The sequence below is a fragment of the Vibrio sp. A2-1 genome, assembly GCF_021728355.1.
Taxonomy (GTDB): Bacteria; Pseudomonadota; Gammaproteobacteria; order Enterobacterales; family Vibrionaceae; genus Vibrio; species Vibrio splendidus_K.
Genome location: NZ_JAKKCO010000012.1, coordinates 1 through 57,671, shown reverse-complemented (window position 1 = coordinate 57,671; position 57,671 = coordinate 1). Strand labels below are relative to the sequence as shown.

53 protein-coding genes are annotated in these 57,671 nt (G+C 45.3%); 19 read left to right on the top strand and 34 right to left on the bottom strand.

Annotated elements, in window-relative coordinates; translation table 11 throughout:
- The first annotated feature begins 125 nt into the window (after positions 1-125).
- Positions 126-1,079: a DUF2860 domain-containing protein gene (locus L3V33_RS21820; RefSeq protein ID WP_237291188.1), complete on the top strand. Its 954-nt coding sequence runs from the start codon at positions 126-128 to the stop codon at positions 1,077-1,079.
- Positions 1,080-1,206: 127 nt separating this feature from the next.
- On the opposite strand, the gene L3V33_RS21815 is transcribed toward L3V33_RS21820, so the two are convergent.
- Positions 1,207-2,730 carry a YifB family Mg chelatase-like AAA ATPase gene (locus L3V33_RS21815; protein WP_237291187.1) on the bottom strand — a complete coding sequence of 508 codons (1,524 nt, stop codon included), beginning with the start codon at positions 2,728-2,730 and terminating at the stop codon, positions 1,207-1,209.
- A gap of 472 nt (positions 2,731-3,202) precedes the next feature.
- Here L3V33_RS21815 and ilvG point away from each other — a divergent pair, with 472 nt between their 5' ends.
- The 5 genes from ilvG to ilvA are packed head-to-tail and all read left to right on the top strand — an operon-like array spanning position 3,203 to position 9,538.
- Positions 3,203-4,849: an acetolactate synthase 2 catalytic subunit gene (gene ilvG, locus L3V33_RS21810; protein ID WP_237291186.1), complete on the top strand. Its 1,647-nt coding sequence runs from the start codon at positions 3,203-3,205 to the stop codon at positions 4,847-4,849.
- A 1-nt stretch (position 4,850) separates the two neighbouring features.
- Positions 4,851-5,135, top strand: coding sequence for an acetolactate synthase 2 small subunit (ilvM, locus tag L3V33_RS21805; RefSeq protein WP_017077311.1), 285 nt, complete (start codon positions 4,851-4,853; stop codon positions 5,133-5,135).
- A gap of 12 nt (positions 5,136-5,147) precedes the next feature.
- Positions 5,148-6,116 carry a branched-chain amino acid transaminase gene (locus L3V33_RS21800; RefSeq protein WP_237291185.1) on the top strand — a complete coding sequence of 323 codons (969 nt, stop codon included), beginning with the start codon at positions 5,148-5,150 and terminating at the stop codon, positions 6,114-6,116.
- Between the two features lie 33 nt (positions 6,117-6,149).
- Complete coding sequence (gene ilvD, locus L3V33_RS21795; protein WP_054548317.1) at positions 6,150-7,991, top strand: dihydroxy-acid dehydratase; 1,842 nt, start codon at positions 6,150-6,152, stop codon at positions 7,989-7,991.
- Between the two features lie 2 nt (positions 7,992-7,993).
- Positions 7,994-9,538: a threonine ammonia-lyase, biosynthetic gene (gene ilvA / locus L3V33_RS21790; RefSeq protein ID WP_237291184.1), complete on the top strand. Its 1,545-nt coding sequence runs from the start codon at positions 7,994-7,996 to the stop codon at positions 9,536-9,538.
- A gap of 97 nt (positions 9,539-9,635) precedes the next feature.
- Here the strand turns inward: ilvA and punR are convergent, their stop codons facing one another.
- On the bottom strand, positions 9,636-10,550 hold the full coding sequence (punR, locus tag L3V33_RS21785) for a DNA-binding transcriptional activator PunR (protein ID WP_237291183.1): 915 nt from the start codon (positions 10,548-10,550) through the stop codon (positions 9,636-9,638).
- A gap of 163 nt (positions 10,551-10,713) precedes the next feature.
- Here punR and punC point away from each other — a divergent pair, with 163 nt between their 5' ends.
- Positions 10,714-11,925 (top strand): purine nucleoside transporter PunC, encoded by a 1,212-nt coding sequence (punC, locus tag L3V33_RS21780; RefSeq protein ID WP_017090728.1) that lies wholly within the window; start codon positions 10,714-10,716, stop codon positions 11,923-11,925.
- A 126-nt stretch (positions 11,926-12,051) separates the two neighbouring features.
- On the opposite strand, the gene glmU is transcribed toward punC, so the two are convergent.
- From glmU to L3V33_RS21665, 23 genes are all read right to left on the bottom strand, one after another.
- On the bottom strand, positions 12,052-13,410 hold the full coding sequence (gene glmU, locus L3V33_RS21775; RefSeq protein ID WP_065608163.1) for a bifunctional UDP-N-acetylglucosamine diphosphorylase/glucosamine-1-phosphate N-acetyltransferase GlmU: 1,359 nt from the start codon (positions 13,408-13,410) through the stop codon (positions 12,052-12,054).
- Between the two features lie 215 nt (positions 13,411-13,625).
- Positions 13,626-14,048 (bottom strand): F0F1 ATP synthase subunit epsilon, encoded by a 423-nt coding sequence (locus L3V33_RS21770; protein WP_004735742.1) that lies wholly within the window; start codon positions 14,046-14,048, stop codon positions 13,626-13,628.
- An 18-nt stretch (positions 14,049-14,066) separates the two neighbouring features.
- Entirely contained in the window at positions 14,067-15,470 is a 1,404-nt protein-coding gene (gene atpD, locus L3V33_RS21765; protein ID WP_017077305.1) for a F0F1 ATP synthase subunit beta, read from the bottom strand.
- Between the two features lie 34 nt (positions 15,471-15,504).
- Positions 15,505-16,371 (bottom strand): F0F1 ATP synthase subunit gamma, encoded by an 867-nt coding sequence (gene atpG / locus L3V33_RS21760; RefSeq protein WP_004735739.1) that lies wholly within the window; start codon positions 16,369-16,371, stop codon positions 15,505-15,507.
- Positions 16,372-16,419: 48 nt separating this feature from the next.
- Positions 16,420-17,961 carry a F0F1 ATP synthase subunit alpha gene (atpA, locus tag L3V33_RS21755; RefSeq protein ID WP_004735737.1) on the bottom strand — a complete coding sequence of 514 codons (1,542 nt, stop codon included), beginning with the start codon at positions 17,959-17,961 and terminating at the stop codon, positions 16,420-16,422.
- A gap of 13 nt (positions 17,962-17,974) precedes the next feature.
- Positions 17,975-18,508 (bottom strand): F0F1 ATP synthase subunit delta, encoded by a 534-nt coding sequence (gene atpH / locus L3V33_RS21750; protein WP_004735736.1) that lies wholly within the window; start codon positions 18,506-18,508, stop codon positions 17,975-17,977.
- A 15-nt stretch (positions 18,509-18,523) separates the two neighbouring features.
- Complete coding sequence (gene atpF / locus L3V33_RS21745; RefSeq protein WP_017077303.1) at positions 18,524-18,994, bottom strand: F0F1 ATP synthase subunit B; 471 nt, start codon at positions 18,992-18,994, stop codon at positions 18,524-18,526.
- 58 nt (positions 18,995-19,052) lie between these two features.
- Positions 19,053-19,310, bottom strand: coding sequence for a F0F1 ATP synthase subunit C (atpE, locus tag L3V33_RS21740; RefSeq protein WP_004735734.1), 258 nt, complete (start codon positions 19,308-19,310; stop codon positions 19,053-19,055).
- Between the two features lie 50 nt (positions 19,311-19,360).
- A complete protein-coding gene (gene atpB / locus L3V33_RS21735) occupies positions 19,361-20,158 on the bottom strand; it encodes a F0F1 ATP synthase subunit A (RefSeq protein WP_004735733.1) in 798 nt (265 codons plus the stop codon).
- 8 nt (positions 20,159-20,166) lie between these two features.
- Positions 20,167-20,556: a F0F1 ATP synthase subunit I gene (locus L3V33_RS21730; protein ID WP_004735732.1), complete on the bottom strand. Its 390-nt coding sequence runs from the start codon at positions 20,554-20,556 to the stop codon at positions 20,167-20,169.
- A gap of 191 nt (positions 20,557-20,747) precedes the next feature.
- Positions 20,748-21,629 (bottom strand): ParB/RepB/Spo0J family partition protein, encoded by an 882-nt coding sequence (locus L3V33_RS21725; RefSeq protein WP_237291182.1) that lies wholly within the window; start codon positions 21,627-21,629, stop codon positions 20,748-20,750.
- 23 nt (positions 21,630-21,652) lie between these two features.
- A complete protein-coding gene (locus tag L3V33_RS21720; RefSeq protein WP_017077301.1) occupies positions 21,653-22,426 on the bottom strand; it encodes a ParA family protein in 774 nt (257 codons plus the stop codon).
- Between the two features lie 14 nt (positions 22,427-22,440).
- Positions 22,441-23,073: a 16S rRNA (guanine(527)-N(7))-methyltransferase RsmG gene (gene rsmG / locus L3V33_RS21715; protein WP_017058801.1), complete on the bottom strand. Its 633-nt coding sequence runs from the start codon at positions 23,071-23,073 to the stop codon at positions 22,441-22,443.
- Positions 23,073-24,968 carry a tRNA uridine-5-carboxymethylaminomethyl(34) synthesis enzyme MnmG gene (gene mnmG, locus L3V33_RS21710; RefSeq protein ID WP_054548321.1) on the bottom strand — a complete coding sequence of 632 codons (1,896 nt, stop codon included), beginning with the start codon at positions 24,966-24,968 and terminating at the stop codon, positions 23,073-23,075. Before mnmG ends, rsmG begins: the two co-directional genes overlap by 1 nt.
- 482 nt (positions 24,969-25,450) lie before the next feature.
- Positions 25,451-25,885 (bottom strand): FMN-binding protein MioC, encoded by a 435-nt coding sequence (gene mioC, locus L3V33_RS21705; protein ID WP_114634140.1) that lies wholly within the window; start codon positions 25,883-25,885, stop codon positions 25,451-25,453.
- Positions 25,886-25,932: 47 nt separating this feature from the next.
- The gene (mnmE, locus tag L3V33_RS21700) at positions 25,933-27,294 is read right to left on the bottom strand and encodes a tRNA uridine-5-carboxymethylaminomethyl(34) synthesis GTPase MnmE (protein ID WP_004735804.1); all 1,362 of its coding nucleotides are present in this window, start codon (positions 27,292-27,294) and stop codon (positions 25,933-25,935) included.
- 130 nt (positions 27,295-27,424) lie between these two features.
- On the bottom strand, positions 27,425-29,047 hold the full coding sequence (yidC, locus tag L3V33_RS21695) for a membrane protein insertase YidC (protein ID WP_054548323.1): 1,623 nt from the start codon (positions 29,045-29,047) through the stop codon (positions 27,425-27,427).
- A gap of 2 nt (positions 29,048-29,049) precedes the next feature.
- Positions 29,050-29,307 (bottom strand): membrane protein insertion efficiency factor YidD, encoded by a 258-nt coding sequence (yidD, locus tag L3V33_RS21690; protein ID WP_004735802.1) that lies wholly within the window; start codon positions 29,305-29,307, stop codon positions 29,050-29,052.
- The gene (rnpA, locus tag L3V33_RS21685) at positions 29,274-29,597 is read right to left on the bottom strand and encodes a ribonuclease P protein component (protein ID WP_017055478.1); all 324 of its coding nucleotides are present in this window, start codon (positions 29,595-29,597) and stop codon (positions 29,274-29,276) included. The genes yidD and rnpA overlap by 34 nt, the downstream gene beginning before the upstream one ends.
- A 45-nt stretch (positions 29,598-29,642) precedes the next feature.
- Positions 29,643-29,777 carry a 50S ribosomal protein L34 gene (gene rpmH, locus L3V33_RS21680; protein ID WP_004735800.1) on the bottom strand — a complete coding sequence of 45 codons (135 nt, stop codon included), beginning with the start codon at positions 29,775-29,777 and terminating at the stop codon, positions 29,643-29,645.
- A gap of 206 nt (positions 29,778-29,983) precedes the next feature.
- Positions 29,984-30,721, bottom strand: coding sequence for an amino acid ABC transporter ATP-binding protein (locus L3V33_RS21675; protein ID WP_004735798.1), 738 nt, complete (start codon positions 30,719-30,721; stop codon positions 29,984-29,986).
- Positions 30,718-31,389, bottom strand: a complete 672-nt coding sequence (locus tag L3V33_RS21670) for an amino acid ABC transporter permease (RefSeq protein ID WP_004735796.1) — start codon at positions 31,387-31,389, stop codon at positions 30,718-30,720. Before L3V33_RS21670 ends, L3V33_RS21675 begins: the two co-directional genes overlap by 4 nt.
- A gap of 129 nt (positions 31,390-31,518) precedes the next feature.
- A complete protein-coding gene (locus tag L3V33_RS21665) occupies positions 31,519-32,268 on the bottom strand; it encodes an amino acid ABC transporter substrate-binding protein (protein ID WP_054548324.1) in 750 nt (249 codons plus the stop codon).
- 309 nt (positions 32,269-32,577) lie between these two features.
- On the opposite strand from L3V33_RS21665, the gene dnaA reads away from it, so the two are divergent.
- From dnaA to gyrB, 4 genes are all read left to right on the top strand, one after another.
- Positions 32,578-33,999, top strand: a complete 1,422-nt coding sequence (gene dnaA, locus L3V33_RS21660) for a chromosomal replication initiator protein DnaA (RefSeq protein ID WP_017081729.1) — start codon at positions 32,578-32,580, stop codon at positions 33,997-33,999.
- An 81-nt stretch (positions 34,000-34,080) separates the two neighbouring features.
- Positions 34,081-35,181, top strand: a complete 1,101-nt coding sequence (gene dnaN / locus L3V33_RS21655) for a DNA polymerase III subunit beta (protein ID WP_017073815.1) — start codon at positions 34,081-34,083, stop codon at positions 35,179-35,181.
- Between the two features lie 81 nt (positions 35,182-35,262).
- Positions 35,263-36,342 (top strand): DNA replication/repair protein RecF, encoded by a 1,080-nt coding sequence (gene recF / locus L3V33_RS21650; RefSeq protein WP_054548325.1) that lies wholly within the window; start codon positions 35,263-35,265, stop codon positions 36,340-36,342.
- Between the two features lie 17 nt (positions 36,343-36,359).
- On the top strand, positions 36,360-38,777 hold the full coding sequence (gene gyrB / locus L3V33_RS21645) for a DNA topoisomerase (ATP-hydrolyzing) subunit B (RefSeq protein ID WP_004736684.1): 2,418 nt from the start codon (positions 36,360-36,362) through the stop codon (positions 38,775-38,777).
- A 239-nt stretch (positions 38,778-39,016) separates the two neighbouring features.
- On the opposite strand, the gene L3V33_RS23205 is transcribed toward gyrB, so the two are convergent.
- Positions 39,017-39,139, bottom strand: coding sequence for a hypothetical protein (locus tag L3V33_RS23205; RefSeq protein ID WP_256800199.1), 123 nt, complete (start codon positions 39,137-39,139; stop codon positions 39,017-39,019).
- A 142-nt stretch (positions 39,140-39,281) separates the two neighbouring features.
- Here L3V33_RS23205 and L3V33_RS21640 point away from each other — a divergent pair, with 142 nt between their 5' ends.
- Positions 39,282-39,716: an Hsp20 family protein gene (locus L3V33_RS21640; RefSeq protein WP_004736683.1), complete on the top strand. Its 435-nt coding sequence runs from the start codon at positions 39,282-39,284 to the stop codon at positions 39,714-39,716.
- Positions 39,717-39,963: 247 nt separating this feature from the next.
- On the opposite strand, the gene L3V33_RS21635 is transcribed toward L3V33_RS21640, so the two are convergent.
- The 4 genes from L3V33_RS21635 to glyQ all read right to left on the bottom strand — a co-directional run bounded on the left by L3V33_RS21635 (position 39,964) and on the right by glyQ (position 46,759).
- Positions 39,964-41,214 carry a valine--pyruvate transaminase gene (locus L3V33_RS21635; RefSeq protein ID WP_171312759.1) on the bottom strand — a complete coding sequence of 417 codons (1,251 nt, stop codon included), beginning with the start codon at positions 41,212-41,214 and terminating at the stop codon, positions 39,964-39,966.
- A 256-nt stretch (positions 41,215-41,470) separates the two neighbouring features.
- The gene (locus tag L3V33_RS21630; protein ID WP_237291181.1) at positions 41,471-43,558 is read right to left on the bottom strand and encodes an alpha-amylase; all 2,088 of its coding nucleotides are present in this window, start codon (positions 43,556-43,558) and stop codon (positions 41,471-41,473) included.
- Between the two features lie 202 nt (positions 43,559-43,760).
- Entirely contained in the window at positions 43,761-45,827 is a 2,067-nt protein-coding gene (glyS, locus tag L3V33_RS21625; protein ID WP_237291180.1) for a glycine--tRNA ligase subunit beta, read from the bottom strand.
- 2 nt (positions 45,828-45,829) lie between these two features.
- Positions 45,830-46,759 carry a glycine--tRNA ligase subunit alpha gene (gene glyQ / locus L3V33_RS21620; protein WP_017073808.1) on the bottom strand — a complete coding sequence of 310 codons (930 nt, stop codon included), beginning with the start codon at positions 46,757-46,759 and terminating at the stop codon, positions 45,830-45,832.
- A gap of 420 nt (positions 46,760-47,179) precedes the next feature.
- Between glyQ and L3V33_RS21615 the strand changes: the two genes are divergently transcribed.
- Together L3V33_RS21615 and L3V33_RS21610 are read left to right on the top strand one after the other, a co-directional pair.
- A complete protein-coding gene (locus L3V33_RS21615; RefSeq protein WP_017077289.1) occupies positions 47,180-47,734 on the top strand; it encodes a TMEM165/GDT1 family protein in 555 nt (184 codons plus the stop codon).
- A 151-nt stretch (positions 47,735-47,885) separates the two neighbouring features.
- On the top strand, positions 47,886-48,140 hold the full coding sequence (locus L3V33_RS21610) for a hypothetical protein (protein WP_004736676.1): 255 nt from the start codon (positions 47,886-47,888) through the stop codon (positions 48,138-48,140).
- Between the two features lie 84 nt (positions 48,141-48,224).
- On the opposite strand, the gene tusA is transcribed toward L3V33_RS21610, so the two are convergent.
- Positions 48,225-48,476, bottom strand: coding sequence for a sulfurtransferase TusA (tusA, locus tag L3V33_RS21605; protein ID WP_017055492.1), 252 nt, complete (start codon positions 48,474-48,476; stop codon positions 48,225-48,227).
- A gap of 149 nt (positions 48,477-48,625) precedes the next feature.
- Between tusA and L3V33_RS21600 the strand changes: the two genes are divergently transcribed.
- Positions 48,626-48,811, top strand: a complete 186-nt coding sequence (locus L3V33_RS21600; RefSeq protein ID WP_017073805.1) for a hypothetical protein — start codon at positions 48,626-48,628, stop codon at positions 48,809-48,811.
- Positions 48,812-48,966: 155 nt separating this feature from the next.
- Positions 48,967-49,908, top strand: coding sequence for a LysR family transcriptional regulator (locus L3V33_RS21595; protein WP_102569450.1), 942 nt, complete (start codon positions 48,967-48,969; stop codon positions 49,906-49,908).
- Positions 49,909-50,043: 135 nt separating this feature from the next.
- Here L3V33_RS21595 and L3V33_RS21590 read toward each other — a convergent pair whose 3' ends face one another.
- From L3V33_RS21590 to fadB, 3 genes are all read right to left on the bottom strand, one after another.
- Positions 50,044-51,024, bottom strand: coding sequence for an MDR family oxidoreductase (locus tag L3V33_RS21590; protein ID WP_237291179.1), 981 nt, complete (start codon positions 51,022-51,024; stop codon positions 50,044-50,046).
- Between the two features lie 243 nt (positions 51,025-51,267).
- Positions 51,268-52,431, bottom strand: a complete 1,164-nt coding sequence (fadA, locus tag L3V33_RS21585; RefSeq protein WP_016784138.1) for an acetyl-CoA C-acyltransferase FadA — start codon at positions 52,429-52,431, stop codon at positions 51,268-51,270.
- 26 nt (positions 52,432-52,457) lie between these two features.
- Positions 52,458-54,629: a fatty acid oxidation complex subunit alpha FadB gene (gene fadB / locus L3V33_RS21580; RefSeq protein WP_237291178.1), complete on the bottom strand. Its 2,172-nt coding sequence runs from the start codon at positions 54,627-54,629 to the stop codon at positions 52,458-52,460.
- A 227-nt stretch (positions 54,630-54,856) separates the two neighbouring features.
- Between fadB and L3V33_RS21575 the strand changes: the two genes are divergently transcribed.
- Genes L3V33_RS21575 through hemG form a run of 3 tightly spaced genes read left to right on the top strand, consistent with a single transcriptional unit; the run spans position 54,857 to position 57,510 of the window.
- Positions 54,857-55,480: a YigZ family protein gene (locus tag L3V33_RS21575; protein WP_004736669.1), complete on the top strand. Its 624-nt coding sequence runs from the start codon at positions 54,857-54,859 to the stop codon at positions 55,478-55,480.
- Between the two features lie 34 nt (positions 55,481-55,514).
- Positions 55,515-56,972 (top strand): TrkH family potassium uptake protein, encoded by a 1,458-nt coding sequence (locus L3V33_RS21570; RefSeq protein WP_010433127.1) that lies wholly within the window; start codon positions 55,515-55,517, stop codon positions 56,970-56,972.
- Positions 56,973-56,982: 10 nt separating this feature from the next.
- On the top strand, positions 56,983-57,510 hold the full coding sequence (gene hemG, locus L3V33_RS21565; protein WP_237291177.1) for a menaquinone-dependent protoporphyrinogen IX dehydrogenase: 528 nt from the start codon (positions 56,983-56,985) through the stop codon (positions 57,508-57,510).
- Positions 57,511-57,671 lie beyond the last annotated feature (161 nt).

Below are 57,671 nucleotides of genomic sequence, written 5' to 3'. Positions count from 1 at the left end.
TCCCATTTATCTAATAAACCTTTATAAGGTGCGCGACAAAGTGAACCTTTAGATTATGCTGTTTTCTATAACTTTTTATTAACAGCTATTTGTTGCTACCACTCACTGGGGCAAGGAGCCTCTGAATGAAAATTAAATATACGTTATTAGCACTGAGCGTTGCCGCAGCACCTGCTTTTGCCAAGCTTGCTGATGAAGCAGGTTTTAGTGGTGAAATATCTATCAACACCGGTTTTACTTCTTCAACCTCAAATTTTAATACCGATGCTGACAGCACCATTTCATCTAACCAACAGAAGGCTTCTTCGGAAAGCTCATTCCTTGTTGCACCTTTAGGCAGCGTTGCTTACACCTTCGGTGAAAAACTAAACCACCAGGTTTACACAGGTACAGCGCGAGATGACGTAGCAACGGGTACTGTGGTACTTGAATTGGGTTATAAATACCAACTAGATTCAGGCATGACCATCGATGCTTCCCTTCTGCCAACAATCATGTCTGGTGAGACTTGGGCAAACCCATACGAGGTTGGTACAGCTCGAAGCAAAACCGATGAAACCGGCAATGCCTTTCGTTTGAAATTAAGTAGCATCGCAGGTTCTGCATTCTCGCTAGACATGGCCTACGCGACTAAAGATGTGAAAGATGATCGAGTTGAAGAAGCTCTACAGCGTGATGCCGAAACTTTCTACCTGAAAGGCCAATACCGCGTTCCATTGAGCCGCACCATGATGCTTATCCCATCCGTCATCTATCAAACACGTGATGCTGATGGTAAAGCTGAGTCTTACGACCAATTCGGTGGTGAGGTAAGCTTATTTGGTGGCATAGGCCGTCACCAGTACGCACTAACAGCGGGTTACAACCAACGCTCTTACGATGCAAGTAACTCCATCTACGATAAGAAACGCAGTGATGACAACATCAACCTGTTTGCCGCGTATGAATATGAGCAATTCATGAACTGGGACAACTGGTCGTTTGTTTCACTGGCGGGCTACGGTACCAGCGACTCGAATATAACCTTCTACGATGAATCGCAATACATCGTCTCAGTCGGCCTGAACTACAAGTTCTAGTTAGGCATCACTGCTCGCTAATAACCATTAGTTCATAACAACGAAAGCCTGCGTAAAAAGCAGGCTTTCTTGTTTTTATACCAATCGTAGTAAATAAATGACCCGTTGTTTGCTACGATTGGCATGACTACACCGCTTGAGCCGTGAGTTGTTTCAACAGTCGGTCCATCGCTCGGTAGCCAAGTGCCTCTGATAAGTGCTTCTTTTCAATCTGCTCATTACCGTCAAGGTCTGCAATGGTTCGTGCCACCTTAATGATTCGATGATAAGCACGGATCGATAAACCCAATCGGTGCAACGCCGTTTCCAGAAACTCCGCATCTTCGCGTCGCAATGGGCAATACTTTTCAATTTCTCGGCTACCTAACAGTGCATTCGACTTATGGTTTCGAGATAACATCAACTCACGAGCTTGTTTAACTCGTTGCTTCACGACTTGAGTGGTTTCTCCACGATCGCCTCCTTCGGCTAACATCCCTTTGGGCAATAGAGGGATCTCTAACGACATATCGAATCTATCCAACAATGGTCCAGATAAGCGGTTGAGGTAACGCAGGATAATTTGCGGGTTCGCTCGAGCTTGATTGCCCTCGTAATAACCTGTTGGACTTGGGTTAAGTGCACCGACTAATTGAAAGCGAGCAGGAAAGCGAGTCTTACCCGCGACACGGGAGATAATGATTTCACCCGACTCTAGCGGCTCTCGCAGTGAATCAAGCACCTTACGCTCAAACTCTGGCATCTCATCAAGAAACAATAAGCCATTATGCGCCAAAGATATCTCACCGGGGCGAGGTATCGAGCCACCACCGACCAATGCTGCCATCGAACTAGAATGGTGTGGGGAACGAAAAGGTCGTTGTTTCCAGTTGTATTGATTAATCTCTTGTTGCGTTAAAGATGCCACCGAAGCGGTTTCCATCGCCTCACCGTCACTCATTTCAGGCAACAAATCGCGTAATCGAGAAGCCAACATGGTTTTCCCAGTTCCAGGCGGGCCGAGAAAAAGTAGGTTATGGTTGCCCGCTGCGGCGATCTCCAGTGCTCGCTTACCTTGCTGCTGGCCAATAATATCTTGTAAGTCACGATTATCAGACACATCGACATGATGATGCTCGGTTCGATATAGACCAAGCTGAGCCTGGCCACACATATCCGCACAAACCTCTAGCAAGGTTTGCGCTGATTTATGGGCCCCCTTGCCGACTAAGGCCGCCTGATCACCATTTTGGTGTGGAACCACTAAGCATCGTTCGACACTATCGGCGGCTAACGTCGCAGGCAGAACGCCCTTTACCGAGCGCAATTCTCCTGACAATGCCAACTCACCGATAAATTCATGTTGAGCTATTTTTGATGTCGGAAGTTGATCTGACGCCACCAAAATCCCAAGCGCGATTGGCAGATCGAAACGTCCTCCCTCCTTGGGTAAATCAGCAGGCGCGAGGTTGACCGTGATCCTTTTCGATGGAAATTCAAAACGAGAATTGATGATGGCACTCCTGACTCGATCTTTAGATTCCTTGACCGTCGTTTCAGGTAAACCCACCAACGTAAAACCGGGCATTCCATTGCTGATATGCACTTCAACAGTCACTTCTGGTGCCTCTACTCCCACACTAGCTCGGCTATGAATTATCGCGAGTCCCATAACATTCCTTTGTCTTTGATTTAAAAGTATTCACTCTGGATATTCGTTGCTCACCAAAGCAATAAGGTTGTTATATAGCGTGGTGGAATGGTGTTTTAATGTGAAAAAAGAATGACATTTTCCTTGTCATACTGCAGATTTGTGTGATAACACTAGAGATGTAGACTTTTACTAAAGACAATAAACGAGAAAACTCGAAAATTATGATTTTTAACGCTCGCATTTACGCACTGATTAACCTGATTATCGTAGTCATTATTAAGACTGCGCGGGGGCGAGTGGGAAGAAAGTAACCACGAATTAGAAAAAACCCCCGCACTGAAAAGTCCGGGGGTTTTTTCTAATTTAGCGATTCGATTTTTATAATTTTTATTATTTTCGGCCTTGCCGATTTACAGGAAGAATGGGAGCACAAGATGTGCAAAGACAACGGAAACAATGACCAAAATAAAGGTAATACGGAGGGATTACGATGAAAGGCGCAGAACTAGTCGTATCCGCACTCAAGCAACAAGGCATTGAGACCGTATTTGGTTACCCAGGTGGTGCCATCATGCCAATCTACGATGCACTTTATGACGGCGGTGTTGAACACATCCTTTGTCGCCATGAACAAGGTGCTGCAATGGCTGCCATTGGTATGGCGCGTGCAACACAAGACGTGGCTGTTTGTATGGCAACCTCAGGCCCAGGCGCGACTAACCTAGTAACTGGTCTTGCTGATGCTTTTATGGACTCCATCCCACTCGTCGCTATCACTGGTCAAGTCGCTAGCTCCCACATCGGTACCGATGCATTCCAAGAAATGGATGTGATTGGTATGTCTCTGTCATGTACTAAACACAGCTACCTCGTTACCGATATTGAAGATCTTGCGCCAACATTGGCTGAAGCATTTATCGTTGCAAAAGCAGGGCGTCCCGGTCCGGTTATTGTCGATATCGCTAAAGATGTTCAACTAGCCGAATCCCCTGTAAAAATTCTTCCTGAATTTACACCACCAGCCATTCCTGTTGTGACAACGGATGCTATTGAACAAGCTCAGTACTTCTTGTCTCAAGCGACTCGTCCTGTTTTATACGTAGGTGGTGGCGTTCAACTGGCGAAAGCAACCGATGCAATTCGCGAGTTTTTACGCCTTAACCCAATGCCGGCCGTAAGCACACTGAAAGGCTTAGGCACTATCGAACGTGACGACCCTCACTACCTTGGCATGCTTGGTATGCACGGCACTAAAGCCGCTAACCTAGTGGTTCAAGAAAGTGACCTGTTGATTGTTGTTGGCGCTCGTTTTGATGACCGAGTAACAGGCAAGCTTGATACTTTTGCTCCTCACGCAAAAGTTATCCATATCGATATCGATGCGGCAGAGTTCAGTAAACTGCGCCTTGCTGATGCGCCAATTCGCGGTGACATAAACAAGATCCTGCCTCAACTAGAACTGAGCCAAGACATCTCATCTTGGGTTCATCACTCAGAAGGTCTTCGTAGCTCATTCAAGTGGCGCTACGACCACCCTGGTGATCTGATCTTTGCTCCACTACTACTAAAGCAGCTATCAGACATGATGCCAGCAAGCTCTATCATTTCGACGGATGTTGGCCAACATCAGATGTGGGCCGCTCAGCACATTCAGCCTCGCGATCCACAAAACTTCATCACCTCAGCCGGGTTAGGCACTATGGGCTTTGGTTTACCAGCCGCTATGGGTGCATCGGTTGGCCGTCCTGATGACCAATCGATTCTTATCTCTGGTGATGGTTCATTCATGATGAACATACAAGAGCTTGGCACACTAAAGCGTCGTCAGATCCCTGTGAAGATGGTGCTTCTGAATAACTCTCGCTTGGGCATGGTTCGCCAATGGCAATCTCTGTTCTTTGATGGCCGACACAGTGAAACCATCTTGGATGACAACCCTGATTTCGTCATGCTCGCGAAAGCATTTGATATCCCGGGCAAAACCATCACGCGTAAAGAAGAAGTAGAGCCAGCATTAAAAGAGATGCTAGAAAGCAAAACCGCTTACCTACTTCATGTTCTTATCGATGAAGAAGAAAACGTATGGCCACTAGTACCGCCAGGTGCTTCAAACAGTGAGATGTTGGAGAACACATAACATGAAAAGATACCTATTAGACATCAAAGCCGATGATAAGCCAGTACTACTAGAGCGTGTTCTTCGTGTTATTCGTCACCGTGGCTTCATTGTTAAGCAAGTTGCGGGCACTCAAAACCACGAAAGCAAAGTGGCGAGTGTAGAGATCATTGTCGACAGTGACCGTCCGATCTCTTTTTTGGTAAACCAAATCGAAAAGCTGTGGGATGTACGTTCCGTTGACGTTATCTCTATCAGTCGTAATGAATTGCCAAACAACAACTTACAGCAAAAGATAAACGCATAAGGAACCGCAAACATGACAGCTAAAACAGCAGACTATATTTGGTTTAACGGTGAAATGGTTCCTTGGGCAGAGGCGAACGTTCACGTCCTGACTCACGCAATGCACTACGGTACTTCTGTGTTTGAAGGTGTTCGTTGTTACAACACGCCAAAAGGGCCGGTAATCTTCCGTCACCCAGAGCATGCAAGACGCCTAAAAGACTCAGCGAAAATCTACCGCTTTCCTATTCCTTTTACTGAGGAAGAAATTATGGAAGCGACTCGCGAAACGCTACGCCAAAATAAGCTACAGTCTGCGTACATACGTCCACTGGGCTTTGTCGGTAATGTTGGTTTGGGTGTGTGTCCGCCAGAAAATACTGAGATGGATCTGATCATCGCTGCGTTCCCTTGGGGTTCTTACCTAGGTGAAGAAGCGCTAGAGAATGGTGTAGATGCGATGATTTCAAGCTGGAACCGTGCCGCTCCAAATACTATCCCTACCGCTGCGAAAGCTGGTGGTAACTACCTATCTTCATTACTGGTTGGTGGTGAAGCTCGTCGTCATGGTTACGATGAAGGTATCGCACTGAGCGTCGATGGTTACCTTTCAGAAGGTGCTGGCGAGAACATCTTTGTGATTCGTAACGGTGTGTTATCAACGCCACCAGCAACCAGCGCGATTCTACCGGGCATCACCCGTGATTCAATCATGACACTAGCAAAAGACATGGGTTACGAAATCCGTGAAGAGAACATTGCTCGTGAAGCGCTATACCTTGCCGATGAAGTATTCATGACAGGCACAGCTGCAGAGATCGTTCCGGTTCGTAGTGTAGACAAAATTACAGTAGGTGAAGGCAAACGCGGTCCTATCACTGAAAAAGTTCAAGCAGCTTACTTTGGTTTATTCAATGGAACCACTGAAGATAAGTGGGGCTGGTTAGACTACGTTTATCCAGCAGACCATGCGTCAGATAACCAAACACAAACAAATAAGTAAGCAACAGCCAAATATTTTATAAGGATTTAAACAATGCCAATCTATCGTTCAGCAACGACAACCCACGGACGCAACATGGCTGGTGCGCGCGCTTTATGGCGTGCAACTGGCGTAAAAGACGATGACTTCGGTAAGCCGATCATCGCGGTTGTAAACTCTTTCACTCAATTTGTTCCAGGCCACGTTCACCTTAAAGATATGGGTCAGCTGGTTGCGGGTGAAATAGAGAAAGCGGGCGGTATCGCTAAAGAATTCAACACCATCGCAGTCGATGATGGTATCGCAATGGGCCACGGCGGCATGCTGTACTCACTGCCATCACGTGAGCTTATTGCAGACTCAGTAGAATACATGGTCAATGCACACTGTGCGGACGCAATGGTGTGTATCTCTAACTGTGACAAAATCACTCCGGGAATGATGATGGCTGCAATGCGCCTTAACATCCCAGTGATCTTTGTATCAGGCGGCCCAATGGAAGCAGGTAAAACCAAGCTTTCAGATCAAATCATCAAGCTCGACCTTGTTGATGCAATGATCCAAGGTGCCGATCCAACGATTTCAGATGAGCAAAGTGAGCAAGTAGAACGTTCTGCATGTCCAACCTGTGGTTCATGTTCAGGTATGTTCACAGCTAACTCCATGAACTGTCTAACAGAAGCACTTGGCCTATCTCAGCCTGGTAACGGTTCTATGCTAGCGACGCACGCAGACCGTGAAGAACTGTTCATCAATGCCGGTAAGCGCATCGTTGATCTAACCAAGCGCTACTACGAGCAAGACGACGAATCAGCACTGCCACGCAACATCGCAAACCGCGCAGCCTTTGATAATGCGATGGCGCTTGATATCGCAATGGGTGGTTCTAGTAACACAGTACTTCACCTTTTAGCGGCCGCTCAAGAAGGCGACATTGATTTCGATATGGATGATATCGATGCGATGTCTCGCCGTGTTCCACACCTATGTAAAGTGGCACCTTCAACACCGAAATACCACATGGAAGACGTTCACCGTGCTGGTGGCGTAATGGCTATCCTAGGTGAGCTTGATCGTGCTGGCCTACTGAATAATCAAACTCGTACCGTACTTGGCTTAAGTATGCAAGAGCAGCTCGCTCAATACGACATCATGCAAACAGAAGACGAAGCCGTGCTTAAGTTCTTCCGTGCAGGTCCTGCAGGCATCCGTACCACCAAAGCCTTCTCACAAGATTGCCGTTGGGATCGTCTAGATGACGACCGCAAAGAAGGTTGTATTCGTACCAAAGAGAACGCATTCAGCCAAGAGGGTGGCCTAGCGGTACTTTCAGGTAACATCGCCGTTGATGGTTGTATCGTTAAGACCGCGGGTGTTGATGAAGAAAACCTTAAATTCCAAGGTCCTGCAATCGTATTCGAAAGCCAAGATACGGCAGTAGAAGGCATCTTAGCGGGTAAAGTAAAAGCCGGCGAAGTGGTTGTCATTCGTTACGAAGGTCCTAAAGGCGGCCCGGGTATGCAAGAAATGCTGTACCCAACGACTTACCTAAAATCGATGGGTCTAGGCAAGTCTTGTGCTCTTCTAACCGATGGTCGTTTCTCTGGTGGTACATCAGGTCTGTCTATCGGTCACGCTTCTCCAGAAGCAGCAAGCGGTGGTGTGATTGGTCTGGTTAACACGGGCGATATCATCACTATCGATATCCCTAGCCGCTCAATCACGCTTGATGTTCCTGAAGCAGAACTAGAAGCGCGTCGTGTTAAGCAAGATGCTCTAGGCTGGAAACCAGAAAACCGTCAACGTGAAGTGTCTTTCGCACTGAAAGCTTACGCAAGTATGGCGACCAGTGCCGACAAAGGCGCTGTGCGTGATAAGTCTAAGCTTGAGGGCTAACTATGAGTGATGACACCTCCAGTCCCAAAAAACAAAGTGGCGCAGATTATCTGCGCCAGATCCTGAGAGCTCCGGTTTACGAAGCGGCAATCGTGACACCTCTGCAAGATATGCCACGCTTAAGCGCTCGTATCGGTAATCAGGTTCAGCTAAAACGAGAAGACCGTCAGCCGGTACACTCGTTTAAGCTGCGCGGTGCTTACAACATGGTTTCAAGCCTTTCTGAACAACAGAAAGCAGCCGGTGTTATCGCAGCATCCGCAGGGAATCACGCACAAGGAATGGCGTTATCTGGCTCTAAGTTGGGTATTCAAACCACAATCGTGATGCCAAAAACGACACCGGATATCAAGGTTGATGCAGTACGCGGATTTGGCGGTAAGGTCGTTTTACACGGCAGTAATTTCGATGAAGCGAAAGCGGAAGCGGAACGTCTGTCGGCTGAACATGGCTTCACCTTTGTTCCTCCTTTCGATCACCCACTCGTGATTGCAGGGCAAGGTACGATGGGTATGGAGATGCTGCAGCAAAACGGCCACATGGATTATATCTTTGTGCCGGTTGGTGGTGGTGGCTTAGCCGCTGGTGTTGCAGTGCTTATCAAACAACTGATGCCAGAGATTAAAGTGATTGCGGTAGAGCCTGAAGACTCGGCTTGCTTGAAAGCAGCACTGGATGCGGGTGAACCAGTGGTACTGGATCAGGTCAGCATGTTTGCTGATGGTGTTGCGGTTAAACGCATTGGTGAAGAAACCTTCCGTCTTTGCCAACAGTACATTGATGGTCATATTACCGTCTCCAGTGATGAAATTTGCTCTGCGGTAAAGGACATCTTTGAAGATACCCGTGCAATTGCTGAGCCTTCAGGAGCGCTTGCTCTGGCTGGCTTGAAGAGGTTTGCAGAACAAAACCAACTGCAAAATAAGCAACTAGCAACGGTACTTTCTGGTGCAAACACTAACTTCCACGGTCTGCGTTATGTCTCTGAACGTTGTGAATTGGGTGAGAAGCGAGAAGGTCTACTTGCGGTGACTATTCCAGAGCGACAAGGTGCGTTCCTAGAGTTCTGTAACATTATTGGTGGTCGAGCGGTGACTGAGTTTAACTACCGCCACAACGACGAAAGCCTAGCGAATATCTTCGTTGGTGTACGTCTGCAAGGTGGACAAGAAGAGCTCGAGCACATCATCAATGACCTACGTGAAGGCGGCTACCCGGTTGTCGATCTCTCAGATGATGAGATGGCAAAACTGCACATTCGCTACATGATTGGCGGTAAACCATCGAAGCCATTGAAAGAACGTCTTTACAGCTTTGAGTTTCCTGAATACCCAGGTGCATTGATTAAATTCCTTGATACCTTAGGGACTCACTGGAATATCAGCCTGTTCAACTATCGTAACCATGGTGCCGATTACGGTCGAGTGCTGTGTGGCTTCGAACTCGGTGATGATGATTTGGCTCAGTTCTCTACACACTTAGAAGAACTTGGCTACCAATGCAAAGATGAAACCGATAACCCTTCCTACAAGTTCTTCTTGTCTTAAGAGTTAAGCTATCGAACCAAAAAGAGCGAGTATTTACTCGCTCTTTTTATTTGAGCGTTTCCGATAAACCTCACACGATCTTATTTCAAATAGATCATTAAAGTGCTTTACGATGATCTAACCAATCTTGGTGAAGCTGTTCACTTGATCCTAGATATTTGACCATCCATTCGATCAATTTATGGTTGTCATCTTTTCTCCACACCAAACAACAGTGACTCTGTGGGCTAGGCTCTGGTAATATTTTTTCCACCAGCAAGCCTTGTTCGATAATAGGCGCGGCAATATGCCTTGGCATGTAGCCCACCCCAACACCATTCTTGAGGCACTCTATCGCACTGTACCAATTAGGTAATAGAAGACGTCTCTGACTCGCATAATGGCCAGTGTGACGCTTTGGCAGTACGCTAGAGGTATCATCCAAACAGATCGCGGGATACTGGCTAACAAAGACTTCATTAAGGTTTTGCTCTCGCACACACGGGTGACTGGGTGACATTACAAATGCCCAATCTAACCGCCCCATATCTTTAACTTCAAAGTCACCGCCAACCGGAATCGCCGAAGTGGCGCCAATGACGACATCGGCCCTACCCTGTGCAATGGCTTCCCAAGAACCATTAAACACTTCCATGTTGATCTGCAGCTCAGCGAACTCAAAGGTTTGATAAAACTCTTCAATCATAGGCTTCATCTTGTCGAGCTTAACCACGTTATCAAGGGTTAGACGTAAGGTTTTCTTCCAACCACGCGCAGCTCGGCGAGTTTGCGCACTGAGTTCTTCCATCTGTCTCAGCAGTTGACGAGCCTCTTCAATAAACAACTCCCCAGCAGGCGTCAGCTCTACTTTTCTTGGTAAGCGTCTGAAAAGTAGAACATCAAGCTCTTGCTCTACCTGCCTAACCCCATAGCTGATCGCCGATGGCACTTTGTGCAATTGCTCTGCAGCCGCAGTGAAGCTGCCCAAGCGAGCAACGGTATCAAGCATTTCTAACGAGGATTTAGAGAACATAAGCCTTCAAATTTTTTGATTGATAACTACATATTTTAGCGTTTTATTTTATCAGCTCTGAAAAATAGAATGTCAGCATAAATAAACAGGGATTCTTACTCCTGAGTATCTAACAATTTTTTTGATGATAAAAACATCACTACCTTTAGCTTAATGGCATCTTATGAATATTTCTAAATTTCAATTGGTCTACCTTGCAGTTCTTTCCATGCTTGGCTTTATTGCGACCGATATGTACCTTCCTGCATTTAAGGCAATGGAAGTCGATTTTGCAACTGGTCCAGAGCAGATTGCTCTGTCTCTAACCGTATTCCTTGGTGGTATGGCAATGGGTCAGCTTCTTTGGGGTCTGGCGAGTGACAAGTATGGTCACCGTAATACGCTAGCGGTTGGTCTTGTTATCTTTACTGCAGCTTCATTCGGCTTAGCATTCAGTACCGAAGTATGGCACCTACTAACGCTGCGCTTCATTCAAGCGATCGGTGTGTGTGCGCCTGCGGTAATTTGGCAAGCAATGGTTATTAAGCGTTACTCTCAAAGCAGCAGCCAGCAAATTTTTGCGACTATCATGCCTCTAGTAGCACTATCTCCAGCATTAGCACCGCAACTGGGTGTGTTGCTAGCAGACAGCTTTGGTTGGCACAGTATCTTTATCACACTGACGCTAATGGGCGCATTGTTGATCGCAACGACCATGGCTCAACCAAAAGAAGCGCCAGAAGTAAAACAAACGTCGATCAAAACCGATATCAAAGCACTGCTTCATTCAAAGCCTTACATGGGTAATGTGTTGATGTTTGCTTCAGCGTCAGCAGCGTTCTTCGCTTACCTAACCGGTATGCCAGAGATCATGGCTCAGCTGGGTTATGAAGCAAAAGACATCGGTTTGAGCTTTATTCCACAGACAATTGCATTCATGGCGGGTGGTTACTTCGGTAAGCAGGCAGTGAAGAAGTATGGCGATGGTGTCGTACTAAGAAATCTTATTGGTTTGTTTAGTGTTGCCGCATTACTGATTTTCATTGCATCACAATGGGAACTGACTTCAATCTGGCCTCTACTCGCACCTTTCTGTCTAATTGCAGTAGCGAATGGCGCACTTTACCCAATCGTAGTAAACCGTGCCCTATCAAGCGCGAAACAGAGCCCTGCGACAGCGGCTGGCTTACAAAACAGCCTGCAAATCAGTATTAGTGGCCTAGCAAGTGCATTGGTTGCAGCAATGGCAAGCCAAGCACTAAGCGCAACAGGAATAGCGGTGGTGATTTGTTTAGGTGCATTGTGGGTTGGCTATATTGTTTCGAACAAAGAGCTTTCTGAACACTTCGCAACACCGGATAACTCTCGAGTGGTTGCTGACGATAAGCAAGACTAGTTTCTCGTTTAACGAAAACAAAAAAGAGCGAGTAATCTCGCTCTTTTTTTATATCTAAAGTTATTTAGAAAGCAGCCAGTAGCATTGCTACTGGCTTGTATCAGAATATCTTTTGGACGTTAGTACTTACTTCTTAGTTGGACGTTTCCAATCAGCAATCTTACGTTCTTTAGCACGGCTGATAACTAACTCATTTTCAGCAACATCACGAGTTACTGTAGAGCCAGCACCAACGGTAGCGCCATTACCAATCGTAACTGGAGCGATTAATTGGCTATCTGAACCAACAAATACGTCATCGCCGATGATGGTCTTAAACTTGTTCGCGCCATCGTAGTTACAAGTGATAGCACCTGCACCCACATTTACACGCTGACCAATTTCAGCATCGCCTAGATACGTTAGGTGGTTAGCTTTAGAGCCCTCGCCAAGACGGGTGTTCTTCACTTCAACAAAGTTACCAACGTGCGAGTTATTACGCATGTCAGCACCAGGACGTAGACGAGTGAAAGGACCAACTGTACAGTCTTCACCGACCGTTGCACCTTCAATTACACTGTATGGACGCACGATGGTGTTGTCATCGATCTCACAGTCTTTCAATACACAACCGGTGCCGATAACCACGTTGTCGCCAATGCTTACGCTACCTTCAATGATAACGTTAGTATCAATCTCAACATCCATACCGCACTGCAATTCACCGCGTAGATCAAAGCGGCTTGGGTCGCGTAGCATAACGCCTTGCTTCAATAGTTTGTCGGCTTGCTCTGCTTGGTAAGCGCGCTCTAAACGAGCCAGTTGAGAGCGGTCGTTCACGCCTTCAACTTCAATTGGGCTTACTGGGTGTACAGCTTCTACAGCACGACCTTCATCGTGAGCCGCTGCAATAACGTCAGTCAGGTAGTATTCACCTTGTGCGTTATCGTTGCTTAAGCCAGACAACCAACGCTTCAGATCGCCACCAGTCGCCACCATAACGCCAGTGTTGATCTCTTTGATAAGCTTCTGCTCATCCGTTGCGTCTTTTTGTTCAACGATAGCGACAACAGGACCATTACGACGAATAATGCGACCGTAGCCCATTGGGTTGTCTAACACGACCGTAAGTAGCGCGATGCCACCATTTGGTTGAGCGTCTAATAGGTTTTCAATGGTTTGAGGTGAAATCAATGGAACATCACCGTATAGCACTAGTACTTTTTCATCATCAGCGAAATGTGCAGATGCCTGATCCACAGCGTGGCCAGTACCCAACTGCTCAGCTTGCAGTGCCCAGTTTACCGATTCTTCAGCTAAAGTAGCCTTCATCTGATCACCACCGTGACCGTAAACCAAGTTGATGTTTTGAGCACCAAGACCATTACATGTATCGATAACATGCTTCACCATTGGCTTACCTGCAAGCGTGTGCAGAACCTTTGGTGTGTTTGAATACATGCGAGTGCCTTTGCCCGCTGCGAGAATTACCGCACTAAACTTCATTGTAAACCTATCCAACATTATTTTTATTAAGCCGATATTGTAACCGTTTTTAGCTAACAAATTAAATTGTAATAGCTATTTAACCAGTACTGATACGTAAAAGGGTCATCATTAGTCCTCAATGTGTAAACACATTTCAGGGCGGGATAACCTAAAAATGCAAAAAGGCGACCCTTAGGTCGCCTTTATCTCAGAGTCAGTAATCTTATAAAAGATTAACGACGCTGTTTTGTCAGTTCGATAACTCGTAACTGAGCAATGGCTTTAGCCAGTTCACCGGCCGCTTGTGCGAAGTCTATGTCGCCATGCTGATTTTGGATATTCTCCACAGCCTTGCGTTTAGCTTCTTCCGCCTTTGCTGCGTCTAGTTCTTCACCACGGATAGCCGTATCAGCCAGTACAGTCGCTGTACCAGGTTGAACTTCTACCATACCACCAGAAACATAAATAATTTCTTCGTGGCCGTGCTGCTTAACAATACGCACCATACCAGGCTTGATAGCGGTCAGCAGTGGAGTGTGACCATGGAAAATACCAAGCTCACCCTCACTACCGGTCACCTGAAACGTCTCAACAAGGCCTGAGAAAATTTGTTTCTCTGCACTTACAACGTCTAGGTGAAAGGTTATTGCTGCCATATCGCCTCCTAGTTAGCCTTATAGCTTCTTAGCATTCTCAATAGCTTCGTCAATTGCACCACAGTACATGAACGCTTGCTCTGGAATGTCATCGTATTCACCAGATAGAAGACCTTGGAAGCCACGTAGAGTCTCTTTAAGAGGTACGTAAACGCCTGGGTCACCTGTAAATACTTCCGCTACGTGGTAAGGCTGAGTTAGGAACTTCTCAATCTTACGAGCACGAGATACAACTTGCTTATCTTCTTCAGATAGCTCATCCATACCTAGGATAGCAATGATATCTTTCAGCTCTTTATAGCGCTGAAGAGTAGACTGAACGCCACGAGCGATGTCGTAGTGCTCTTGTCCAACTACCAATGGATCCAGTTGACGTGAAGTAGAATCTAGCGGGTCGATCGCTGGGTATAGACCCATAGATGCGATATTACGGTTAAGTACTACCGTTGCATCTAAGTGAGCGAACGTTGTTGCTGGAGACGGGTCAGTCAAGTCATCCGCAGGTACATATACAGCCTGTACAGACGTGATAGAACCAGCTTTAGTTGACGTGATACGCTCTTGTAGAACACCCATTTCTTCAGCTAGTGTAGGTTGGTAACCTACCGCAGAAGGCATACGACCTAGAAGTGCTGATACTTCAGTACCTGCTAGTGTGTAACGGTAGATGTTATCAACAAACAGTAGAACGTCACGACCTTCGTCACGGAAGCGCTCAGCCATTGTTAGACCAGTCAGTGCAACACGTAGACGGTTACCTGGTGGCTCGTTCATCTGACCGTAAACCATCGCTACTTTTGATTCTTCAGGGTTTTCGATGTTTACAACACCTGCTTCCTGCATCTCAAAGTAGAAATCGTTACCTTCACGAGTACGCTCACCTACACCTGCAAATACAGATAGGCCTGAGTGTTGAAGTGCGATGTTGTTGATAAGTTCCATCATGTTAACGGTCTTACCTACACCAGCACCACCGAATAGACCGATTTTACCACCCTTAGCGAATGGACAAATCAAGTCGATTACTTTAACACCAGTTTCTAGAAGAGAAGTCTCGTTAGACTGCTCTTCGTAGCTTGGAGCTTCGCGGTGAATTGCGTAATGCTCTTCAGCACCGATTTCACCACACTCATCAATTGCGTCACCTAGGACGTTCATGATACGACCAAGTGTCTTAGTACCTACTGGTACCGAGATTGGAGCGCCAGTATTTTCAACTGTCAAACCACGACGTAAACCATCAGAGCTACCCATTACGATTGCGCGTACTACGCCACCGCCAAGTTGTTGCTGAACTTCAAGAACTAGACGTTCTGTCACTTCATTAACATTCAGAGCATCGTATACACGAGGTACTTCGCCCTGTGGGAACTCTACGTCGACTACCGCACCAATGATCTGTACGATCTTACCTGTAGCCATCGTTAATCCTCTAACTATTTAGTTTTACCTAAGCTTAAACCGCAGCTGCGCCTGAAACGATCTCAGAAAGTTCTTGTGTAATCGCCGATTGACGGGCTTTGTTATACACAAGTTCTAAGTCATCAATAATGTCACCAGCGTTATCTGTTGCTGATTTCATTGCAATCATTCGAGCCGCTTGCTCACAAGCAAGATTCTCGACCACACCTTGATACACTTGAGATTCGACGTATCGAACTAATAGTGCATCTAGTAGTGGTTTTGGCTCGGGCTCATAAATGTAATCCCAAGAATGACTGCGTTTCATTTCTTCGCTGTCTGATTTAGGCAAAGGAAGTAATTGATCGATCGTTGGTTCTTGAACCATAGTGTTTTCAAATCTGTTAAACACTACGAACAGGCGATCCAATTCACCTTCATCATATTTCTTCAGCATAACGCTTACAGAGCCAATCAAGTCTTCAAGGCTTGGGCGATCACCCAGACCAGAAACTTGAGCTGCTACTTTCGCGCCGCTGTTATTGAAAAATGCTGTTGCTTTAGAGCCTACAATTGCAAGCTCTACATCAGCACCTTTCTCAGACCAATCTTTCATGTCGTTCATAGCTTTTTTGAACAAGTTAATGTTCAAACCACCACAAAGACCACGGTCTGTAGAAACGATGATGTAACCAACACGTTTGGCTTCACGTTCCTCAAGATAAGGATGCTTATACTCGAGGCTACCATTAGCCAAATGACCGATCACTTTACGCATTGTTTCTGCATATGGACGAGTAGCTTCCATTGCGTCTTGAGAACGACGCATTTTCGAAGCTGCTACCATTTCCATTGCTTTCGTAATCTTCTGTGTGCTTTTAACACTACCGATTTTATTACGTATCTCTTTTGCGCCGGCCATCGTTACTCTCCGTTAATGGTATGAGGTGGCCCTAAGACCACCTACCAATTACCAGGTCTGGGTTGCCTTGAAATCGTCAACAAGCTTCTTCAGCTCAGCTTCGATTTCTTTGTTGAAAGCACCCGTTGCGTCGATCTGTGTTGCTAGATCAGCGTATTGACCACGAGCAAACGACAGTAAAGCAGCTTCAAAATCTAGAACTTTAGACAGTTCTACGTCTTGAAGGTATCCACGCTCTGCAGCGAAGATTACTAGAGCTTGGTCAAATACAGACATAGGAGCATATTGTTTCTGCTTCATCAGTTCTGTAACTTTTTGACCGTGGTCTAGTTGCTTTTTGGTCGCTTCATCAAGATCCGATGAGAACTGTGCAAATGCTGCAAGTTCACGGTATTGAGCTAGAGCAGTACGGATACCGCCAGATAGCTTCTTGATGATTTTAGTCTGCGCCGAACCACCTACACGAGAAACTGAGATACCAGGGTCAACAGCTGGACGTACGCCCGCGTTGAATAGTTCAGTTTGTAGGAAGATCTGACCATCAGTAATCGAGATTACGTTCGTTGGTACGAATGCAGATACGTCACCAGCTTGCGTTTCGATGATAGGAAGAGCAGTTAAAGAACCAGTCTTGCCTGTCACTTCACCGTTAGTGAACTTTTCTACGTATGCTTCGCTTACACGAGCAGCACGCTCTAGTAGACGAGAGTGAAGGTAGAAAACATCACCAGGGAACGCTTCACGGCCAGGTGGACGCTTAAGTAGTAGTGAAATTTGACGGTAAGCTACCGCTTGCTTAGATAGATCATCATAAACAATCAGTGCATCTTCGCCGCGATCACGGAAGTATTCACCCATCGCACAACCAGCATACGGTGCAAGGTATTGCAGCGCTGCAGATTCAGAAGCAGATGCAACAACAACAACAGTGTTTGCCAGTGCGCCGTGCTCTTCTAGTTTGCGAACTACGTTAGCAATAGTCGACGCTTTTTGGCCGATAGCTACGTAGATAGAGAAAATACCAGAGTCTTTCTGGTTGATAATCGCATCGATCGCCATTGCTGTTTTACCAGTCTGACGGTCACCGATTACTAGTTCACGTTGACCACGACCGATAGGGATCATTGAGTCAACTGACTTGTAACCAGTTTGAACAGGTTGATCTACCGATTTACGGTCGATTACACCTGGTGCGATAATTTCTACAGGCGAAGTTAGTTTCGCTTCGATAGGACCTTTACCATCAATTGGCTCACCTAGCGTGTTTACAACACGACCAAGCATTTCAGGACCTACTGGTACTTCAAGAATACGACCAGTACCTGTAACTTTCATGCCTTCCTGTAGGTCAGCATACGGGCCCATTACAACAGCACCAACCGAATCACGGTTCAAGTTTAGTGCTAGCGCGTAACGGCCACCCGGTAGTTCGATCATTTCACCTTGCATCACGTCCGCTAGGCCGTGGATGCTAAGGATGCCATCGCTTACAGAAACGATAGTACCTTCATTGCGAGCTTCACTAACAACGTCGAAAGATTCAATACGTTGTTTAATTAGATCGCTAATTTCAGTGGAATTAAGTTGCATGCTCCAATCCCCATTAAGACTGCAATGCATCGCTCAGGCGGTCTAAACGACTGCGCGCTGAGTTATCGATGACTAGGTCTCCGGCTCGAATAATAACTCCACTAAGTAGAGTCTCATCTATACTGCAATTCAGCTGAACTTTGCGCGCTAGGCGCAGTTCCAATTTGCTGATGATGCTTGTGCGCTGTTCTTCAGAAAGTTCAACCGCTGAAGTAACGTCAACGTCGATTTCTTTCTCGTGCTCTTGTTTAAGCAATAAGAACTGTTTACAAACATCAGGAAAGGCCATTAAACGACCATTCTCTGCCATCACTTTAATTAAGTTCTGGCCGAATTCATCAAATTGTTCGCCACAAATTACAATGAATATTTCAGCTAACTTTTCAGCAGTCATTGAACTGCTTAATAAATTATGAACATCATCATTTTGTGCCACTTCGGCAGCAAAAGTAAGCATTTGACCCCATTGGTCTAGCTCACCTTTATCTACCGCAAAGTCAAACGCTGCTTTAGCATAGGGGCGTGCGATTGTAGTCAAATCAGACATATACAGCCCCTTGCTTTAAAGTTTTGCAGTAATGTTGTTAAGAAGATCATTGTGTACATCTTTATCGATTGTACGCTCAAGGATTTTCTCAGCACCAGCTATAGCCAGAGTTGCGACTTGTTTGCGCAGGTCATCACGGGCACGTGTGCGTTCAGCTTCAATTTCAGCTTCAGCTTGCGTTAAGATCTTCTGGCGTTCTGCCTGAGCCTCTTCGCGAGCTTCATCGATAATTTGAGCTTTACGTTTGTTTGCCTGATCAATAACCTCAGTTGCAGTGCGCTTCGCTTCCTTCATTTGCTCAGAAGCGTTGGCTTGTGCCAGGTTCAAGTCTTTAGCAGCGCGTTCAGCGGCTACAAGACCGTCAGCAATTTTCTTCTGACGTTCTTCAATTGCTTGCATGATTGGTGGCCATACATATTTCATGCAGAACCAAACAAACAGCGAAAAAGCAATTGCTTGACCTAACAGAGTTGCGTTCATATTCACAACAGCTACTCCTCGTTAAGAATCAACTACAAAAATTTAATTAACTATTAAGAGTTAATTAGCCTGCTAGCTGACTTACAAATGGGTTAGCAAACGTGAATAGTAGTGCGATTACGATACCGATCATTGGAACAGCATCCAGTAGACCAGCGATGATGAACATCTTAACTTGTAGCATTGGAGCCATTTCAGGTTGACGCGCAGCGCCTTCTAGGAATTTACCACCAAGAATAGCAAAACCAATTGCAGTACCTACGGCACAAAGACCAACAATGATAGCAACAGCGATTGCTGAAAAACTTAGTACAGTTTCCATTTACGTTCTCCGATTAACATTAATAGTTAGAATAAAGCTTAAAAATTTTTTTAGTGATCACTATCTTCATGGGCCATTGATAGGTAAACGATTGTCAACATCATGAAAACAAACGCTTGAATCAAAATAACCAAGATATGGAAGATAGCCCAAGGTAGTGCACCTACCCATTGTAAGTACCACGGTAGCATTGCCGCGATAAGAATAAACACCACCTCACCCGCAAACATATTACCAAATAAACGCATACCTAGAGATAGTGGCTTCGCTAATAGCGAAATTACCTCAAGTACCAAGTTAAATGGAATCATGATTGGGTGATTAAATGGATGCAGTGCCAATTCTTTAGCAAATCCGCCTAAGCCTTTTACTTTGATGCTGTAGTAGATCATCAGAGCAAAAACACCTAAAGCCATTGCCATTGTTATATTTACATCAGCTGTAGGAACCACTTTCAAGTAAGGGATACCTAGCCAATGCTCTGCAGGATACGGTAAGAAATCGATAGGCACTAAGTCCATCAAGTTCATTATGATAATCCAGCAGAATATAGTCAGTGCTAATGGAGCTACCAGAGGATTGCGGCCATGGAAAGTTTCTTTAACGTTGTCGCCAACGAATTCCACTACCATTTCAACAAAACACTGAAGCTTACCAGGTACACCTACTGTTGCTTTCTTAGCGACTGAGCGAAAAACCCAAAGGAATAACACCCCTGTCAGCACAGAAAAAAACAGACTGTCTATATGTACGTTCCAGAAACTTGTTTCCTCTACAAGACCAAACTTAGCTAAAGAAAGGTTTTGTAAATGGTGTTCAATGTATCCGGATGCTGTTGGCGCAGCCATAACTCATCCTATTTTTTATTGTTAATGAAAAGCACTGGCGCAAAGATATTAATACCTAGAACCAGTAAATAGGTCAGTTTGAGGGGAATTAATTCCACCTGCATATACATGTAGACAATAGAGAATAGTAAAACTGTGATTAAGATTTTGAGCACTTCGCCAGCATAGAACGACGCCGCAACTAACTTAGTTGCACGAGCTCCACAAAATAGGAAAGCACACACACAAAAAACTACATTCGCGATGACAAAAATACCGCCACCGATTAATGCAGCAAAACCCCAATCAGGATTAACAGCTAAACCTAACCCTATCGCCACTAATATAACCGCGCTAAGCTCGATCAATAACATTTGCTTTGCAAGCACTCGTCCTGGTCTTGCTAACGCCGCTACCATGTATTCGTTCCTCTTTAAGCCCACTTTACCACTCGCTTATAAGCGTGCTGAGAAATTGGCGAAAATTATACGTTCAGCCAAATTGATTGCAATCACAATGCAGCAATCTTTTACATTTTTGCATACAAACCGACAACTTTTGTACGAAATTACTTGTTTATTACATAATTGACCTAAATCAATTATCTCATTTAGTACTCTAGTTTAGCAATAAGTTGCTCTAATTTGTGAGGCTCATCAAGAGTAATCGTCACTTTTGACTTACCGCTAACAGAACGAGTAACTGAAACGTTTGCTTGCAATTTTTCCGTGAGTCTTCGTGAAAGTTCGATAGCTTCTGTGTCTTCAGGCTTCGATTCTGGTTCAACGTCTGGTTTTAAGCACTTTTTGACAAGCTGCTCAGTTTGACGCACGGTCATTTTTTGGGTTGCCGCAGTGTTGGCTGCTTCAATCTGGGTATCACCTTCAAGCGCAAGCAATGCTCGAGCATGACCCATTTCCAGTTGTTTATTGGAAACTAAACCTTTTACTTCATTTTCTAGCTGATTTAGACGTAATAAGTTACTAACCGTTGCTCTCGATTTACCGATCACTTCGGCGACTTGTTGATGTGTCAGCTCGAATTCGTTCTGTAAGCGCTCTAGCGCTTGTGCTTCTTCGATAACATTCAAGTCTTCACGCTGAATGTTCTCAATCAATGCCATCGCAATCGCAGCTTTGTCTTCAACCTTCTTGACCAAGCACGGCACCTGTTTTAAGCCAGCTTGACGCGCAGCTCTCCAACGGCGCTCACCAGCGATAATCTCATATTGACCATACGCTAAAGGACGCACGACAATAGGTTGGATAATACCTTGAGATTGAATAGATGCGGCCAGCTCTTCTAGCGCTTCTGGCGCCATATCCTTACGCGGTTGATATACACCTGGCTTCAAGCTACCAATGGCAATCTCTGTGAACTCGCCTTCTGCAGACAAAGCCTGACTATGAGAAGCAACTTGTTGTTTTTCACGAGCCAATGAGCTAGTTGCAAGCAATGCATCTAACCCTTTTCCTAAACCACGCTTAGACATTGAGCGAATTCCTTTGGTTAGACCTATACTGGGACTTCTTCACGACGCAACATTTCGCCTGCAAGAGCAAGATATGCCTTAGCACCTGCGGAATACTTGTCGTAGTACATTGCTGGCTTGCCATGACTCGGCGCTTCTGCCAAACGTACATTTCGAGGGATCACAGTTCGGTAAACTTTGCTACCGAAGTGTTTTTTGAGTTGATCAGAGACTTCATTCGATAAGCGGTTACGAGGATCATACATTGTACGAAGAAGACCTTCGATCTTCAGATTCTCGTTTACTACCGCAGCGAGCTTACTGATGGTATCCATCAACGCAGTCAAACCTTCCAAAGCAAAATATTCACATTGCATAGGAACCAATACGGAATCGGCCGCAGCCATCGCGTTGATTGTAAGAAGGTTTAATGAAGGTGGGCAATCAATAAAGATGAAATCATAGTTGTCGCGAATGGATTCGAGTGCGTTTTTTAAACGAACTTCACGAGCAAATACTTCCATTAACTTGATTTCTGCCGCAGTCACATCACCGTTTGCGGCGATGAGGTCATAATTGCCAGATGTACTTCGGCAAACTACCTCATCAAATGGGGTGTCTTCAACCAGCAAATCGTAAGCAGTTGCTTCAACTTGATACTTGTCGACACCGCTCGCCATAGTGGCATTACCTTGAGGATCGAGGTCAACAACCAATATCTTGCGTTTTGTTGCCGCCATTGATGCTGCCAAATTAATGCAAGTTGTTGTTTTTCCTACGCCGCCCTTCTGGTTGGCAATTGCTACGATTTTACCCACTATGGCCTCGCTGATTATCCCTGACGCGATAAAGTAACTAGATGACGCTCTCCATCAAGCTCTGGCACTTGCAAAGCTTTAATGTCTGTCACTGAACACCATTCAGGTAACAGGTCGATTTCGTCTCTAGGATGTTGTCCCTTAAGAGCCAAAAATACACCGGATTGCTCTTTAGGTAAATGGTGACACCACTCTACCATGTCTGTCATTGACGCAAATGCGCGACTGAGCACGGCATCAAACTTTTCTTCTGGTTGAAACTCTTCAACACGACTTTGAACCGGTACCACGTTGTCGATGCCTAATTCATGAATCACTTGTTTAATAAAACGAATACGCTTACCTAGGCTATCGAGCAAGTAAAACTCGCAGTCAGGGTTCATGATTGAGAGCGGAATCCCAGGAAGACCAGGGCCTGTACCTACATCAATAAAGCGCTTGCCTTGTAAGTGAGTGCTAACAATGATGCTATCTAAGATATGTTTCACCATCATTTCTTGCGGGTCACGAACTGACGTTAAGTTGTAAGCCTTGTTCCACTTGTTCAGTAACTCAACGTAGCCAACCAATTGGCCACGTTGCTTTTCAGATACTTCAAGTTCAGTCTGGCCAATCAGGTGATCCAGTTTTTCGCGTAATGCGCTCATTATGCTTCCTCACCTTTTTTCAGCAGGCCGTGTTTTTTCAAATAAACCAACAGAATTGAGATTGCTGCAGGCGTAATACCTGAAATTCGAGAAGCAATACCAATTGAGTCAGGCTTAGCAGTCGTTAGTTTAAGAACCACTTCGTTAGAAAGTCCTTTCACCTTGCTGTAATCGATATCAGCAGGCAATTTGGTATTTTCATGACGCAGTGATTTTTCAATTTCGTCTTGTTGACGCTGGATATAACCATCGTACTTCACTTGGATCTCAACTTGCTCGGATGCTTGTTGATCTTCCAATGCCGGGCCAAAACGATCCAATGCCGTTAGCTGTGAATAAGTCATTTCAGGACGACGAAGAAGATCTTCACCGCTTGCTTCACGAGACATAGGTGTTTTTAGAATTTGGTTCAGTTGATCAACATCTTCAGACTTTGGATTAATCCACGTTTCTTTTAGACGTTGACGTTCCTTCTCCATGTTTTCTACTTTCTCGTTGAATCGAGCCCAACGAGCATCATCCACCAAGCCAAGCTCACGCGACTTCTCAGTCAAGCGGATATCAGCGTTGTCTTCACGAAGTAACAAACGGTATTCCGCACGAGACGTGAACATACGGTAAGGTTCTTTGGTACCCATCGTCGACAAGTCATCAATAAGAACGCCCATGTAAGCTTGGTCACGACGCGGGCTCCAGCCCTCTTTGCCTTGTGTAAACAAACTTGCATTCAAACCGGCCATCAAGCCTTGTGCTGCCGCTTCTTCGTAGCCAGTGGTACCGTTGATTTGACCGGCAAAGAATAGACCCTTAATAAACTTAGTTTCGTAAGTCAGCTTAAGGTCGCGAGGATCAAAGAAATCATACTCGATCGCATAGCCTGGGCGGACGATATGAGCATTTTCAAAACCTTTCATTGAGTGAACGATTTTTACCTGAACATCAAATGGCAGACTTGTCGAGATACCATTCGGGTATAGCTCATGTGTCGTTAGACCTTCAGGTTCAATGAAAATCTGGTGACTGTTCTTGTCAGCAAAACGCATCACTTTGTCTTCAATCGATGGACAGTAGCGCGGGCCAATACCTTCAATCACGCCCGCGTACATTGGGCTGCGATCGAGATTGGCGCGAATAACGTCATGCGTATTTTCGTTAGTGTGCGTGATGTAGCATGGAATTTGGCGAGGCTGTTGAGCTCGGCTACCCATGAACGAGAATACAGGTGTTGGGTTATCACCGTGCTGAACCTCTAACTCTGAAAAATCAACGCTACGTGCATCGATACGAGGAGGTGTACCCGTTTTCAGGCGATCAACTCGGAATGGAAGATCACGAAGACGGTCAGCCAGTGCGATCGATGGTGGATCACCAGCGCGACCGCCTGAAGAACTTTCCATACCAATATGGATCTTTCCACCTAGAAATGTACCGACCGTCAGTACCACTGCGTTAGCGCGGAACTTAAGGCCCATCTGTGTAACAACACCCACCACTTGATCCTGCTCAACGATCAAGTCATCAACCGATTGTTGAAACAGAGTTAGGTTTGGTGTGTTTTCAAGAACATTTCGAACAAAGGCTTTGTAAAGCGCGCGGTCAGCTTGTGCACGAGTTGCACGTACCGCTGGACCTTTTGATGCGTTTAACGTTCTGAACTGAATACCTGCATGATCAATAGCTTGCGCCATTAATCCACCCATTGCATCGACCTCTTTTACCAAGTGGCCCTTACCGATCCCGCCAATAGCAGGGTTGCAAGACATTTGTCCCAACGTATCGATATTATGAGTGAGTAGTAACGTACTTTGACCAGTACGTGCAGATGCGAGTGCGGCTTCCGTTCCTGCATGGCCACCACCAACAACGATGACGTCAAATTTTTCGTGATAAAGCATGAACCGACCTCGGGTATTCAAACGTTTTCTAGATTGATAAAAAGGAGCGATATTCTACCTGTTTTCATAGCTTGAGAAAACGTTTTTGGGATTTTTCGATAAAGCTGTTTTTAATTAATATAGATAAGATCTTTATAGAGATCTTTTATTATATCTATTATTAGGATCGAGGGTATCTGTGGATAAGTCAAAAATGATCAACAAGATCATGGATCTTTTTTGGATCAAAGTATGTGATCTAACTTTGATCATGATGAGGATTAGCTGGGATCAAAATGGCTACTTATTCACAGGGGAGAATTGGCTTGAAAGTTGTTATTTGGATAACTATAGGTTAATCACCGTATATGTATGATCTTATCCACAGAGAAAATTGAGGTTTTTGCTTTAATTTTCGAATTTTTTTCAAAAAAGTTATTCACAATCACGATATTCAGAGACAAAAAAAGCGGCATAAGCCGCTTTTTGGGGAAATTGAGGGACTAGAACTGGTCACTATGATCGTTAAACCACTCTTCAGCTGCATCCTCAGGTACCGGAGTTTCCAATACATCGATGGTAAAGCAGTCTGAAATAGGCTGAGCACCGAGTTTTTTCAGTTGGCTGTGGACTGATTTTCCCGCAGAACAGAAGGTATCGTAACTTGAATCACCAAGTGCGATAACAGCATAACGAATAGCACTTAAATCTGGAGATTCTTGAGTCAATGCGTTGATCAACGGTTGGATATTATCAGGAAAATCGCCCGCACCATGTGTTGATGTCACCACTAACCAAGTACCTTGCTGAGGAATATTATTGTATTCAGGCTGATTATGAAGTTCTATCTCGTGCCCTTGAGCCTCTAGAAGATCGTTAAGGTGATCGCCAACGTATTCAGCGCCACCTAAGGTGCTGCCTGTAATAATGTGGATCATTAAACTGTCCTTACAAAAGAAAAGGCCAGCGTAAGCTAGCCTTTATGTTATTTACCGATACAGAATGAAGAGAAGATTCGACCTAAAAGATCATCGGAACTGAACTCGCCTGTGATCTCATTGAGGTGCTGTTGGGTGATACGAAGCTCTTCTGCTAATATCTCTCCGGCCATGTAGCCTTCAAGCTGCTGTTGCCCAATATCAAGGTGTTCCGATGCGCGTTCTAGTGCATCCAAGTGGCGGCGGCGCGCCATAAAGCCACCTTCATGACCACCAGCAAAGCCCATGCAATCCTTGAGATGGCTACGCAGAGCGTCGACACCTTGGCCTGTTTTTGCTGATAAGCGAATCAGGGTTGGATCGTTAACATGACAAATGCCTAACTCTTCACTGGTTTGATCCGCTTTATTACGAATTACCGTCATTCCGATGTTGTCTGGTAGACGATCAACGAAATCTGGCCAGATATCTTTCGGGTCTGTTGCGTCTGTTGTCGTGCCATCAACCATAAATAAAACTCGGTCTGCCTGAGCAATTTCTTCCCAAGCGCGTTCAATACCGATTTTTTCTACTTCATCAGAGGCATCACGCAGGCCTGCGGTATCGATAATGTGCAGTGGCATACCGTCAATATGGATATGTTCACGCAATACATCACGTGTGGTGCCGGCAATATCGGTCACAATCGCAGATTCTTTGCCAGACAGCGCATTTAATAGGCTCGATTTACCGGCATTTGGGCGACCTGCAATCACGACCTTCATGCCTTCACGCATGATCGCACCTTGATTTGCTTCTTGACGTACAGCCTCGAGGTTATCGATGATAGCCTGTAAGTCAGTACTGACTTTACCGTCAGCAAGAAAATCAATTTCTTCTTCTGGGAAATCGATCGCTGCTTCAACGTAGATTCTTAAGTAAATAAGAGAATCTACAAGCGTATTAATGCGTTTAGAGAATTCGCCTTGTAGCGATTGAAGCGCCGATTTTGCTGCTTCTTCTGAGCTGGCATCAATTAAGTCAGCAATCGCTTCGGCTTGAGTTAAATCCATCTTATCGTTCAAGAAGGCACGTTCTGAAAACTCACCTGGACGCGCTGCACGTACGCCTGAAATGGCTAGGATGCGTTTGATTAGCATATCCATAACCACTGGGCCGCCGTGGCCTTGCAACTCTAATACGTCTTCGCCAGTAAACGAGTGCGGGTTAGGGAAGTAAAGCGCGATGCCTTGGTCGAGTTCGATGCCATCGTCAGATTTAAACGGTAGGTACTCAGCGTAGCGAGGCTTGAGTGTTTTTCCTGTTACTTCTAGGGCAACCTGAGTCGCCAATGGGCCGGAAACGCGGATAATACCGACGCCACCACGGCCGGGCGCGGTCGCTTGAGCAACAATCGTATCTGTAGTCATAGTTGTGCCTGCTAGCATGTGAGAGCCAAAAAAGGGCGTTCACGATTAATCAATTAGCTGAATTGTAATCAGCTAAAAACAAAAAGGCGACCTTTTGGTCGCCTTTCTTTATCTCTTTCTATTATCGAACTTACTTAGAATGTAAGCCTTTCTTTTCCAGCGCGCGGTAGATAAGCGTTTGCTGAATCAGAGTTACGATGTTCGATACTAGCCAGTAAAGAACCAGACCTGAAGGGAAGAACAGGAAGAAGAATGTAAACATAACCGGCATAAAGGTCATGATCTTCTGCTGCATTGGATCCGTTACAGTTGTCGGGCTCATCTTCTGGATTAGGAACATTGAAGCACCCATCAGAAGTGGCAAGATGTAGTATGGGTCTTGTGCTGAAAGGTCAGTAATCCAACCGAAGAACGGTGAGTGACGCAGTTCAACAGATTCCATTAGTGCCCAGTATAGCGAAATGAAGATCGGCATTTGCAAGATGATAGGTAAACAGCCACCAAGTGGGTTTACTTTCTCTTTCTTGTACAGCTCCATCATTTCTTGGCTCATGCGTTGACGGTCGTCGCCAATACGCTCACGCATTGCAGTCAGCTTAGGCTGAAGCATACGCATTTTCGCCATAGACGTGTACTGAGCTTTCGTTAGTGGGTACATAGCACCACGAACGATAAACGTTAGACAGATGATTGCTAGACCCCAGTTCACAACGATGCCTTGAATGAACGAAAGCAGAGTATGAAGTGGTTTAGCAATGAACCATAACCAACCGTAGTCAACTACTAGGTCTAGGTTTGGTGCTACAGCAGCCATTTGGTCTTGAAGTTTTGGACCAACCCAAAGCGTTGCTTTAAAGCTTGCTTCGTCGCCAGTAGCGATGGTTTTGTTCGGCATACGAACACCGATGTCGCCAAGGTTACCGATTACACGAGTGTAAAGGTTGCTGCCTGCTTCGTCGCGTGGGATCCATGCACTTGCAAAGTAGTGCTGAATCATCGCTGCCCAACCTTGACCATTGGCTAGGTTAAGAGACAGGTTGCGATCTTGCATGTCGTCGAAGCTGTATTTTTTGTAACGCGTATCTTCCGTAGAGTAAGCACCACCACGGTAAGTTGGCATTGTTAAGCTACCGCCGTCATCCATAACATTTTGACGTAGGTGAGCGTACATGCCGAATGTCGCGTTAGTACCAGAGTTGTTGACTACATCGTATTCAACATCCATTGCGTAGCTGCCACGCTTAAGGACGAATGTTTTCGTGTAATCAAGGCCGTTCGCTTGGTAAGTCATCGGGATGCGTAGTTCATCCTGACCATCAGCAAGCGTGAAGCTGTCTGCTGAAACCGAGTAGCTAGGGCGGTTAGTGCTGCTTAAATCGATACCTTGAGGGCCAACTAGACCGCTTTGTGCGATAAATTGGTGACCAGGTTCGTTCTTAAGAAGAACAAACGTATCTTCAGAATCAAACTCAGCAGAGTAATCATTTAGGTTTGCTTGAACGACATCACCACCAACCGTATCAATTGACAGAGTCAGTACATCAGTTGTTACTGTGATAGTTTTTGCAGAAGCGACTTGTTGGCCCGGAGCTGGGTCTAAGTCATCTGCATAAGATGGCGCTGGTAGGGTGCTGCCAGATTGTGCCTGCTCAATCGCTTGTGGAGCTGGGTTCTGAGCTACGTTCCATTGTTGGAACAGTAGGAAAGAAACCAAAGCCAATGCGATTAACAGGATATTACGTTGAGAATCCATCGTTATTTATCTCTGTCTTGTTTTTGGACTGGTGGAACGGGGTCAAAGCCCCCTTCGTTCAAAGGATGGCATTTTAATAGACGTTTGCCTGATAACCAACACCCTTTTACAAAACCGTGAGCTTTCAACGCTTCTATCGCATATAAAGAGCAGGTTGGAGTAAATCGGCAGCGTGGGCCGATGAGTGGACTAATAAACCATCTATAAAAATAGATGGGTATTAGCGCTATCCACGCGAAGGGCGAGACAGGCGAAGCCATAATTTGTCGAGTAGCTTGAACATTTCTTCATTGCTTAAATCTTGCGCGCTCTTCTTAGCGATTACAACAAAATCTTTGTTAGGAAGTTTGTGTTGAGTGTTACGAAAGCTTTCACGAGTAAGACGCTTGAATCGGTTACGACCCACGGCGGTTTTAATCTGCTTTTTCGGAACAGCTAATCCAAGGCGAGGATTTGAAAGAGAGTTATTTCGGGCAATGATGGTGAAATGAGGGGAGCCTGCTCGATGAGCTTGCTTGAAGACATTCTGATAATGTTCGGGAGTTAACAAGCGTAACTCCCGACCGAAGGCTAGCTTATTCAAAATAATCAAAGATTACTTAGAAAGACGCTTACGGCCTTTTGCACGACGTGCATTGATTGTTGCGCGACCGTTCTTAGTAGCCATGCGAGCACGGAAACCGTGAGTACGCTTACGCTTTAGAACTGTAGGTTGAAAAGTGCGTTTCATTGTAATTACCTTACTGATCAGTAGTTTTAGGTTTTTGTTAAACCCGGCGTGGGCATTTTTTCTCTTCTTTATATAAGAAAGGAAAACCGACGCCTCTCAACAAAGAGGCGGAATTGTAATCACTGTCACAAAAAGTGTCAATGATTGGGTTAACTAAAATTCCGGTCGGGGGATTATACGTAGAATAACTAAAATCACAAGGATCCTTATTCGATCCCGACCTTATTTAAGAATTTCTTTAATTTAGGATCCTGTGGATTACCAAAAATATCCTGTGGAGATCCCTGTTCGACAATGTGACCATCAGCCATGAAGATCACTCGGTCTGCGACCTCTCTAGCGAACTGCATTTCATGGGTAACCACCAGCATGGTTTGATGCTGATTTGCCAGTTTTTTCATTAAGTTAAGCACTTCGCCAACCCACTCTGGATCGAGCGCTGAAGTAGGCTCATCAAACAATAAAAGCTCTGGTTGTAGAGCCATCGCACGGCCAATACCAACACGTTGCTGCTGGCCACCAGAGAGCGCTGCTGGATAGCTATCTGTTTTCTCTCCTAGGCCAATATCATCGAGTATTTGTTGTGCTTTTTCATGAGCTTGCTGCTTTTTCCAACCACGAACGGTAATCAAACCTTCCGCAATATTCTGCCTTGCTGTTTGGTGAGCGAACAGTGCATAGTTTTGGAACACAAAACCGGTCTTACGGCGCAGTGCAAGCACCTCTGCTTTAGTGTGTTTCTGAGTATCAACCTTGATATCATCAATCGAAATCGTACCTTGATCGGCTTGCTCTAGAAAATTCACACAACGCAGCAGGGTAGACTTACCCGTACCACTTGAACCTATGATGACAATTATCTCACCTTGCTTGATTTCGAGGTCGATCCCTTTCAATACTTCGGTGTCACCAAACTGCTTGTGGATATTTTGTAATTTGATCATCGTACATACGCCTTATTCAGTTTCACTTCGGCCCAAATTTGAATACGAGTGAGGATAACCACCACGCCCCAGTAAATCAGCGCGACTGCTAAGAAAGCCTCGAAGAAGCGGAAACTTGAAGAAGCTTCCATCTGAGCTTTAGCCATGATTTCTGCTACACCTAGGGTGAATGCAAGTGAAGTCGACTTAATCATGTCGATGAAATAGTTCATTAAAGAAGGCAGTGCCACACGTGTCGCTTGCGGCAAGATCACTCGACGCATGGCTTGGCTGGTTGTCATACCGACTGATAGGCTTGCTTCCATTTGGCTACGATCGATACCGATAATCGCGGCACGAATACTTTCAGCCATGTAAGCAGCAAAGTGTAAGGTTAAGCCGATAACCGCGGCGCCAAACGCATCAAGTCCAACCATCCACGGAAACACTTGTGGTAGGCCATAGTATAGAAGGAACAGTTGCACCAGCAGTGGTGTACCTCGGAAGAAGCTAATATACAGCTGGCTAAGCTGGTCGAGTACAGGGATTTTGAATACACGAATGTTCGCCAGTATCAAAGATAGAATTAGGGCGAAAAATAAGCCCCAGATTGCCATCTCCATAGTGGTGCCTAAATACTTCAGCAGTATTGGCAACAGACCTAGCATGTAATTAAAGTCAAATCCCATAATCTATCTCATATTTTTATTGGAAGTATTGTTTGGAAATACTGTTATATCAGGCTTTTTAATCAGTGCACAAAAGCAAAAAGCCCACCGCTGTGTAAAGCAGTGGGCCTTAAATGGGAAAGTGAGTCGTTACTTCTGAGTAATGTCCGCACCAAACCATTTCTGAGAGATACTTTCTAGCGTACCATCTGCGCGCATTGCTGCTAATGCTTCGTTTACTTCTGCTTGCAGTTTTTGACCGTTGTCATTGTTTACGAAAGGCCAAGCGTTTTCGATTGTCTCGAATGGTTGTCCTGCTAGCTGTAATGGTAGACCAGTCTTCTTGATAAGCTCTAGTGCTGATAGGCGATCCATTACGAATGCGTCGGCACGACCAAGAGCGACATCATGTTCAATACCGGTATCGTAGGTTTTGACATTGATTTTGCCTTCTTTGTCGTAGCTGCGCAGCAGTTGCTCAAAGTTTGAGCCAAGGTTTACCGCAACCGTCTTACCATCTAGGTCTTCGATACCTTTAATGCTGTCATTACCTTTACGAACGGTAATTTGTGCGCCGTCTACTACGTAAGGGTCTGCGAATAGGTATTTCGCTTTACGTGCATCCGTTATTGTAATTTGGTTTGAAATGGTATCGATTCGACCCGTTTCAAGAAGACCAAACAGACCAGAGAAGTTTGCCGTTACGTATTCAACGCTATAGTCATTACGTTTACCGATCTCATCCCATAAATCCACTTCAAAACCTTGTAGTTGGTCTTGTTTAACGAACGTAAATGGGAAGTAGCGACCAGACATGCCGACTTTAACTTCAGTCGCGGCTTGAACAGTAGCAGCAGAGAGTGCGATAGCCGCAATTGCAGCCTTAATCCAGTTATTCATTTGGTAACTCCTTATATTTATAGGGTTGGATGTTACTGGGAAAATGCTCAATAGAATAAATAACCAGATGTTATTAACCATAACCAGATCGTATTCTCGATTTGGGGATAACTAGCAAGGATCCGGGCATAAGTGGATCGTTGTGTGAGTAAAGTAGGGGCAAGATGTGTGGATCCATCCAGTTTTGCACTATTTATTGTGAATAACTTGGATCTTATTCACTGGATCTGTGATCAATTGCTGGTGATCTGACTTATCAACAGGTAAAATTAGCGGTCATTTCATATAACTTAAATAGAGTGGGGCACCGTGTCATCTTCGCTTTGGTTGCAATGCTTGCAACAGCTTCAAGAAGAGTTACCAGCTACAGAATTCAGTATGTGGGTACGTCCGTTACAAGCGGAGCTCAATGGTAATACTCTAACTCTATTTGCACCAAACCGATTTGTACTCGATTGGGTGCGCGATAAGTACCTAAATAGCATTAACCGTTTGCTACAAGAATATTGTGGTAATGATATCCCGCATCTTCATTTTGAGATTGGAAGTAAACGAGTCATTGCTCCAAGGTCTGAGGCTATCGCCCCTGCTCGTACACGTACCGCTGCTGATGTAGCTGCTGAGTCGTCTGCACCTGCGCAGCTGCAAGCACGCAAACCAGTACACAATATCTGGCGTGATGAAGAACCTGTAGCAGTTGACCTTAATCACCGTTCAAACGTGAACCCAAAACATAAGTTCAATAACTTTGTTGAAGGTAAGTCGAACCAACTGGGTTTGGCTGCGGCACGTCAGGTTTCTGATAACCCAGGAACCGCTTACAACCCGTTGTTTTTGTATGGCGGTACTGGTTTAGGTAAAACGCACTTGTTGCATGCGGTGGGTAACGCCATTGTTGATAATAAGCCGAATGCTAAAGTGGTTTACATGCACTCAGAGCGCTTTGTTCAAGACATGGTGAAAGCGCTCCAAAACAATGCGATTGAAGAATTTAAGCGCTACTACCGTAGTGTTGATGCATTGCTTATCGATGATATCCAATTTTTTGCTAACAAAGAGCGCTCTCAAGAAGAGTTCTTCCATACCTTTAATGCGCTGCTTGAAGGCAATCAACAGATCATCCTAACGTCTGACCGTTATCCAAAAGAGATCAACGGGGTAGAGGATCGTCTTAAATCCCGCTTCGGTTGGGGTTTGACGGTTGCGATTGAGCCACCTGAGCTTGAGACTCGTGTGGCGATCTTGATGAAGAAAGCAGAAGACCACCAAATTCATCTTGCGGATGAAGTGGCGTTCTTTATTGCGAAGCGTTTACGCTCTAACGTTCGTGAGCTAGAAGGCGCATTGAACCGTGTTATTGCGAATGCAAACTTCACTGGCCGTCCGATCACGATCGATTTCGTGCGTGAGGCACTGCGTGACTTACTTGCCCTGCAAGAAAAACTGGTCACCATTGATAACATTCAAAAGACAGTCGCTGAATACTACAAAATCAAAGTTGCTGATCTATTATCTAAACGTCGTTCTCGTTCCGTTGCTCGTCCACGCCAATTGGCGATGGCACTGGCTAAGGAGTTGACTAACCACAGCTTGCCTGAGATTGGTGATGCATTCGGTGGCCGTGACCACACGACCGTGCTGCACGCTTGTCGTAAGATTGCTCAGCTGCGTGAAGAGAGCCACGACATTAAAGAAGATTATTCGAACTTGATTCGTACCCTTTCTTCTTAATACACAGTATTCTTAACCTTAATAAGCAGAATCTTGGCCACGTACTATTACGCAGTGCCATTTAGACCGTAAGAGCAAGATATGAAATTTACCATTGAACGTAGTCACCTGATAAAGCCATTACAACAAGTATCTGGCGCACTCGGTGGCAGGCCAACGCTTCCAATTCTAGGAAACCTACTGATTAAAGTAGAAGATAACGTGTTGTCGATGACAGCGACGGATCTAGAAGTTGAATTGATCAGCCGTGTAACGCTTGAAGGTGATTTCGAAGCGGGCAGCATTACCGTACCTTCACGTAAGTTCCTAGATATCTGTCGCGGTTTGCCAGATAGCTCAGTGATCACTGTGGTATTGGATGGTGACCGTGTTCAGGTTCGTTCTGGTCGTAGCCGTTTCTCATTGGCAACATTACCTGCGGCAGATTTTCCAAATATTGAAGATTGGAGCAGTGAAGTTGAAGTGTCAGTGACACAAGCTGAATTGCGCGGTCTTATCGAGAAAACACAATTCTCAATGGCGAACCAAGACGTTCGTTACTACCTCAACGGTATGTTGTTTGAGATTGAAGGTTCTATCTTACGTAGTGTTGCAACTGATGGTCACCGTATGGCGGTATCTCAAGCGCAACTGGGTGCTGATTTTGCTCAGAAGCAGATCATTGTTCCTCGTAAAGGTGTGCAAGAGTTGGTGAAGCTACTCGATGCTCCTGAACAGCCAGTAACGCTGCAGATTGGTAACTCTAACGTGCGTGCTGAAGTGAACAACTATGTCTTCACTTCTAAGCTGGTTGATGGTCGTTTTCCTGATTATCGCCGCGTAATGCCACAAAATACCACTAAGACATTAGAAGCCGGCTGCGATGAGTTACGTTCAGCGTTTTCTCGTGCTGCGATTCTGTCGAATGAAAAATTCCGTGGTGTTCGCGTTAATCTTGTAGATACCGAGATGCGTATTACGGCGAACAACCCAGAACAAGAAGAAGCGGAAGAAGTGCTAGACGTCACCTTCGACGGTGACGCGCTAGAGATTGGCTTCAACGTAAGCTACGTATTGGATGTATTGAACACACTGCGTTGTGAACAGGTTCGAATCTCAATGTCAGACGCGAATGCGAGTGCGTTGATTGAAAATGCACAAGATGACAGCGCGATGTACGTTGTTATGCCGATTCGTTTGTAACTGTGTTTATTTATACATTATGTTTGCTTATCAACAACGTTTGTCTATCGAGCCGTGATTGAAGATTAATATGAAGACGTTATGCCTTTATCGCGCTTAATCGTAAAGCAGTTTAGAAATATTGAAGCCTGTGACATTCAACCGTCATCAGGCTTTAACTTTCTTATAGGGGCTAACGGAAGCGGCAAAACCAGCGTCCTTGAAGCGGTGTATCTGCTCGGACATGGTCGCTCGTTCAAAAGCTCCTTAACCGGTCGTATCATTCAAAATGAGTGTAGCGAACTGTTTGTCCATGGCCGTTTTATGACCTCGGATCAATTTGAGCTGCCAATTGGCATTAATAAGCAGCGCGATGGCACCACAGAGGTTAAAATAAGCGGTCAATCTGGGCAAAAATTGGCTCAGTTAGCTCAAGTCTTACCTTTGCAGTTGATTCACCCCGAAGGGTTTGATTTACTAACCGATGGACCTAAGCATCGCCGCGCATTCATTGATTGGGGAGTCTTCCACAGTGAGTCGGGTTTTTATGATGCTTGGGGCAGGGTAAAGCGCCTCAATAAACAGCGTAATGCATTATTGAAAACGGCGACGAACTATCGAGAACTGAGCTATTGGGATCAAGAATTAGCCCGTTTAGCTGAAAGCATCAGCCAGTGGCGTGCCACGTACGTTGAACAGCTTAAAGAAGTCGCCGAAGAAATCTGTGCAACCTTCTTACCTGAGTTTGAGATAAAGATTAACTACTATCGAGGCTGGGATAAAGACACCCCATACGCCGAGATATTAGAAAAGAATTTTGAAAGGGATCAGCAGCTTGGTTACACCTTCAGTGGGCCAAACAAAGCGGATCTAAAGATAAAAGTGAACGGCACTCCTGTGGAAGATGTCTTGTCACGAGGTCAGTTGAAGTTGATGGTGTGCGCGCTACGAGTAGCACAAGGGCAACACCTCACTCAAATGACAGGTAAGCAGTGCATCTACTTGATAGATGACTTTGCTTCCGAATTAGATAGCCAACGCCGAGCACGTCTTGCTGAGTGTTTAAAGGCGACCAAGGCTCAAGTTTTTGTAAGCTCTATTACCGCTGATCAGATTGCAGATATGCATGACGAAAATAGCAGGATGTTTCATGTGGAACATGGCAAAATAGAGCAAGGATAATTAGTCAGAGAGTAACTATGTCAGATAATTACGATTCATCGAGTATTAAAGTACTGAAGGGTCTGGATGCGGTACGTAAGCGTCCTGGAATGTACATTGGCGACACGGATGATGGTACCGGTCTGCACCACATGGTCTTTGAGGTGGTAGATAACTCTATTGATGAAGCACTCGCTGGTCACTGTAATGACATCATCGTAACTATCCATGAAGATAGTTCTGTGTCAGTAAGCGATGACGGCCGTGGTATTCCAACTGAATTGCACCCAGAAGAAAAAGTATCAGCAGCAGAAGTAATCATGACGGTTCTTCACGCTGGTGGTAAGTTCGATGATAACTCGTACAAAGTATCTGGTGGTCTGCACGGTGTTGGTGTTTCAGTAGTTAACGCACTTTCTAAGCAAGTTACTCTTACTATCCATCGCGGTGGCAAAATCCACACTCAAACATACTGCCACGGTGAGCCTCAAGCGCCACTAGCGGTTGTGGGTGACACGGACAAAACAGGTACAGAGATTCGTTTCTGGCCGAGTGAAGAAACCTTCAATAACATCGAGTTCCATTACGATATTTTAGCTAAGCGTCTACGCGAGCTATCATTCTTGAACTCAGGTGTATCAATTAAGCTAATTGATAAGCGCGAAGAAGACAAAATGGATCACTTCGAATACGAAGGCGGTATCCAAGCGTTTGTTGAGCACCTTAATACCAACAAAACACCGATTATCCAGAAAATATTCCATTTCGATCATGAGCGTGAAGACGGTATTACCGTTGAAGTTGCGATGCAATGGAATGACGGTTACCAAGAAAATATTTATTGCTTCACCAACAACATCCCTCAACGTGATGGTGGTGCTCACTTAGCGGGTTTCCGTGGTGCACTAACACGTACATTGAACAGCTTCATGGACAAAGAAGGCTTCTCGAAGAAAGCGAAGACTTCAACATCAGGTGATGATGCTCGTGAAGGTTTGACTGCGATTGTTTCGGTGAAAGTGCCAGATCCTAAATTCTCAAGCCAAACTAAAGACAAGCTGGTTTCTTCAGAAGTGAAGTCTGCGGTTGAGTCTACGATGGGTGAGAAACTGTCTGAGTTCCTAATTGAGAACCCAGGTGAAGCGAAAATCGTTTGTTCTAAAATTATCGATGCAGCACGTGCTCGTGATGCGGCGCGTAAAGCTCGTGAGATGACACGTCGTAAAGGCGCATTAGATTTAGCGGGTCTTCCAGGTAAACTAGCTGACTGTCAGGAAAAAGATCCTGCACTGTCTGAACTATATATTGTGGAAGGAGACTCTGCTGGCGGATCAGCTAAGCAGGGGCGTAACCGTAAGAACCAAGCAATTCTACCGCTTAAAGGTAAAATCCTAAACGTAGAGAAAGCACGTTTCGATAAAATGCTGTCTTCTCAAGAGGTCGCAACGCTAATCACAGCACTTGGTTGTGGTATTGGCCGTGACGAATACAACCCAGATAAACTGCGTTACCACAACATCATCATCATGACCGATGCCGATGTCGATGGTTCTCACATCCGTACTCTGCTACTAACGTTCTTCTACCGTCAAATGCCTGAACTGATTGAACGTGGTTACATCTACATTGCTCAGCCACCGCTTTACAAAGTGAAGAAGGGTAAGCAAGAGCAGTACATCAAAGATGAAGATGCGATGAACCAATATCAAGTATCTTTGGCTTTGGATAATGCAGAATTGCACGTAAACCCTGAAGCACCTGCGTTTACTGGTGAAGGCTTAGAGAAGCTTGTTCATCAATACAATGCAGGTATTAAGCTGGTTGATCGTATGAGCCGTCGTTACCCACGAGCACTGATTCACGAACTGATTTATGTACCTCGCCTAACCGCTGAGCAGTGTCATGATGAAGCGGCAGTTGAAGCTTGGGGTAAGCAGCTTGTAGAGCAGCTAAACGGCAAAGAAGCGGGTGCGAGCCAATATTCTCTTGAAGTTGAAAAACACGAAGAGCTAGGTTTAAGCGTTCCTAAGATTGTAGTGCGTACACACGGTGTTACTCACGAACATGTACTCAGCATTGACCTTATCAACTCGAAAGAGTTTGGTAAGCTAGCAGACCTTTCTGAAGCGCTTGACGGCTTGATTGAAGAAGGCGCTTACATCAAGCGTGGTGAGCGTACTCAAGCGGTTTCTAGCTTTGTTGAAGCTCTGAACTGGTTAGTGAAAGAGTCTCGTCGTGGCCTGAGCCTACAACGATACAAAGGTCTAGGTGAGATGAACCCTGATCAGCTTTGGGAAACAACGATGGATCCTGAAACTCGTCGTATGATGCAAGTAACGATTGAAGATGCTGTTGGTGCTGACCTGTTGTTTACAACGTTGATGGGCGACCAAGTAGAACCGCGTCGTAACTTCATCGAAGAGAATGCATTGAAAGTAGCAAACCTAGACGTTTAGTATCTTTGATACTTCGCTCTTTCGCTTAATTTCTGTGTCAGAGGTGCTCACATACATTCGTATGCTCCGCGCCTCTTCCTTGAACTAAAACGAAATAGCTTTGTCTCAAAAAACTCAATATCTTATTGAAAAGACTGCCAAAAATGGCGGTCTTTTTTGTTTTTAAGTTACTGAAAAATATTGGATTGGAAAAATAATTGAAAATAATCCCTTGAAACTATTTTGCTCAATCCACATATCTAGTTGTGAAGAGGATGACTGTCTTGCTCTACAAGAGAAGAAACAGAACCTTCATTACCGCTAACGAAGTATCGCTCAATAGAGGATAACTTTGGCAGCACACAATTTAAAAATTGATTCATTGTCATGTCCCAGCGTTGTCACCAAACGAGGTGAAACCCGAGGAATGAGAACTGAATCCCTTAGCTGTTTACTGAATCATTCACAGGTTCGATCTCAGTAAAAATCACGGCTAAGACTATTGCTTACTAAAAGGATAGCATTATGAGAACTGTAGATTTCACTCCACTTTACCGCAACGCAATCGGCTTCGATCGTCTATTCAATATGATGGAAGCGAACACATCAAAAAATGCTTCTGGCGGTTACCCTCCGTATAACATCGAGCAAAAAGACGAGAATAACTACCGTATTACTATGGCAGTCGCTGGTTTTGCAGATGATCAATTAGACCTTACTCAAAAAGAGAACATGCTAATTGTTAAAGGTGAGCGTAAAGCTGAAGCAGAGAAAACCTTCGTATATCAAGGTATTGCAGAGCGCGATTTCGAACGTAAATTCCAACTGGCTGACTACGTAAAAGTAGTGGGTGCAAGTATGGAAAATGGTCTTCTTCACATCGATCTAGAACGCGAAATCCCAGAAGCGATGCAACCGCGTAAGATTGCTATCAACGGTAATAGCCTACTAGAAGGCTAATACCCGTCATACTTGAAGCTACAGCGTTGTTGACGTCGTAAATTCCCCCTAATTACATAGGTTCCCTATGCTCATCGGGTTGAATTGCTAGTGTTTTTGAAACGAATGGTCGCCTAGCTGAACCCCCAATTATTTAGGGTATTCAAGTGACAAACATTATCGGGAAGTAGAAGTGAAAGAGCACCAGTACCTTGAAGAAGGTCGGTGCTCTTTTTGTATTTGGGTTACAGTAACCTAAAAGGTTTTATTACTGTTCTGAGTAAGCCTTTTTCACTTCTTCAGCAATGATTGAAATGCCTTTCTGCATCGCCTCATCATCTTGCACGTAGTTCATGCGTAGACATTGATGGGCATGATCCCACTCGTCTTCTTGGCCGATAAAGAAGTATTCACCCGGAACAATCAATACGCCACGAGCTTTGAGGCGATCGTACAGCTCCATGGTGGTAATCGGCAGTTCATCAAACCATAGCCATAAGAAAATCGCGCCTTCAGGCTTGTGGATACGGAAGCGAGGGTCATCGATTGCTTTTTGTAAGAGCTCAACTGCACGTAGAGATTTATCTTTATAGAAAGGTTTGATTACCTCGCTGCTTAAGCGCAGTAAATCGCCTTTTTCAATCATGTGGTTAGCAATCGCAGGACCAACACTATTGGGTGCTAGGCTGATAATGCCATTCATGTTGGTCAGAGCTTGTGTTACTTCTTCGCTCGCAATCACGATACCGCAACGCACACCAGGCAAACCAAGTTTAGATAAGCTCATGCACAGAATGGTATTTTCATTCCAGAATGGTTCGACATCTTCAAAGATGATGTTTGGAAACGGCAAGCCATAGGCATTATCGATCAGTAGCGGGATGTTGTTTTCACGCGCTAGCTTATCCAGTTTACGTACTTCTTCGTCGGTCAGCACGTTACCGGTTGGGTTGGTTGGGCGAGAAGCACAGATAGCGGCAACCGAGTCATCCACCTTGAGCTTCTCAAAATCGACGTGGTATTTAAACTGGCGGTTTTCTAGCAGTTCGATCTCTGGGTGGTAAGAGATAAAAATATCGTCATCAATACCAGCATCGCCGTAACCGATGTACTCAGGCGCGATTGGCAGCAAGATTTTCTTGTGTGAGCCATCTGGCTGCTGACCTGCTAACAAGTTGAATAAGTAGAAGAAGCCACTTTGGCTACCATTAGTTAGGCTAATGTTCTTCTCACTGATGTCCCAGCCGTAAGTATCTTTTAGCATTGTAGCTAACGATTTGATGAAGCTGTCTTTGCCTTGCGGACCATCGTAGTTGGCGAGGGCGGCGATGAGTTCTCCACTGGCGAGCATGTCGGCACTGGCTTGGTTAAAGTAATCGAGCATGGCTGGGATAGCGGCTGGGTTGCCACCACCGAGCATGATTGCGCCAGGAGTGCGCAGGCCATCATTCAAATCATCCATTAAACGAGTGATTCCAGAGTATCGATTAAATTTTTCACCAAACTTAGAGAACTGCATTACTTATTTTACCTAATTCATTGTGATTGCTTGTTATGTGTCATTAAGGCAGACCTTATGTCTACCAACAGTGTATTCCTTGAACATACCGCAATGTTTTTGCGACGCATAGCGCCAAATGCTCTAACACGAAAAAAACTTCTATAAAGTTTAACTAATAAGTGTCTGCTTTCTTATTGAACGAGTGTTTCGTGATCAAAAAAAGGAGAAGCCTAAGCTTCTCCTTTTAGTTTCTACTGATTATTTTAATGAACGTTTACTTCGCTCCTGTGTAAACAACCAATACTTTGTCATCTTGGTATTGGCGTTCGAAGGCATAGTAGCCCTTGCTGTTACGGATGATGTGCTTACCTTGGGCAATCGATGGGTGGCGCTGACGGAATTGGCCAAGCGTCTGCCAATGTTCTAACAGTTGTGCTCGTTCACCTGTGATTTGATCCCAAGGCATGTCAGAGCGAGTCCCTTGCATTGGGTCTGATCCTGTTGGGCCGAAATCACGAGCGATTTCATCGCCGTAATAGATCTGCACCGCACCGGGAGCCAGCATCAACGCGTTGGCAGCTTTGGTTTGTTTTGCAAAGTCACTGCCATGTTGTGTCCAGAATAACGAGGTGTCGTGAGATGAAAGGTAACTCAACACGTTGAATTCACTGTCGTTGTTGATCTTGTCTGCGTAGCGCAGGTAGTCAGCATCGAGATCGGATAGGCATTTAAGCGCCTTGGGTGCTATATCACTCTGGAATTCAAAGTTGATGATCGAATCAAACCCGTTAGCGAAATAGTCTGATTTCACCACGCTGTGTGCCCATACTTCACCCGTCATCCAGAATGGTAGGTCATCCAACGCTTTGTCTGGGTTGTTTTGCTTCCATTCTGCAAGCGCTTGGTTAGTGCTCTCTTTAAGCTCTGCCCACGCGTCTAACTCAACGTGCTTGGCGGTATCGACCCTAAAACCATCAACGCCATATTCACGTACCCAGTCAGACAACCAAGTGATGAGATGTTCACGAGGAGTTTGGAGTTCATCTGTAGCGCTGGTGGACTTGTTGCGATAGAAATTAGGTAGCCCGGTTGTCTCTGTCGATTCTGTTTTGAAATCGGGCAGGTGCGCCAAAGACATGGTGAGGTTGTTGTACCCCGGTGAGTCATAAGCGCCGATATCACTGCGTAACCACGCTTTACCCCACCACTTTTCCCAAGCGTCTTGGTCGCTGTAGGATATGAAGTTATTGAAGTAGTGCCAGTTTTGACCTGCCTTTGGTTGCCAGTCGGTCCAGTTCTCACCAAGCGTTTGTTTGGCTTGTTCATCGGTAAGGTTGAGTTTACCAAAGTCGAATTTTTGCATGTCGGCAAGCGTTGCGTAACCCGTGTGGTTCATGACCACATCCCAAACGACACGAATGCCTTTGCTGTGTGCTGTATCGATGAAGGTTTTAAGTTCATCCTCTGTGCCCATGTTGTCATCAAGCTTGGTCCAGTCTTGATGGTAATAGCCGTGGTAGCCATAGTGTTTGAAGTCACCGCGATCACCACCGCCAACCCAGCCGTGGATTTGCTCTAGTGGAGAGGTAATCCAGATAGCATTGGCCCCGAGCGATTCAATATAGTCGAGCTTTTCGGTTAAGCCTGCTAGGTCACCACCGTGGAAGGTGCCGATTTCATCTTGTCCATCTTGACTGCGACCATAGCTATTGTCGTTGTCAGGGTTACCGTTGTGGAAGCGATCGGTCATCACGAAGTAAACCGTGGCGTTGTCCCAGCTGAAATCAGCTTTGGTTTCTGGTTCTACTTTCTCTAGCAGTAGAACACCTTGGCTGTTTTCTGCAGGCTGCATGGTGACATTGCCGTTACTGACGGTAGCTTCGATGCCAGAAAGGGCATCTCTAACTAAAGTGCCATCATCAAAGGTTTGAGCAACGTTGATGGTTGTTGGTTGGTCACTAGGTACTGGGCAGGCAAAACTTTGAGCTTGTTGCTGTTTTGGCTTTACTTGAACCGTGAGCTCATTGGTCTGAGGGTTCAACGTAAATTGGTAGGTATTAGCGCGAAAGACTTTGATAGCGATTTCAGAATTCTCGGCACAGTCGTCTAGACGAAGGGGTTTATTGAATTTGATGCGACTCTCTTCAGCCAAAGCATAGTTAGTACCACAGGTCTTTTGAGCGTCGCTGATAGAGAAGGTATAGCTACCTTTGGCGAGTTCCTGTTCTGCAATTACGGTGCCTTTACCTGATGATTCAAATACGACAGTGTCGTTATCAATTGTCAGTAATAGCTTATTGTCACTGGTTTGGCTGCATGCGCTGAGTGCGAGCATTGAAAGCGCGAGTACTGTTTTTTTCATTGTTCCCTTCCCCTGAATAAACAGGTTATTTATAGCAAACAATGCCCTCTACAGTCTGAGTGCTGTTTCATTCAGTTAATCAATAATACGCCTACAAACAAATGCTTGGTTCACAAAAACAAAAAGGGAAGCTTTCGCTTCCCTTTGGGTGTTTACAGTTAGTTACTCAGAGTATGACTTAGAGCAACAATCTCACTCGTGCTTATTTTTGCAGTAGAGAGATGTCAGCAATCTGTAGGAACAGGTTACGTAGGTTGTTCAGTAGCGTTAGACGGTTCTTCTTAAGCGCTTCGTCATCAGCCATCACCATTACGTTATCGAAGAATGCATCAACGGGTTCACGTAGGTCAGCAAGCTTGCTTAGGGCTTCTTGGTAGTTGCCTGTCGCGAATGCTGGTTCCAGTGCTTCCGTCATTACTTCAACGTTTTCAGCCAGAGCTTTCTCTGCGTCTTCTTGAAGAAGAGCTAGATCGATTTCTGCTGGTAGCTCGCCATCGAATTTCGCAAGGATGTTACCTACGCGCTTGTTCGCTGCTGCTAGTGCTTCTGCTGCTTCCAGTTCACGGAAGTGAGAAACGGCTTTAACACGTTGGTCAAAGTCAGCTGGCTTAGTTGGACGACGTGCTAGTACTGCTTGGATGATATCAACGCTGAAACCAGCATCTTGGTACCATGCGCGGAAACGACCTAACATGAAGTCGATAACGTCAGCTTCAACGTTGTCGTTAGTTAGCTTGTCGCCTAGTAGCTCTTTCGCTTTACCGATTAGATCGGTTAGGTCTAGGTTGTAGCCGTTTTCAACGATGATACGTAGCACACCCAGTGATGCACGACGTAGAGCGAATGGGTCAGAACCTTTTGGAGCTTGGCCAATACCGAAGATACCTACGATAGTGTCTAGCTTGTCTGCCATTGCTACTGCAGATGAAATACCAGTGCTTGGCAGTGTGTCACCTGCGAAACGAGGCATGTACTGCTCGTAAAGTGCGAGTGCTACTTGCTCATCTTCACCATCGTGAGTCGCGTAGTGCATGCCCATCACACCTTGAGTATCCGTAAACTCGAATACCATTGATGTCATTAGGTCACACTTAGCCAGTAGGCCTGCGCGCTTAGACTTTTCAACGTCAGCATCGATTTGCTCAGCAATGTAGCCTGCAAGTTCTGTGATGCGGTCTGTTTTGTCTTTGATAGTGCCCAGTTGCTTCTGGAAGATAGCTTGATCTAGTTCAGCAAGACGGTCGATAAGCGGGCGCTTACGGTCGGTGTTGAAGAAGAATTCAGCATCAGCAAGACGTGGACGTACAACTTTCTCGTTACCTTCGATAACGTGACGAGGCTCTTTAGACTCGATGTTCGAAACGAAGATAAAGTTCGGTAGTAGGTTTTTCTCTGAATCGTATACAGGGAAGTACTTCTGGTCGCCTTTCATGGTGTAAACCAAAGCTTCAGAAGGCACTTTTAGGAACTCTTGCTCAAACTTAGCAGTAAGCACTACTGGCCATTCAACCAAAGAGGTAACTTCTTCAACAAGGTCATCTTCTAGGTCAGCAATACCGCCAACCGCATCTGCTGCTTTTTTAGCATCAGCAAGAATGATCGCTTTACGCGCATCGTAATCTGCCATTACTTTACCGCGCTCTTCTAAGATCGCAGGGTATTGGTCAGCAGAGTCGATAGTGAACTCTTGTTCGCCCATGAAACGGTGGCCACGGATAGTACGAGCAGAAGCTACACCTAGGATTTTGCCTTCAACAAGCTCATCACCTAGTAGTACTGTCAGTGTTTTCACTGGACGGATAAATTGGATGTCTGAGTTACCCCAGCGCATTGCTTTAGGAATGGGTAGGCCAGCCAGTGCTTTCGCAGCGATGTCGATCACCAATTTTTGAACTGGTTTGCCAGCCACTTCTTGTTTGAAAAGAAGCCACTCACCTTTGTCTGTTTTCAGACGGTCAGCTTGCTCAACAGTAATACCGTTACCACGAGCCCAACCTTGTGCAGCTTTAGTCGCGTTGCCTTCAGCATCGAATGCTACAGAAATTGCAGGGCCGCGCTTCTCAACGACTTTGTCTGCTTGGCCTTCAGCCAGGGCAGTCACTTTAAGTGCTAGACGACGAGGTGCTGCGTACCACTTGATGCCTTCGTGAGAAAGCTCAGCCGTTTTAAGACCTGCTTCAAAGTTAGAAGCAAAGGCTTCTGCTAGAGAACGAAGTGCCGTTGGTGGAAGCTCTTCCGTACCCAGTTCAATTAGAAAATTCTTCGCCATGATTATTTACCTTCCTTTTTTTCTACAGATCGGCACATTGGGAAGCCAAGCGCTTCACGTGACGCGTAGTACGCTTCTGCAACAGCTTTAGTCAGGTTGCGGATGCGAAGGATGTAACGTTGGCGCTCTGTTACAGAGATAGCTTTGCGCGCATCAAGGATGTTGAATGCGTGACCTGCTTTTAGAATGCGCTCATAAGCTGGAAGCGGCAGTGGCTTCTCAAGCTCAAGTAGCTCTTTACACTCTTTTTCGCACTGGTCGAAGAAAGTGAATAGGAAATCTACGTCTGCGTGCTCGAAGTTGTATGTTGATTGCTCAACTTCGTTTTGGTGGAAGATGTCACCGTAAGTCACGTTAGAACCGTCTGGTGCTACGTTCCATACAAGGTCGTAAACAGAGTCTACTTCCTGGATGTACATTGCTAGACGCTCGATACCGTAAGTGATCTCGCCAGTTACAGGCTTACACTCAAGGCCGCCAACTTGTTGGAAGTAAGTGAATTGAGTCACTTCCATACCGTTTAGCCATACTTCCCAACCAAGACCCCATGCGCCTAGCGTTGGGTTTTCCCAGTTGTCTTCTACGAAGCGAATATCGTGAACAAGCGGGTCGACACCAAGAACTTCAAGAGAGCCTAAGTACAACTCCTGGATGTTATCTGGAGAAGGTTTTAGAGCTACTTGGAATTGATAGTAGTGCTGCAGGCGGTTCGGGTTTTCACCGTAACGACCATCGGTCGGACGACGAGAAGGTTGAACGTATGCCGTAGACATTGGCTCTGGGCCAAGTGCACGTAGACATGTCATTGGGTGAGAGGTGCCAGCACCTACTTCCATATCTAGTGGTTGAACAATGGTACAACCGTTTTGTGCCCAGTAATCCTGCAGCGCGAGGATCATTCCCTGGAAGGTTTTGATATCGTATTTTTGCATAGTCAGGTTCGCGCGATTCTTTTAAATGAATGAGAAAAATAACCTCTGAGTATACCGAGATATTGGTAAAGCGAGTAGGGGTAATCTTGTTTAATTAGTGGTCTAAAATGTCGTTTAGTGGATTTTTTTGCCTTTAATGTTTGTTTTTCGGCACAAGTGGATATTTTGATAACTTTGACACTTGTGTTTGAAAGCGTGGGTGATTAAAATCTCGCGGTCTTTGGGGAGTAGCTTACTTATTCATATCCTATTGAATGAGTTCGTCCGTCAACATAATTGATGCAAAATCATCATGGCGTTCGAGGCAACCACCACCTTGGTGGCGCTTAGCAAGACCTTAGACAAGCATCGTGAACCGGGATGGGGCGCGAGGTTTGTCTTTGGTTAAATATAATAATCTCCGTCCCAAATGAGCATGTCGTGAGCGTTTTAGCAATTTCAATTACAACTGTCGCCTTAGCCGAGATCGGTGATAAGACTCAGTTGCTATCCCTTTTATTAGCCAGTCGATATCGCAAGCCGATACCTATTATCGCGGCTATCTTCTTTGCCACCATTGCCAATCATGCTCTTGCTGCATGGCTCGGTGTCGTTATCGCAGATTACTTATCTCCTGAAATCTTAAAATGGGTGCTGGTGGTCAGTTTCATTGCGATGGCGGGCTGGATTCTGATTCCGGATAAATTGGATGACGATGAGCAGATCTCGAATCGAGGCCCATTTGTCGCCAGCTTTATCGCTTTCTTTATTGCTGAGATTGGCGATAAGACTCAGATTGCGACCTCCATTCTAGGGGCTCAATATTCGGATGCATTAACGTGGGTGATTCTCGGCACTACCATTGGTATGTTGCTGGCGAATGTGCCAGTGGTGATCATTGGTAAGTTATCGGCAGATAAGATGCCTCTTGACCTGATTCGCAAGATCACGGCTTTGTTATTCGTGGGTTTGGCTATCGCAGCGGCGTTCTATTAAGCGGTGGTATTGAGTCTTATTATACTCAACAAGTAGAGTAATGTGTTGTAGGTCATACTCTTACAGTATTGTGGGGTTTATCGAGCAAATGGACATATAACTGTCATACTTGTCATGATATTTTAACCTTGTGAGTTAAGAACACGAGGGCATGATTATGTTGACGCGTTATATGGGTATTACTCCACAAAGCCAAAGTTATCTATTTACCTTTGGTCTTGCACTTACACTATTAGGCATGGTGTTGACGGACATGTGGCTACCAATGGTGGCTGGTTCGATGATCATGACCGGGCTTGCAGTAGAAGCCTGGATTCGGGTCGCGCATATTATTCCTATGCGCAAAGATATCCGAGAAATTCAGCATCAGCTTGAACATCTGCAAAACAAGTCTAGAAACGAATAAACAAAAAGCCGCTCGTACTCTGAGTTCTGTTTAAGAACATAAGGTACGAGCGGCTTTTTTGATGCTTGATATTTAGGTGAGGCGTTATGCCTCCAACCCTTTTCTTATCAAATATTGGTAAGGCAAAGCTTCAGTCGCTTGGCCGACTAACTGATGATCCATAAAACGACAAAAGCTCGGAATATCACGAGTTGTCGAAGGGTCGTCAGCTTTTACCAGTAACACATCGCCATCCTGCATGTTTCTAATTGTCTTCCTGACCATCATTACTGGTTCTGGGCAACGCAGGCCTTCAGCTTCTAAAGTATGGGTTGCCAGTTCAGGTTTGAATGTCATGGTTTGTATCTCTATATCTATCTAACGAGTGAATAATACGTCTGCAGAAAAAATATGCAATAAGTGCTTGGCAAGTGGAGTCATTTCCTATAACTTAATTAACAAGTTGATAACAACTTGAAACAAAGGCAACTAGCTAAGGAGTGGCGATGTTGACAGGATTAGATAGATTAACAATTTATTCAGTTCTCTGTTTTATTTCTTTTTGTGCGTTAGTACTACGCTCATCGACAGAGACCTCACTGATGCCAATATTTGGCATAATAGCAACGATTATTGGTATTTGGGTAGAGATGCGCCGTTGGCAAGGCATAGCCGAAGAGCAAGAACACTAACCCGAATACAACAGCGAATTCCGATACGACAACATTCCGACACTATCCCCAAATTTTCTTGGGCTTCCCCGCGTAATTGCGGGATTTTTTTTATCTAAAGCATGCTATAAACAACTTAGTAACTAATGACAGTTGTATACAACTAGGTAAGTGGCGTGGAATTAGAAGACATCTATCGTAGAGACCTTAATTTATTGGTCGCCTTAAAAGTATTGATTGAAGAGGGCAGTGTTAGCCAGGCTGCGCTTCGTCTTAACTTAAGTCAATCGGCAACCAGTCGAGTGTTAGGGCGCTTAAGAGAATTACTTAACGATCCGCTGTTTACACGCCAAGGTCAGCATCTTATTCCCACCAAGAAAGCACTCGAAATCAGTCAACGTATTGATCAACCTTTAGAGTCATTCCGCCAACTGCTTAGCCCGAGTGATTTTGACCCTTACTATTGCAGTGAGCGTTTTCTGATCGCAACCACCGACTACGCGATGCAAACCATCTTGCCGTATGCGTTACCTAAGATTTACGAGCAAGCGCCTAATATTTCTTTGGAATTTGCGCCGCTGCAGCATGAGCATTTGTTTAAGCAACTCAGCACCGAACGTGTCGATATGGCTATTTGTCGCCCGAGTGGCAGCATCGCACCACTTCATCAAGAAGTATTGGGGCCGGTCGGTGTGTCGTGTTTGTTATCTAAAAATCACCCTTTAGCCGATCGATCGTTAAGTCTTGAAGATTATGTTTCTTTACCTCACGCGATGATTGCGATCAGTGATGGTGTTAAGGCTTTACTCGATAACGCTTTAGCTAATCAACAGCCTCGCAAAATGGTGCTGCGTGCTTATCACCTTGAAGCCGCATTGGCGATTGTCGATAGGATGCCGTTGGTGATCACTGTTCCTGCCGATTTGGCTTATTTGGTTGCTGAGCGTTATGACTTGGTCGTCAAGCCGTTGCCATTTGAGTTTATGCCGTTTGATTACTCATTGATTTGGCACTCGCGTTGCGATTCTTCAGCTTCGCAACAATGGTTAAGAAGAGTGGTAAAAGAGGAGTGTGGCGAATTGATTCAAAAGCGTATTGCGGATGTTGGCTTAGGTTAACTGAGGTCTAGCTTTGGTTTACTCGATCCTAATGACAAAAATGCAAAAGGGCTGATTACTATCAGCCCTTTGTTATTTTGGGTTATCCAAATCTAAAGCTGTTGCTTAAGGTTTGATAACTTTATGTTTGAGAATCTATAGTTTAATGACTACGCGACCAGTGATTTGACCGTTAGTGATGTCTTCTGCAGCTTGAATTGCGCCATCTAAAGACACTTCTTTGGTTGCTTGAGCGTAAAAAGATTCTGGTAGTAGCTCAGCCAGTTGTTCCCACGCTTTAATACGTTTTTCACGAGGGCACATTACCGAGTCCACACCTTGTAGGCGAACGTTACGCAGAATGAATGGCATTACCGTGGTTGGTAGGTCAAAACCGCCCGCTAGACCACACATCGCAACCGCGCCGTTGTAATCAATTTGTGCCAATACTTTCGCAAGTACTTTGCTACCTACTGTATCGATAGCGCCAGCCCACAGTTGTTTTTCTAGTGGCTTAGCAGGTTCTTCTAGTTCAGCACGCTCTACAATGCGTGTCGCGCCTAGTGATTTAAGTAGTTCACCGTTTGCAGAAGCACGACCAGTCACCGCAGCCACTTTGTAACCCAGCTGGTTAAGTAGCGTAATAGACACGCTGCCTACGCCACCACTTGCGCCTGTTACTAGGATCTCACCGTCTTCTGGTTTGATGCCTGCATCTACGATAGCTTGCACACAAAGCATTGCTGTGAAACCTGCTGTACCGATCGCCATGACTTTCTTAGCGTCTAGACCCGCTGGCATTGGCACTAACCAATCACCGTTTAGGCTCGCTTTCTCAGCCATTCCACCCCAGTGACCTTCACCAACCCCCCAACCCGTTAGAACAACTTCGTCGCCTGCTTTGTAGCGCGGGTCATCAGATTGTGAAACCACACCTGAAAGGTCGATACCAGGAACCATAGGGAAGTTACGAACAATGCGCCCTTTACCTGTAATCGCCAAACCATCTTTGTAGTTCAAAGAAGAGTAGCTCACATTAACCTTCACGTTACCTTCTGGTAATTGAGATTCATCAATTTGAGATACTGATGCGATAGTTTTTTTATCTTCTTGGTTTAGTACAAGTGCTTTAAACATGATCTGCTCCGTGGGAGGAATATTAGGAAACTGAAGTAACTTTAGTTGAATCATCGAAGAAAAAATAATGAAACATCAACATTGAATCTATGCGTTTTGTGCATAGATGTCAGAGTTGATTTTTCTCTCGTTGAGTTCGCTGAACGCAACCGATACATTGTTGGATGCCAAGTAATAAAAAGTGCAGCTATATAAATATAGCTGCACAAAAGATTACCCTTCAAGTATTACAGTCAGTAAACGCTATGGGCGTTCAAATACCGTTGCAATACCTTGGCCTAAACCAATACACATGGTCGCTAAGCCGTATTTCACGTCTTGTGCTTCCATCAGGTTGATTAGCGTCGTCGAGATACGAGAACCAGAACAGCCTAGTGGGTGACCAAGAGCAATCGCACCGCCGTTAAGGTTTACTTTCTCGTCAACCACATCCAGTAGACCTAGATCTTTCGCACATGGAAGAGATTGAGCAGCGAATGCTTCATTCAACTCAATAACACCCATATCTTCAATCGTTAAGCCTGCACGTTTCAGTGCTTTCTTGGTTGCTGGTACTGGGCCGTAACCCATGATAGAAGGATCGCAACCTGCAATAGCCATAGACTTCACGCGAGCACGAATCTTAAGGCCAAGCGCGTTGGCTTTTTCTTCACTCATGATAAGCATTGCAGAAGCGCCATCAGACAGTGCTGATGAAGTACCTGCTGTTACCGTACCATTTGCTGGATCGAATACTGGGCGAAGCTGAGACAGGCCTTCAACAGTAGTTTCAGGGCGAATTACTTCATCATAATCCAGAGTGAACAGTGAACCGTCTGCCGCGTGAGCTTCTGTTGGTAGGATTTCATTCTTGAAACGACCTTCAACCGTTGCTGCTTGAGCTCTAGCGTGTGAGCGTGCTGCGAATGCGTCTTGATCTTCACGGCTAATACCGTGCATTTTACCAAGCATCTCAGCCGTTAAGCCCATCATACCCGCTGCTTTTGCTACGTGCTTAGACATGCCTGGGTGGAAATCAACACCGTGGTTCATTGGTACGTGACCCATGTGTTCGACACCACCGATCAGGCAGATTTCAGCATCGCCAACCATGATAGAGCGAGTTGCATCATGCAGAGCTTGCATAGATGAGCCACATAAACGGTTGACCGTTACCGCACCAATCTCAATCGGTAGGCCAGCAAGCAAAGCAGCGTTACGTGCCACGTTGAAGCCTTGCTCTAGCGTTTGTTGTACACAACCCCAGTAAATGTCTTCAATTTCGACAGGGTTTACTTCTGGGTTGCGCTCTAAAATGCCTTTCATCAAATGTGCAGATAGGTCTTCAGCACGAGTGTGACGGAAAGCTCCACCTTTGGAACGTCCCATTGGGGTGCGAAGGCAATCAACAACAACTACATTATTCATTTTGCTATTCCTTTTCCAAATGTGGGTTACAGAGAACTGGCTTGTTGGCCGTCGTAAAAGCTTTCGCCCTTCGCTGCCATATCAAGCAATAGTTGAGGAACTTGGTACATTGCACCTAAGTCTTGGTAGCTCTTCGCCATTTCAACGAAGTTACCAATGCCCACACTGTCTAAGTAGCGGAATACGCCGCCTCTGAATGGAGGGAAGCCTAAACCGTAAACCAGTGCCATATCCGCTTCTTGCGGTGTCGCGATAATGCCTTCTTCTAGACAAAGCACCACTTCATTGATCATAGGAATCATCACACGTTGGATAATTGTCTGGTCATCGAAGTCTTGTGGCTGTTGGCATACGTCAGCCAGGATAGGAAGAATGTCTTCAGAGAAGGTTTTCTTCGGGCGACCACGTTTGTCTACGCTGTACGTGTAGAAACCGCTGCCGTTCTTCTGGCCGTATTTTTCAGCGACATAAAGCGCGTCAATCGCATCACGCTCTTCTTTACCCATACGCTCAGGGAAACCTTGCGCCATTACTGCTTGTGCATGGTGTGCTGTGTCTAAACCAACAACGTCTAATAGGTACGCAGGGCCCATTGGCCAACCGAACTTACGCTCCATGACTTTATCGATTTTAGTGAAGTCAGCGCCGTCACGTAGCAACATGCTGAAACCGCCAAAGTAAGGGAAAAGTACACGGTTTACGAAGAAGCCAGGGCAGTCATTAACAACGATAGGGGATTTGCCCATTTTCGCTGCGTAAGCAACTACGCGATTAATGGTTTCTTCTGAAGTATGCTCGCCACGGATGATCTCAACCAAAGGCATGCGGTGTACTGGGTTAAAGAAGTGCATGCCACAGAAGTTTTCTGGGCGCTTTAAAGATTTCGCCAGCAGGTTGATCGGAATCGTTGAGGTATTTGATGTTAGAACCGTGTCTTCACCAACCAAACCTTCCACTTCGCTCAAAACTGCCGCTTTTACTTTAGGGTTTTCTACAACCGCTTCCACAATCACATCCGATTGCTCAACACCTGCATAATGTAGACTTGGAGTAATAGAAGACAGAATACCTGCCATCTTGAATCCATCTAGGCGACCGCGTGATAAGCGTTTATTCAACAGCTTAGAAGCTTCGTTCATACCAAGATCAAGAGACGCTTGTGCGATGTCTTTCATCATCACTGGCACGCCTTTCAATGCTGACTGGTAAGCAATACCGCCACCCATGATGCCAGCGCCAAGTACTGCTGCGCGTTCAGTTCCTTTATTCGCAGACTTACCAGCTTGTTTTGCTAGGCCTTTAATGTATTGGTCATTCAAGAATAAACCGACAAGGGCTTTCGCTTCTTCAGATTTTGCTAGCTTAACGAAGTGTTTGCGTTCGATGTCTAACGCCGCATCGCGATCGCTGCGCGCTGCTTCTTCAATTGCAATCACAGAAGTAATTGGCGCTGGGTAGTGAGGCCCTGCTTTTTGAGCCACTAAGCCCTTAGCCATGGTAAAGCTCATCATCGCTTCTAGTTTACTTAGTGAAAGCGCTGATGTTTTTTGTTTGCGGCGTAGCTGCCAATCAAGTTTCTCATTGGCTGCCAAAGAAACCGTGTTGATCGCTGATTCTAGTAGTTGGTCTGTTTCAACAATCGCATCTAACAAGCCAACTTTAAGCGCTTCATCTGCACGGCATGCTTTGCCTTGAGTGATAATTTCCATCGCGCTGTCAGCACCGATAACACGAGGTAGGCGCACACAACCACCAAAACCAGGCATGATGCCAAGTTTTGTTTCTGGTAGACCTATGCTGGTGGTCTTGTCACCGATACGGAAATCGGTAGCGAGTACACATTCACAGCCGCCGCCAAGAGCATGGCCACGCATCATTGAAAGAGTTGGGACAGGAAGGTCTTCGAGCTTGCTGAAGATTGAATTAGCGAATCTTAACCATTCATCAAGTTCTGCTTCTGGCTTAGCAAATAGGCCAAGAAATTCAGTGATGTCTGCGCCCACAATGAACGCGTCTTTGTTTGAAGTTAAGATTAAACCACGTAATCCTGCGTGAGCATTAAGAGCATCTAACGCTTTATCTAGTGATTCTAAAGTTGCAAGGTCGAGTTTGTTTACAGATGCCGGTGCACAGAAGCTTAATTCCGCAATACCATCTTGTAATTCCTTTACCTGTAGGGTGTTAGCTTGGTAAATCATTGTCTATCTCCATGACATACAATCCACGATTGTTTGAGAGAATCTTGTTATCTTTCTATTATTGTAGAGCACCTGGTAAGACCAGTTATTCTAGTCTGTACCTCTGCTTGATTAATTTCAATACATTTTTTAAACAATTGTTTAACATTGTGCGACAGCACAGATCCTCTAACCCTTATTATTCACGCGTGATACACTTCGCCGCTCTTAATAATTAAGTTAACGATATGAATGAACAGCCCTATTTAATACCGTCAGCGTCGGCTTTATTTGAAGAAGAGATAAAAAAGAGCGTTTTTATTACTCATCTTGCTCATACTCCAAGTGTAGAAGCTGCTAAGCAGTTCGTTGAACAGGTAAAAAAAGAGCATTCTTCAGCGCGACATAACTGTTGGGGCTTTGCTGCAGGGCGACCTGAAGACTCGATGAAGTGGGGCTTTAGTGATGATGGCGAACCCTCGGGTACTGCTGGAAAGCCTATCTTGGCGCAACTGTCTGGTTCGGGTGTTGGCGAGTTAACGGCTGTAGTCACTCGCTATTCAGGTGGAATTAAGCTTGGTACTGGTGGTTTAGTTAAGGCTTATGGTGGTGGAGTACAACAAGCTCTCAAGCTGCTTCAAACTATCGAGAAAAAAATAACCACAAAATTACGGCTAGAGTTAGACTATGGCTTTGTGCCGATTGCACAATCCATCATGGCTCAGCATCAGGCTGTTGAAGTCCAAGCGGATTATGGTGTTCAAGTTGAGCTTATTATTGAAATAGAGCTCCTTCAGGTAGATTCGTTTACCCAAACCATGATCAATAAAAGCGGTGCTAAGGCACTGGTAACGAAAGTCAAAGACAACTAGGAAGTGTGAAGCATTTCGCTTCGTTCAATAGCTCATGCAATTTCGCTCAATTATTCGAATCGTCGGATTATTATTAGCACTTTTTAGTGTATCAATGCTCGCACCTGCGCTCGTCGCTCTGATCTATCGAGATGGTGCGGGTGTGCCATTTGTGACGACCTTTTTTGTTCTCTTATTCTGTGGAGCAACCTGCTGGTTTCCAAACCGACGTTATAAGCATGAATTGAAAGCGCGTGATGGCTTCTTGATTGTTGTTTTATTCTGGACGGTAATCGGTAGTGCTGGTGCGCTGCCGTTTTTGATCGCCGATAACCCCAATGTGTCGGTAACCGATGCTTTCTTCGAATCCTTCTCTGCATTAACAACCACGGGCGCGACCGTTATTGTTGGCCTCGATGATCTGCCTAAGGCGATTCTGTTTTACCGCCAGTTCCTGCAATGGTTTGGTGGTATGGGTATCATCGTATTGGCGGTCGCCATCCTTCCTGTTCTCGGTATCGGTGGTATGCAGTTATATCGAGCTGAAATCCCAGGCCCAGTCAAAGACAGTAAGATGACTCCGCGTATTGCTGAAACTGCGAAAGCACTTTGGTATATCTACCTGAGTTTAACTATTGCCTGTGCCGTGGCGTTTTGGCTTGCCGGTATGAGTTTCTTTGATGCTATCAGCCATAGCTTCTCTACGATTGCGATTGGTGGCTTCTCGACTCACGATGCGAGCATGGGCTATTTCAACAGTCCTGCTATCAACATGATTACGGTCGTGTTCCTCCTTATATCAGCATGTAACTATTCACTTCACTTTGCGGCATTTGCTTCAGGTGGTGTGCATCCTAAGTATTATTGGAAAGATCCTGAGTTTCGCGCCTTTATCTTTATTCAAGTTGTACTGTTCTTAGTTTGTTTCTTATTGCTACTTAATCATCACTCTTACGATTCGTATTACGATGCTTTCGATCAAGCGCTGTTCCAGACAGTATCTATTTCAACAACCGCAGGCTTCACCACCACCGGTTTTTCTGAGTGGCCGTTATTCTTACCTGTACTGCTTCTGTTCTCTTCTTTTATAGGTGGCTGTGCAGGTTCAACGGGCGGTGGTATGAAAGTCATTCGAATCTTATTGCTTACTCTGCAAGGTGCTCGTGAAATGAAGCGTCTTGTTCACCCGCGTGCTGTCTATACCATCAAGGTTGGCGGTTCTGCGTTACCACAACGTGTTGTTGATGCGGTTTGGGGCTTCTTCTCTGCATACGCATTGGTTTTTGTGGTTTGTATGTTGGCTCTTATTGCTACTGGGATGGATGAGCTGAGTGCTTTCTCTGCCGTAGCGGCAACATTGAATAACCTTGGCCCGGGCTTAGGTGAAGTGGCAATGCACTTCGGCGATGTGAATGATAAGGCCAAATGGGTGTTGATCGTATCTATGCTGTTTGGTCGTTTAGAGATATTCACCTTATTAATTTTATTGACCCCTACGTTTTGGCGTAGCTAAGGACAACATTGTGGCAAAAGCTCTATTTTTGTATTCAAGCCGTGAAGGGCAAACCAAGAAAATCTTGAACTATATAAAAGAAGAAATGAATGAGTTCGAATGTGAGCTTCAAGATCTGCACACTGTTAGTAATGTCGACTTTGCTCAGTACGACAGAGTGTTGATTGGTGCATCTATTCGTTACGGCCACCTTAATAAGAAGCTATACCAGTTTATTAATGCCAATCTTGCTCAGTTGCAATCAAACAAGGTCGCTTTCTTCTGCGTTAACTTAACGGCTCGTAAAGAAGACCAAGGTAAAGATACTCCTGAAGGTAGCGCTTATATTAAGAAATTTCTTCTCAAGTCACCGTGGCAGCCGACTTTGATCGGTGTATTCGCGGGTGCCCTCTATTACCCTCGTTATAACTGGTTCGATAAAACCATGATTCGCTTCATTATGAATATGACAGGTGGAGAAACGGATACAACCAAGGAAGTTGAGTACACGAACTGGGAAAAAGTCTCTTTATTCTCTAAAAAACTGCAAGAGATGTAAGAGAAAAGCCTACTTTTGAGGCGTTTTGTGCTCTTTTTAATCGAACGAATAAAAAAACGAGAAAAACTTCAAAAAGGGCTTGCCAGTGTGATCGAAATCTCTATAATGCGACCTCGTTGAAACGGGAAGGCTTCGTAAGAAACCAAAACGAATCAGCAGGT

What these genes read in the sequence shown, in the direction of transcription:
- fadB (WP_237291178.1), bottom strand. Translation starts at nt 54,629, where the DNA reads ATGATTTACCAAGCTAACACCCTACAGGTAAAGGAATTACAAGATGGT.
- L3V33_RS21610 (WP_004736676.1), top strand. Translation starts at nt 47,886, where the DNA reads ATGATTATGTTGACGCGTTATATGGGTATTACTCCACAAAGCCAAAGT.
- L3V33_RS21575 (WP_004736669.1), top strand. Translation starts at nt 54,857, where the DNA reads ATGAATGAACAGCCCTATTTAATACCGTCAGCGTCGGCTTTATTTGAA.
- rsmG (WP_017058801.1), bottom strand. Translation starts at nt 23,073, where the DNA reads ATGAGCGCATTACGCGAAAAACTGGATCACCTGATTGGCCAGACTGAA.
- L3V33_RS21600 (WP_017073805.1), top strand. Translation starts at nt 48,626, where the DNA reads ATGTTGACAGGATTAGATAGATTAACAATTTATTCAGTTCTCTGTTTT.
- dnaN (WP_017073815.1), top strand. Translation starts at nt 34,081, where the DNA reads ATGAAATTTACCATTGAACGTAGTCACCTGATAAAGCCATTACAACAA.
- atpD (WP_017077305.1), bottom strand. Translation starts at nt 15,470, where the DNA reads ATGGCTACAGGTAAGATCGTACAGATCATTGGTGCGGTAGTCGACGTA.
- glyS (WP_237291180.1), bottom strand. Translation starts at nt 45,827, where the DNA reads ATGGCGAAGAATTTTCTAATTGAACTGGGTACGGAAGAGCTTCCACCA.
- glmU (WP_065608163.1), bottom strand. Translation starts at nt 13,410, where the DNA reads ATGAAGTTTAGTGCGGTAATTCTCGCAGCGGGCAAAGGCACTCGCATG.
- tusA (WP_017055492.1), bottom strand. Translation starts at nt 48,476, where the DNA reads ATGACATTCAAACCTGAACTGGCAACCCATACTTTAGAAGCTGAAGGC.
- L3V33_RS23205 (WP_256800199.1), bottom strand. Translation starts at nt 39,139, where the DNA reads ATGAATCAATTTTTAAATTGTGTGCTGCCAAAGTTATCCTCTATTGAG.
- recF (WP_054548325.1), top strand. Translation starts at nt 35,263, where the DNA reads ATGCCTTTATCGCGCTTAATCGTAAAGCAGTTTAGAAATATTGAAGCC.
- L3V33_RS21570 (WP_010433127.1), top strand. Translation starts at nt 55,515, where the DNA reads ATGCAATTTCGCTCAATTATTCGAATCGTCGGATTATTATTAGCACTT.
- L3V33_RS21630 (WP_237291181.1), bottom strand. Translation starts at nt 43,558, where the DNA reads ATGAAAAAAACAGTACTCGCGCTTTCAATGCTCGCACTCAGCGCATGC.
- L3V33_RS21770 (WP_004735742.1), bottom strand. Translation starts at nt 14,048, where the DNA reads ATGGCAGCAATAACCTTTCACCTAGACGTTGTAAGTGCAGAGAAACAA.
- atpE (WP_004735734.1), bottom strand. Translation starts at nt 19,310, where the DNA reads ATGGAAACTGTACTAAGTTTTTCAGCAATCGCTGTTGCTATCATTGTT.
- rpmH (WP_004735800.1), bottom strand. Translation starts at nt 29,777, where the DNA reads ATGAAACGCACTTTTCAACCTACAGTTCTAAAGCGTAAGCGTACTCAC.
- L3V33_RS21590 (WP_237291179.1), bottom strand. Translation starts at nt 51,024, where the DNA reads ATGTTTAAAGCACTTGTACTAAACCAAGAAGATAAAAAAACTATCGCA.
- atpH (WP_004735736.1), bottom strand. Translation starts at nt 18,508, where the DNA reads ATGTCTGATTTGACTACAATCGCACGCCCCTATGCTAAAGCAGCGTTT.
- ilvG (WP_237291186.1), top strand. Translation starts at nt 3,203, where the DNA reads ATGAAAGGCGCAGAACTAGTCGTATCCGCACTCAAGCAACAAGGCATT.
- L3V33_RS21820 (WP_237291188.1), top strand. Translation starts at nt 126, where the DNA reads ATGAAAATTAAATATACGTTATTAGCACTGAGCGTTGCCGCAGCACCT.
- L3V33_RS21665 (WP_054548324.1), bottom strand. Translation starts at nt 32,268, where the DNA reads ATGAATAACTGGATTAAGGCTGCAATTGCGGCTATCGCACTCTCTGCT.
- L3V33_RS21730 (WP_004735732.1), bottom strand. Translation starts at nt 20,556, where the DNA reads ATGGTAGCGGCGTTAGCAAGACCAGGACGAGTGCTTGCAAAGCAAATG.
- L3V33_RS21815 (WP_237291187.1), bottom strand. Translation starts at nt 2,730, where the DNA reads ATGGGACTCGCGATAATTCATAGCCGAGCTAGTGTGGGAGTAGAGGCA.
- glyQ (WP_017073808.1), bottom strand. Translation starts at nt 46,759, where the DNA reads ATGCAAAAATACGATATCAAAACCTTCCAGGGAATGATCCTCGCGCTG.
- punC (WP_017090728.1), top strand. Translation starts at nt 10,714, where the DNA reads ATGAATATTTCTAAATTTCAATTGGTCTACCTTGCAGTTCTTTCCATG.
- ilvA (WP_237291184.1), top strand. Translation starts at nt 7,994, where the DNA reads ATGAGTGATGACACCTCCAGTCCCAAAAAACAAAGTGGCGCAGATTAT.
- yidD (WP_004735802.1), bottom strand. Translation starts at nt 29,307, where the DNA reads ATGGCTTCGCCTGTCTCGCCCTTCGCGTGGATAGCGCTAATACCCATC.
- fadA (WP_016784138.1), bottom strand. Translation starts at nt 52,431, where the DNA reads ATGAATAATGTAGTTGTTGTTGATTGCCTTCGCACCCCAATGGGACGT.
- L3V33_RS21725 (WP_237291182.1), bottom strand. Translation starts at nt 21,629, where the DNA reads ATGTCTAAGCGTGGTTTAGGAAAAGGGTTAGATGCATTGCTTGCAACT.
- atpA (WP_004735737.1), bottom strand. Translation starts at nt 17,961, where the DNA reads ATGCAACTTAATTCCACTGAAATTAGCGATCTAATTAAACAACGTATT.
- gyrB (WP_004736684.1), top strand. Translation starts at nt 36,360, where the DNA reads ATGTCAGATAATTACGATTCATCGAGTATTAAAGTACTGAAGGGTCTG.
- yidC (WP_054548323.1), bottom strand. Translation starts at nt 29,047, where the DNA reads ATGGATTCTCAACGTAATATCCTGTTAATCGCATTGGCTTTGGTTTCT.
- ilvM (WP_017077311.1), top strand. Translation starts at nt 4,851, where the DNA reads ATGAAAAGATACCTATTAGACATCAAAGCCGATGATAAGCCAGTACTA.
- atpB (WP_004735733.1), bottom strand. Translation starts at nt 20,158, where the DNA reads ATGGCTGCGCCAACAGCATCCGGATACATTGAACACCATTTACAAAAC.
- punR (WP_237291183.1), bottom strand. Translation starts at nt 10,550, where the DNA reads ATGTTCTCTAAATCCTCGTTAGAAATGCTTGATACCGTTGCTCGCTTG.
- mioC (WP_114634140.1), bottom strand. Translation starts at nt 25,885, where the DNA reads ATGATCCACATTATTACAGGCAGCACCTTAGGTGGCGCTGAATACGTT.
- L3V33_RS21670 (WP_004735796.1), bottom strand. Translation starts at nt 31,389, where the DNA reads ATGGGATTTGACTTTAATTACATGCTAGGTCTGTTGCCAATACTGCTG.
- atpG (WP_004735739.1), bottom strand. Translation starts at nt 16,371, where the DNA reads ATGGCCGGCGCAAAAGAGATACGTAATAAAATCGGTAGTGTTAAAAGC.
- L3V33_RS21640 (WP_004736683.1), top strand. Translation starts at nt 39,282, where the DNA reads ATGAGAACTGTAGATTTCACTCCACTTTACCGCAACGCAATCGGCTTC.
- mnmE (WP_004735804.1), bottom strand. Translation starts at nt 27,294, where the DNA reads ATGACTACAGATACGATTGTTGCTCAAGCGACCGCGCCCGGCCGTGGT.
- L3V33_RS21800 (WP_237291185.1), top strand. Translation starts at nt 5,148, where the DNA reads ATGACAGCTAAAACAGCAGACTATATTTGGTTTAACGGTGAAATGGTT.
- ilvD (WP_054548317.1), top strand. Translation starts at nt 6,150, where the DNA reads ATGCCAATCTATCGTTCAGCAACGACAACCCACGGACGCAACATGGCT.
- L3V33_RS21675 (WP_004735798.1), bottom strand. Translation starts at nt 30,721, where the DNA reads ATGATCAAATTACAAAATATCCACAAGCAGTTTGGTGACACCGAAGTA.
- mnmG (WP_054548321.1), bottom strand. Translation starts at nt 24,968, where the DNA reads ATGCTTTATCACGAAAAATTTGACGTCATCGTTGTTGGTGGTGGCCAT.
- L3V33_RS21635 (WP_171312759.1), bottom strand. Translation starts at nt 41,214, where the DNA reads ATGCAGTTCTCTAAGTTTGGTGAAAAATTTAATCGATACTCTGGAATC.